General features: G+C 49.6%; 51 protein-coding genes, 1 tRNA gene and 1 riboswitch (2 of these 53 cut by a window edge). Of the genes, 45 read left to right on the forward strand and 7 right to left on the reverse strand.

Translation table 11 applies throughout. From position 1 onward, the window contains the following. On the forward strand, positions 1-89 hold the end of the coding sequence (locus tag Q0G26_RS03250; protein ID WP_293828559.1) for a hypothetical protein. It extends 679 nt beyond the left edge of the window; 89 of the gene's 768 nt are visible here — the last part of the coding sequence; its start codon lies off the left edge, out of view; the stop codon is at positions 87-89. A gap of 74 nt (positions 90-163) precedes the next feature. On the opposite strand, the gene feoB is transcribed toward Q0G26_RS03250, so the two are convergent. The 3 genes from feoB to Q0G26_RS03265 all read right to left on the reverse strand — a co-directional run bounded on the left by feoB (position 164) and on the right by Q0G26_RS03265 (position 3,372). Then, the gene (gene feoB / locus Q0G26_RS03255) at positions 164-2,170 is read right to left on the reverse strand and encodes a ferrous iron transport protein B (RefSeq protein WP_293828561.1); all 2,007 of its coding nucleotides are present in this window, start codon (positions 2,168-2,170) and stop codon (positions 164-166) included. Then, positions 2,167-2,415 carry a FeoA family protein gene (locus Q0G26_RS03260; protein WP_210684700.1) on the reverse strand — a complete coding sequence of 83 codons (249 nt, stop codon included), beginning with the start codon at positions 2,413-2,415 and terminating at the stop codon, positions 2,167-2,169. The genes feoB and Q0G26_RS03260 overlap by 4 nt, the downstream gene beginning before the upstream one ends. Before the next feature lie 132 nt (positions 2,416-2,547). Then, positions 2,548-3,372 (reverse strand): biosynthetic peptidoglycan transglycosylase, encoded by an 825-nt coding sequence (locus Q0G26_RS03265; protein ID WP_293828564.1) that lies wholly within the window; start codon positions 3,370-3,372, stop codon positions 2,548-2,550. A gap of 238 nt (positions 3,373-3,610) precedes the next feature. Between Q0G26_RS03265 and argC the strand changes: the two genes are divergently transcribed. The 8 genes from argC to Q0G26_RS03305 all read left to right on the forward strand — a co-directional run bounded on the left by argC (position 3,611) and on the right by Q0G26_RS03305 (position 13,669). Beyond that, complete coding sequence (gene argC, locus Q0G26_RS03270; RefSeq protein WP_293828566.1) at positions 3,611-4,645, forward strand: N-acetyl-gamma-glutamyl-phosphate reductase; 1,035 nt, start codon at positions 3,611-3,613, stop codon at positions 4,643-4,645. Between the two features lie 92 nt (positions 4,646-4,737). Next, on the forward strand, positions 4,738-5,943 hold the full coding sequence (gene argJ / locus Q0G26_RS03275) for a bifunctional glutamate N-acetyltransferase/amino-acid acetyltransferase ArgJ (protein WP_293828568.1): 1,206 nt from the start codon (positions 4,738-4,740) through the stop codon (positions 5,941-5,943). Positions 5,944-6,171: 228 nt separating this feature from the next. Further along, entirely contained in the window at positions 6,172-7,062 is an 891-nt protein-coding gene (argB, locus tag Q0G26_RS03280) for an acetylglutamate kinase (protein WP_293691775.1), read from the forward strand. Positions 7,063-7,100: 38 nt separating this feature from the next. Further along, positions 7,101-8,291: an aspartate aminotransferase family protein gene (locus Q0G26_RS03285; RefSeq protein ID WP_293828725.1), complete on the forward strand. Its 1,191-nt coding sequence runs from the start codon at positions 7,101-7,103 to the stop codon at positions 8,289-8,291. Positions 8,292-8,309: 18 nt separating this feature from the next. After that, on the forward strand, positions 8,310-9,251 hold the full coding sequence (gene argF, locus Q0G26_RS03290) for an ornithine carbamoyltransferase (RefSeq protein ID WP_021720575.1): 942 nt from the start codon (positions 8,310-8,312) through the stop codon (positions 9,249-9,251). Positions 9,252-9,497: 246 nt separating this feature from the next. Next, positions 9,498-10,718 (forward strand): argininosuccinate synthase, encoded by a 1,221-nt coding sequence (locus Q0G26_RS03295; protein ID WP_021720576.1) that lies wholly within the window; start codon positions 9,498-9,500, stop codon positions 10,716-10,718. Further along, positions 10,718-12,130 carry an argininosuccinate lyase gene (gene argH, locus Q0G26_RS03300; RefSeq protein WP_210684692.1) on the forward strand — a complete coding sequence of 471 codons (1,413 nt, stop codon included), beginning with the start codon at positions 10,718-10,720 and terminating at the stop codon, positions 12,128-12,130. Before Q0G26_RS03295 ends, argH begins: the two co-directional genes overlap by 1 nt. A 165-nt stretch (positions 12,131-12,295) precedes the next feature. Next, entirely contained in the window at positions 12,296-13,669 is a 1,374-nt protein-coding gene (locus tag Q0G26_RS03305; protein ID WP_293828570.1) for an ATP-binding protein, read from the forward strand. 104 nt (positions 13,670-13,773) lie between these two features. Here Q0G26_RS03305 and Q0G26_RS03310 read toward each other — a convergent pair whose 3' ends face one another. Further along, entirely contained in the window at positions 13,774-15,144 is a 1,371-nt protein-coding gene (locus tag Q0G26_RS03310) for a sodium-dependent transporter (RefSeq protein WP_293822407.1), read from the reverse strand. 668 nt (positions 15,145-15,812) lie between these two features. On the opposite strand from Q0G26_RS03310, the gene Q0G26_RS03315 reads away from it, so the two are divergent. The 12 genes from Q0G26_RS03315 to Q0G26_RS03370 all read left to right on the forward strand — a co-directional run bounded on the left by Q0G26_RS03315 (position 15,813) and on the right by Q0G26_RS03370 (position 29,486). Next, entirely contained in the window at positions 15,813-17,462 is a 1,650-nt protein-coding gene (locus Q0G26_RS03315; protein ID WP_293828572.1) for a hydantoinase/oxoprolinase family protein, read from the forward strand. Beyond that, positions 17,462-18,787, forward strand: coding sequence for a histone deacetylase (locus Q0G26_RS03320; RefSeq protein WP_293828574.1), 1,326 nt, complete (start codon positions 17,462-17,464; stop codon positions 18,785-18,787). Before Q0G26_RS03315 ends, Q0G26_RS03320 begins: the two co-directional genes overlap by 1 nt. A gap of 63 nt (positions 18,788-18,850) precedes the next feature. After that, positions 18,851-19,444 carry an XTP/dITP diphosphatase gene (locus tag Q0G26_RS03325; RefSeq protein ID WP_210684688.1) on the forward strand — a complete coding sequence of 198 codons (594 nt, stop codon included), beginning with the start codon at positions 18,851-18,853 and terminating at the stop codon, positions 19,442-19,444. Next, the gene (locus Q0G26_RS03330) at positions 19,441-19,920 is read left to right on the forward strand and encodes a metallophosphoesterase (RefSeq protein WP_293828576.1); all 480 of its coding nucleotides are present in this window, start codon (positions 19,441-19,443) and stop codon (positions 19,918-19,920) included. The genes Q0G26_RS03325 and Q0G26_RS03330 overlap by 4 nt, the downstream gene beginning before the upstream one ends. Positions 19,921-20,115: 195 nt before the next feature. After that, positions 20,116-21,342 (forward strand): NADP-dependent malic enzyme, encoded by a 1,227-nt coding sequence (locus tag Q0G26_RS03335; RefSeq protein WP_277230098.1) that lies wholly within the window; start codon positions 20,116-20,118, stop codon positions 21,340-21,342. Positions 21,343-21,400: 58 nt separating this feature from the next. Then, complete coding sequence (locus tag Q0G26_RS03340) at positions 21,401-22,246, forward strand: fumarate hydratase (protein WP_009145044.1); 846 nt, start codon at positions 21,401-21,403, stop codon at positions 22,244-22,246. Between the two features lie 15 nt (positions 22,247-22,261). Continuing rightward, a complete protein-coding gene (locus Q0G26_RS03345; protein WP_293828578.1) occupies positions 22,262-22,828 on the forward strand; it encodes a Fe-S-containing hydro-lyase in 567 nt (188 codons plus the stop codon). Between the two features lie 107 nt (positions 22,829-22,935). Then, a riboswitch (SAM riboswitch) is annotated at positions 22,936-23,036 on the forward strand. 87 nt (positions 23,037-23,123) lie between these two features. Further along, entirely contained in the window at positions 23,124-23,945 is an 822-nt protein-coding gene (locus tag Q0G26_RS03350; RefSeq protein WP_276865251.1) for a MetQ/NlpA family ABC transporter substrate-binding protein, read from the forward strand. A 143-nt stretch (positions 23,946-24,088) separates the two neighbouring features. Further along, on the forward strand, positions 24,089-25,792 hold the full coding sequence (locus Q0G26_RS03355) for an AAA family ATPase (protein WP_293828580.1): 1,704 nt from the start codon (positions 24,089-24,091) through the stop codon (positions 25,790-25,792). A 121-nt stretch (positions 25,793-25,913) separates the two neighbouring features. Further along, complete coding sequence (locus Q0G26_RS03360; protein WP_293828583.1) at positions 25,914-26,954, forward strand: hypothetical protein; 1,041 nt, start codon at positions 25,914-25,916, stop codon at positions 26,952-26,954. Positions 26,955-27,056: 102 nt separating this feature from the next. Beyond that, positions 27,057-28,280, forward strand: a complete 1,224-nt coding sequence (locus Q0G26_RS03365; protein WP_210684686.1) for a class I SAM-dependent rRNA methyltransferase — start codon at positions 27,057-27,059, stop codon at positions 28,278-28,280. A gap of 42 nt (positions 28,281-28,322) precedes the next feature. Then, positions 28,323-29,486 (forward strand): CoA transferase, encoded by a 1,164-nt coding sequence (locus Q0G26_RS03370; protein WP_293828585.1) that lies wholly within the window; start codon positions 28,323-28,325, stop codon positions 29,484-29,486. A gap of 57 nt (positions 29,487-29,543) precedes the next feature. Here the strand turns inward: Q0G26_RS03370 and Q0G26_RS03375 are convergent, their stop codons facing one another. Further along, complete coding sequence (locus Q0G26_RS03375) at positions 29,544-30,740, reverse strand: pyridoxal phosphate-dependent aminotransferase (RefSeq protein WP_293721710.1); 1,197 nt, start codon at positions 30,738-30,740, stop codon at positions 29,544-29,546. Between the two features lie 251 nt (positions 30,741-30,991). Between Q0G26_RS03375 and Q0G26_RS03380 the strand changes: the two genes are divergently transcribed. The 4 genes from Q0G26_RS03380 (at position 30,992) to Q0G26_RS03395 (ending at position 35,889) form a co-directional block, all read left to right on the forward strand. Next, positions 30,992-32,542: an AbgT family transporter gene (locus Q0G26_RS03380; RefSeq protein WP_293828587.1), complete on the forward strand. Its 1,551-nt coding sequence runs from the start codon at positions 30,992-30,994 to the stop codon at positions 32,540-32,542. 259 nt (positions 32,543-32,801) lie between these two features. After that, on the forward strand, positions 32,802-34,046 hold the full coding sequence (gene pepT / locus Q0G26_RS03385) for a peptidase T (RefSeq protein ID WP_293828589.1): 1,245 nt from the start codon (positions 32,802-32,804) through the stop codon (positions 34,044-34,046). Positions 34,047-34,120: 74 nt separating this feature from the next. After that, positions 34,121-34,196: transfer RNA gene (locus Q0G26_RS03390), tRNA-Ala, on the forward strand. A 106-nt stretch (positions 34,197-34,302) separates the two neighbouring features. Then, on the forward strand, positions 34,303-35,889 hold the full coding sequence (locus tag Q0G26_RS03395) for an AAA family ATPase (RefSeq protein WP_293828591.1): 1,587 nt from the start codon (positions 34,303-34,305) through the stop codon (positions 35,887-35,889). A 119-nt stretch (positions 35,890-36,008) separates the two neighbouring features. Here Q0G26_RS03395 and Q0G26_RS03400 read toward each other — a convergent pair whose 3' ends face one another. Continuing rightward, entirely contained in the window at positions 36,009-36,563 is a 555-nt protein-coding gene (locus Q0G26_RS03400) for a hypothetical protein (RefSeq protein WP_293828593.1), read from the reverse strand. Positions 36,564-36,734: 171 nt separating this feature from the next. Here Q0G26_RS03400 and ppsA point away from each other — a divergent pair, with 171 nt between their 5' ends. The 20 genes from ppsA to Q0G26_RS03500 all read left to right on the forward strand — a co-directional run bounded on the left by ppsA (position 36,735) and on the right by Q0G26_RS03500 (position 56,544). Continuing rightward, positions 36,735-39,110, forward strand: a complete 2,376-nt coding sequence (ppsA, locus tag Q0G26_RS03405) for a phosphoenolpyruvate synthase (RefSeq protein WP_293828595.1) — start codon at positions 36,735-36,737, stop codon at positions 39,108-39,110. 168 nt (positions 39,111-39,278) lie between these two features. Next, on the forward strand, positions 39,279-39,728 hold the full coding sequence (locus tag Q0G26_RS03410) for an A24 family peptidase (RefSeq protein ID WP_293828598.1): 450 nt from the start codon (positions 39,279-39,281) through the stop codon (positions 39,726-39,728). Continuing rightward, positions 39,725-40,840, forward strand: a complete 1,116-nt coding sequence (locus tag Q0G26_RS03415; protein WP_293828600.1) for a hypothetical protein — start codon at positions 39,725-39,727, stop codon at positions 40,838-40,840. Before Q0G26_RS03410 ends, Q0G26_RS03415 begins: the two co-directional genes overlap by 4 nt. Then, positions 40,837-41,364, forward strand: a complete 528-nt coding sequence (locus Q0G26_RS03420) for a hypothetical protein (RefSeq protein ID WP_293828602.1) — start codon at positions 40,837-40,839, stop codon at positions 41,362-41,364. The genes Q0G26_RS03415 and Q0G26_RS03420 overlap by 4 nt, the downstream gene beginning before the upstream one ends. Before the next feature lie 133 nt (positions 41,365-41,497). Next, a complete protein-coding gene (locus Q0G26_RS03425; RefSeq protein WP_293828604.1) occupies positions 41,498-42,451 on the forward strand; it encodes an ABC transporter substrate-binding protein in 954 nt (317 codons plus the stop codon). Continuing rightward, positions 42,448-43,446 carry an iron ABC transporter permease gene (locus Q0G26_RS03430; protein ID WP_293828606.1) on the forward strand — a complete coding sequence of 333 codons (999 nt, stop codon included), beginning with the start codon at positions 42,448-42,450 and terminating at the stop codon, positions 43,444-43,446. Before Q0G26_RS03425 ends, Q0G26_RS03430 begins: the two co-directional genes overlap by 4 nt. A 3-nt stretch (positions 43,447-43,449) precedes the next feature. Then, complete coding sequence (locus Q0G26_RS03435) at positions 43,450-44,253, forward strand: ABC transporter ATP-binding protein (protein WP_293828607.1); 804 nt, start codon at positions 43,450-43,452, stop codon at positions 44,251-44,253. After that, positions 44,253-44,861 (forward strand): ChaN family lipoprotein, encoded by a 609-nt coding sequence (locus Q0G26_RS03440; protein ID WP_293828609.1) that lies wholly within the window; start codon positions 44,253-44,255, stop codon positions 44,859-44,861. Before Q0G26_RS03435 ends, Q0G26_RS03440 begins: the two co-directional genes overlap by 1 nt. Positions 44,862-44,899: 38 nt before the next feature. Continuing rightward, positions 44,900-45,115 (forward strand): hypothetical protein, encoded by a 216-nt coding sequence (locus Q0G26_RS03445; RefSeq protein ID WP_366517728.1) that lies wholly within the window; start codon positions 44,900-44,902, stop codon positions 45,113-45,115. A 94-nt stretch (positions 45,116-45,209) separates the two neighbouring features. Continuing rightward, positions 45,210-47,219: a TonB-dependent receptor gene (locus Q0G26_RS03450; protein WP_293828611.1), complete on the forward strand. Its 2,010-nt coding sequence runs from the start codon at positions 45,210-45,212 to the stop codon at positions 47,217-47,219. A 110-nt stretch (positions 47,220-47,329) separates the two neighbouring features. Further along, positions 47,330-47,950 carry a MotA/TolQ/ExbB proton channel family protein gene (locus Q0G26_RS03455; RefSeq protein WP_293828613.1) on the forward strand — a complete coding sequence of 207 codons (621 nt, stop codon included), beginning with the start codon at positions 47,330-47,332 and terminating at the stop codon, positions 47,948-47,950. Continuing rightward, positions 47,947-48,354, forward strand: coding sequence for a biopolymer transporter ExbD (locus tag Q0G26_RS03460; RefSeq protein ID WP_293828614.1), 408 nt, complete (start codon positions 47,947-47,949; stop codon positions 48,352-48,354). Before Q0G26_RS03455 ends, Q0G26_RS03460 begins: the two co-directional genes overlap by 4 nt. Before the next feature lie 2 nt (positions 48,355-48,356). Then, positions 48,357-49,136: a TonB family protein gene (locus tag Q0G26_RS03465; protein ID WP_293828616.1), complete on the forward strand. Its 780-nt coding sequence runs from the start codon at positions 48,357-48,359 to the stop codon at positions 49,134-49,136. A gap of 489 nt (positions 49,137-49,625) precedes the next feature. Then, on the forward strand, positions 49,626-50,390 hold the full coding sequence (locus Q0G26_RS03470) for a nitrogenase iron protein NifH (protein WP_021720260.1): 765 nt from the start codon (positions 49,626-49,628) through the stop codon (positions 50,388-50,390). Positions 50,391-50,400: 10 nt separating this feature from the next. Then, the gene (locus tag Q0G26_RS03475) at positions 50,401-51,912 is read left to right on the forward strand and encodes a nitrogenase component 1 (RefSeq protein ID WP_293828618.1); all 1,512 of its coding nucleotides are present in this window, start codon (positions 50,401-50,403) and stop codon (positions 51,910-51,912) included. Continuing rightward, positions 51,909-53,132 (forward strand): nitrogenase component 1, encoded by a 1,224-nt coding sequence (locus Q0G26_RS03480; RefSeq protein ID WP_293828621.1) that lies wholly within the window; start codon positions 51,909-51,911, stop codon positions 53,130-53,132. The genes Q0G26_RS03475 and Q0G26_RS03480 overlap by 4 nt, the downstream gene beginning before the upstream one ends. Before the next feature lie 123 nt (positions 53,133-53,255). Next, a complete protein-coding gene (locus Q0G26_RS03485) occupies positions 53,256-53,831 on the forward strand; it encodes a DUF3793 family protein (RefSeq protein ID WP_293828623.1) in 576 nt (191 codons plus the stop codon). Between the two features lie 15 nt (positions 53,832-53,846). After that, complete coding sequence (locus tag Q0G26_RS03490) at positions 53,847-54,269, forward strand: flavodoxin (protein ID WP_293828625.1); 423 nt, start codon at positions 53,847-53,849, stop codon at positions 54,267-54,269. A 267-nt stretch (positions 54,270-54,536) separates the two neighbouring features. After that, positions 54,537-56,243: an ABC transporter ATP-binding protein gene (locus tag Q0G26_RS03495; protein ID WP_293828627.1), complete on the forward strand. Its 1,707-nt coding sequence runs from the start codon at positions 54,537-54,539 to the stop codon at positions 56,241-56,243. After that, positions 56,221-56,544, forward strand: coding sequence for a hypothetical protein (locus Q0G26_RS03500; RefSeq protein WP_293828629.1), 324 nt, complete (start codon positions 56,221-56,223; stop codon positions 56,542-56,544). Before Q0G26_RS03495 ends, Q0G26_RS03500 begins: the two co-directional genes overlap by 23 nt. Before the next feature lie 114 nt (positions 56,545-56,658). On the opposite strand, the gene Q0G26_RS03505 is transcribed toward Q0G26_RS03500, so the two are convergent. Beyond that, a protein-coding gene (locus tag Q0G26_RS03505; RefSeq protein ID WP_293828631.1) for an efflux RND transporter permease subunit crosses the window boundary here: on the reverse strand, positions 56,659-57,671 show its 3' end. The gene runs 2,035 nt beyond the window's last position; only the last 1,013 of its 3,048 coding nucleotides appear in the window; its start codon lies off the right edge, out of view — the gene reads right to left on this strand; it ends in the stop codon at positions 56,659-56,661.

Below are 57,671 nucleotides of genomic sequence, written 5' to 3' on the forward strand. Positions count from 1 at the left end.
CGCAGGTGGCAGTGCGGGCGTACAGCGAGCTGTGGCAGCTGTCGCTGACGAGCTGGCAGCAGGCATATGCGCGGATAAAGCAGCTGTAGCGCAGCAAAATAGCAAAAAAATAACAGCCCAATTCTCAAAGCATGAGTCTTGGGCTGTTTTCTTATGCAAATTTTTAAGCGAAGCCAAGCATTAAGCCGATTTGTCTTACGATAAATGCTACGCACCAGGCTACAACAAGCTCATAACCCATAAGGCAGAGCGTGCTGGTATCCGAGTTCAGCTCGCGGCGGATGGTAGCCAGCGCTGCGACGCAGGGCGGATAGAGCAGGCAGAACACCAGGAAGGTGTAAGCCGTGAGCGGCGAAAAGAGGCTTGCCAGATCAGGCGCACCGCCGCTGCCGACTGCGAGCACAGAAAGCGTACTGATGACAACCTCTTTAGCGGTGATGCCGCAGATGAGCGAGGTTGTTGCCTGCCAGCTGCCAAAGCCGAGCGGCGCGAAAATCGGCGCTGCCAGCTTGCCGATGGAGGCAATAATGCTGTCGGAGGCATCTACCATGTAAAAGCGGATGTCAAAGTTCTGCAGGAACCAGACGATGATGCTGACGAGGAAGATGACCGTGAAGGCTTTATGCAGAAAATCCTTGGCCTTTTCCCACATGTGCATGATGATATTGCGCGCCGTCGGCAGACGGTAGGCAGGCAGCTCCATGACGAAGGGAACAGGCTTGCCGCGGAACACCAGGCTGTTGAGCAAAAAGCCGGAGAGAATAGCTACGCAGATACCGGTGAGATAGAGCGAAAGCATGACCAGACCGCCGTTATGCGGGAAGAAGGCGGCGATGAACATACCGTAGATAGGGAGCTTGGCGCTGCAGCTCATGAACGGTGTGAGCATGATGGTCATTTTGCGGTCGCGCTCGCTGGCGAGGGTGCGCGAGGCCATGATTGCCGGCACGCTGCAGCCGAAGCCGATGATCATCGGAACGAAGGAGGAACCGGAGAGGCCGATTTTACGCAGCATCTTATCCATAACAAAGGCGACACGCGCCATGTAACCGCTGTCTTCCAACATCGAAAGGAAGAAGAACAGGGTGACGATGGTCGGCAGGAAGGAAAGCACGGCACCGACGCCGGAGAAGATGCCGTCGATAATCAGCGAATGCATCGGCGGTGCGATATCCAGCACGGTGAGCGTGTTATCAACCGAAGCTGTTACAGCATCGATAACATCGCTGAGGATGTCGCTGAGAAAAGCGCCGATAACGTCAAAGGTGAGCCAGAAAACAAGGCCCATGATAAGCACGAAAATAGGGATAGCATAAAATTTATGCGTCAGATAATGGTCGATTTTGACGGAGCGCAGCTGTGCTTCCGTATGCTTGGGCTTCTGCACGGTCTGCGCGCAGAGGTCCTCGATATAGGCATAGCGCATATCTGCCAGTGCCGCTTCCTTATCCGTTTTGAGGTTTTGCTCCATTTCGGTAACGAAGTGGCCGATGATATCGCATTCGTTTTCCGAAAGCTGCAGAGCCTTGGCGAAATCGCTGTCGCCTTCGATAAGCTTGGTGGCAGTAAAGCGCAGCGGCAGGTTCTGGCGGCGTGCTTTAGTTTCGATTAAGTGGGCGATACTGTGAATAGCGGTATGCACAGGACCGCTGCAGAAGTCCAGACGCTGTGGCAGCTGCTGGTTTTGCGCTACCTCTACGGCGCGGCGTAAAAGCTCGCCCACACCTTCGCCGGAGTTGGCGGTGATGGGGACAACAGGCACGGTCAGCGAATCCTCCATCGCCTTGATATCAATGCTGCCGCCGCTGCCGGTGAGCTCGTCCATCATGTTGAGGGCAATGACCATCGGGATATTCAGTTCAATGAGCTGCAGCGAAAGATACAGGCTACGTTCGATATTAGTTGCGTCAATGACGTTGATAATAGCGTCAGGCTTGTTGTATAAAAGCAGGTCACGCGTAACAATTTCTTCCGAAGTGTAGGGAGAAAGCGAGTAGATGCCGGGCAGGTCGATAACGCCTGCGTCGGGCACGGCGAGAATAGTACCTTCCTTTTTCTGGACGGTTACGCCGGGAAAGTTGCCAACGTGCTGGTTACTGCCGGTGAGATAGTTGAACAGCGTGCTTTTGCCGCAGTTCTGGTTGCCGACGAGGGCGAAATGCAGCTTCATGCTTCGCTCACCTCCGGCGTAACGGTGATTTTTTCGGCTTCCTCCGCACGCAGCGTCAGCTCATAGCCACGCAGGGAGATTTCCAGCGGGTCACCGAGCGGGGCGCGCTTGCGTACCATAACGCGGGTGCGGGGCGTGAGCCCCATATCAAGCAGACGGCGACGCAGAATGCTGCCTTCGCCACCGACCTTTTTAATGATAGCCTCCTGACCTAAGGGAAGCTTATCTAATGTTGTAGTTTCCATGATTTTGACCTTCTTTGAGTGATTTTGCTTAAGCTTTAATTATATATATGAAGTATGATGCGGTCAAGCGAAACAAAGCTTTTACCGATAAACTTTAATTAAAAAATATACAGTGTCGATTTTGTTACAGCTTTACATGACGGTGCCGTTGGTGAGGCGGATTTTTTCGGCCTTGGCTTCGGCCAGCTGTCCCTGATTAATCATACCGTATTTATGCATAGCGGCCAGCACCAGCAGCTGACGTTTTTTGCAGCCCTCGGGGTTTTCCAGCGGATTGAGGCTGGTGGGAGCGTAGGGAAGGGAGGCAATGACGGCGGCCTCGGCCAGAGTCAGCGCCGAAGGTGCCTTGCCGAAGTATGCTCTGCTGGCCTGTTTAATACCGGTGCTGCCTGCGCCGAAGTAGGTGGTGTTCAGATAAAGCTCCAGAATTTCGTCCTTGCTGTAATTATCCTCTAGCATAAGCGAGAGCACGGCCTCTTCGATTTTGCGCTCCATACTTTGCTCGTGCGACAGAAAAACGTTTTTGACAAACTGCTGCGTCAGCGTACTGCCGCCCTGCACTACCTCGCCGGCGTTGATGTTGGCCAGTGCGGCGCGCAGAATGCCTTCCACGGCAATAGCGCCGTGATTATAAAAAGCGTGGTCCTCGATAGCAATCAGCGCCTGCGGAATATCGCGTGACATGGCGTCAAGACTTGTCCAGTTCGGGTTTTGGCGGATAGGATCGATAACCTCATCCATATTAAAGGCCAGATAGAATTTATGTACGGGCGAGGGCCATTCCTCCTTGGGAGGCAGCAGGCTGACAAACAGGGCCATAGCTGCGGACTTTTCGTGCTTGCTGACCTTCTGCTGCTCCTGCTGTACGGGGGTGGTAGGCTGAGCCTTATCTGTAAGGTTATCATACCCTACCATGCCCATAAAAATGAGCAAAGCCATGATAATAATTTTAAACATAATATACACCTCGCTGATAATTTTGATATATTTTAAACAGTGGCGTGTTTAGCTTTCACATCTATTGTAACAATAAAGTGTGAATTTGGCAAAAAATACTGGTATATTTACCTTTTAGGTAGTAAAATAAGATTGTAAAATGGATTATTGTCCCTTAATTTTTACAAAAAAATTCACAAAGTGCTTGCAAAATTATACAATTTGGTTGTATAATTATCGAGTACAAAGGAGGATGGATATGAAAGCAAGTGTTATCGGTGCAACAGGCTATGCAGGAGTTGAGCTCCTGCGACTTCTGGACGGACATCCGGAAGCGGAAATTGCCGTAATTACCTCTGAAAGCAGTACGGGAGAGGCGATTGCTTCTATGTATCCGCATTTGTCGGGACGTATTGAAAAGAATCTGCAGTCTATGCAGGAGCTGGATGCTATTGCAGCAGCAAGTGATGTGATTTTTATTGCCCTGCCTCATGGCCATGCTATGAAGATAGGCAAGCAGCTGCGAGGCAGCAAGACCAAGATTATTGACCTCGGCGGCGATTATAGATTTAAGGATTACCATGTGTTTGAACAGTGGTACAAGGTGAAGCATGAGGACCCGGAGGCACAGGCTGTCTATGGTCTGACCGAGCTTTTCCGCGATAAGGTGCGCGGGGCGCAGCTGGTGGCAAATCCCGGCTGTTACACTACCTGCAGCATTCTGGCGTTGGTGCCGCTTTTGAAATATAAGTTGATTGAAGCTCAGGGCATTGTGATTGATGCCAAAAGCGGTACGACCGGTGCGGGCCGCAGCCTGAAGGCAGGCAGTCTTTACTGCAGTGTCAACGAAAGCTTCAAGGCCTACGGCGTTGCTTCGCACCGCCATACGCCGGAAATCGAGCAGATTTACAGCGAGTTTGCCGGTGAGGATGTAGTGATTCAGTTCATACCGCATCTGCTGCCTGTGGACCGCGGTATTTATGCAACCTGCTATGCACAGCTGAAGCAGGGCGTAACGGATGCCCAGATTGAGGAGGCCTATCAGGCAATGTACGGCGATGAATTTTTCATCCGTCTGCGCGGTAAGGGAGTTTGCCCGGAATTGAAGAATATCCGCGGCTCCAATTATGTGGACCTTGGCTGGCAGACCGACAAGCGTACAGGCCGCATTATTGTCATGAATTGTATTGATAATCTGGTTAAGGGTGCTGCGGGACAGGCAGTGCAGAACATGAATGTTATGTTTGGCATTGATGAAACTGCCGGCCTGCGTCAGCTGCCGCTTGTTCCTTAAGCTTGTTATAACTATTATACTATAAAATGGTGCTTAGCGGTGATGCTGCCGCAGAAGAAAAGATGTAAGCACCGGGGAAAGAGGGGAATCTCATGAAGAAAATCGAAGGCTGGGTGACTGCACCGCAGGGCTTCATTGCTGCCGGCGTCAAGGCCGGTATCAAAGCCAGCGGCAATCATGATGTAGCAGTTATTTTCAGTACCGTGCCTGCTGCCTGCGGTGCGGTATTTACACAAAATAAAATGTGCGCTGCTCCTGTGCTCGTGAGCCGCGAGGTCAACAAGCACGGTTATGCGCAGGCTATTGCCGTAAACAGCGGCTGCGCTAATGCCTGCACGGGCGAGCAGGGCCTGGCGGATGCCAAGAAAATGCAGGCGCATACGGCAGAGCTTTTAGGCATTGCTCCGGAAGCAGTATTTGTCTGCTCCACCGGTGTTATCGGTCAGTTCCTGCCGATGGACAACCTTTTGACTGGCATTGCCGATGCTGTTGACAGCCTGGACGAATGCGAGGGTGAAAGCTGCGCTATGGCGATTCAGACTACGGATACCTTTATCAAGCATGCTGCCTATGAAACGGAAATCGGCGGCAAGAAGGTAACCTTTGCCGGTATTGCTAAGGGTGCGGGCATGATTCATCCGAATATGGCAACTATGCTGACCTTCATTACTACCGACGCTGCCGTTGCTCCCGATGTGCTGAAGCGCGCGGTAAAAAAGGCTGCCGACAAATCCTTCAACATGGTTGTGGTTGATGGCGATACCAGTACTAATGACAGCATGATTGTGCTGGCCAACGGTCTTGCCGAAAATGAAATCATTCTTTCGGAGGAGCATCCGGATTATCCGGCCTTCTTTGAAGCGCTGGTTGCCTGTGCTACCGACCTTGCCAAAATGATTGCGCATGACGGCGAGGGTGCTACCAAATTCCTGGAGGTAAATGTTACCGGTGCCGCAACCTGGGAGGATGCCAAAACCGCAGCGATGGCTATTGCCAAATCGCCGTTGGTAAAAACAGCCTTCTTCGGCGAGGACCCGAACTGGGGACGCATTGTCTGCGCTGCAGGCTACAGCGGCGCTGCCATGGAGGCAGATAAGGTAAACCTGTCTATTGGCGGTATCCGTCTGGTAGAAAACGGCATGAACTGCAATGTGCCTGCCGAAAAGCTGGCGCCGACCATGGCTGAGCATGATATTTCCATGAGCATCGACCTGGGTGCCGGTGAGGAAAGCGCAACTGTATGGACTTGCGATTTCAGCTATGAGTATGTGAAGATTAATGGTGAATATCATACCTGATTGGCCGAGCGATAAAGCACCATATACTTCGTCAAGCCTCCTGGACGTACTGTTAGTACGTCGTCGTCGGCTTTCCTCGTTTCTGGTACTTTCTAGCTCGTCCTTGGTAGTGAGAGCATAATATTATTATGATGGTTTACATCTGATAGCTTCTTTCGCATCTTTAGAGAGAAGTAATAATAAATATAAACGCAAGACAAATATAAAAAATGAGGGAGGACATCACTTATGTTAATGAACGAACAACAAGTACATACCTTAATGGAAGCACTGCCGTATCTGAGCAATTTTAAAGATAAAACCATTGTCGTAAAATATGGCGGCAACGCTATGCTGAATGATGAGCTGAAAAACAAGGTGCTGCAGGATATTCTGTTCCTGCAATACGCCGGCATGCGTCCGGTAGTTGTTCACGGCGGCGGCCCGGAAATCAGCCGTCAGCTGGAGCAGGCCGGTAAAAAGAGCGAATTTGTCGGCGGTCTGCGTGTAACCGATGCAGAATCCGCAGCTATTGCCGAGATGGCGCTCGTAGGCAAAATGAACACCGACCTTGTCGGCCGTCTGAACGCTTTGGGTGGCAAGGCTGTAGGCCTCAACGGTAAGGATGCTAACCTGCTGAAAGCTAAGAAATATCTGGCTGATGTTTATGAAAACGGTGAGGTTAACCTGGTAGATATCGGTTTTGTAGGCAGCGTTAAGGAGGTCAACACCGATTTGATTAACTGCCTGTTGGACGGCGGTTATATTCCTGTAATCGCTCCGACCGGCGTCGGTGATGAGGGTGAAACCTATAACATTAACGCAGATGTTGCTGCCGGTGAAATTGCCGGTGCGCTGAAGGCAGAAAAGCTGCTGGTGCTGACCGATGTCCGCGGTATTTATTCCGCATATCCTGATGAAAGCAGCTTCATTTCTACCCTGACCTTTGAAAAGGCTCATGAGCTTATTCTTAAGGGCAGCATTGACGGCGGCATGATTCCTAAGGTTCGTTCCTGCATTAAGGCTTTGAGCGGCGGTGCCAAGAAAACTCATATTATTGACGGCCGTGCCGAGCATTCTATTTTGATGGAGCTGTTCAGCGATAAGGGCGTTGGTACCGAGGTAGTTAAAGAAATCTGATAGCAGGGATTTTGCATGAGGGGGAGATATTCTTGGCAATGGATAAAAAAACTATTATAGAAGAAACAGAAAAATATTATCTGCCTGTATTCGGCAGATATCCGATGGTTATGGAGCTTGGCCAGGGCTGCCGTGTGTGGGACAACGAGGGCAATGAGTATGTGGATGCCTTTGCCGGTATCGCTGTCAACAGCCTTGGTTATAATCATCCGGTGCTGGTGAAGGCTATCAGTGAGCAGGCTGCCAAGCTGATGCACTGCTCCAACCTGTATTATACCGAGATTCAGGCGAAGGCCTTGCGTGTTGTGGCCGAGGCTACCGGCATGGACCGCATTTTCTTTGCCAACTGCGGCGCAGAGGGCAATGAGGGCGCTATGAAGCTGGCGCGTAAGTATGGCGTGAGCAAGGCACCTACGAAATATAAAATTATTTCTGCGGACGAATCCTTCCACGGACGCACCTTTGATACACTGGCTGCTACCGGCCATGATTATTATCATGTGGGCTACGGTCCGCTGAGCCCCGGACATGTGCTTGTGCCCTACGGCGATATCAAGGCGCTGGAGGCTCAGATGGATGATGATGTTTGCGCTGTTCTGCTGGAGCCCATCCAGGGTGAGGGCGGCGTGCATGTACCGCCTGCTGAGTATCTGCAGCAGGTGCGTGCGCTGTGCGATAAGCATGATGCGCTGCTGATTTTCGACGAGGTGCAGACCGGTGTTGCGCGTACCGGCAAATGGTTTGCTTATATGCACAGCGGCGTGAAGCCTGATGTCCTGACCTTTGCCAAGGGCATCGGCGGCGGCTTCCCGGTTGCAGGCTTTGCTGTGCCGGAGCGTCTGGCGCATGTATTTAAGCCCGGCGACCACGGCGGCACCTTCGGCGGTAACCCGCTGGCCTGCGCCGCTGTATACGCAACGCTGACGACTATCAAGTCCGAAGGACTGGTAGACAAGGTTGCGGAAAAGGGCGAATACTTTAAGAATGAACTGCGTAAGCTGCAGGAAAAATATCCTGACAAGGTTACCGATGTCCGCGGCTGCGGCCTGATGCTGGGCATGGAGGTTGCAGGTGAGGGCAAGCCGATTGTGGAAAGCTGCCTGGAAAACCATGTTATTGTGAACTGTACTGCGGGCAATGTTATCCGCATTGTACCGCCGCTGATTATCAGCAAGGAAGAAATTGATATTGTGGTTGCTGCGCTGGATAAGGCGCTGGCGGCCTGTTAAAAACGAGAGGGGATAAAAATGAGTTTAAAAGACAAAGACCTGATTTCTATTCATGACCTTAGCGTAGGCGAGGTCGCAACAATTCTTGATGTGGCAAAAAAATTGAAACGTAAGCAAAAGGCCGGTGAGCCCCACCAATATTTGAAGGGCAAAACTCTGGCTATGCTGTTCTCCAAGGCTTCTACCCGTACCAGAACCTCTTTTGAGGTAGGCTTCTGGCAGCTGGGCGGCCATCCGATTTATCTGAGCGATTCCGCTTCCCAAATCGGCCGCGGCGAGCCTATCCGTGATACTGCGCGTGTACTTTCCCGCTTCGTTGACGGTATTATGATCCGTACCTTCTCCCATGATTCCGTTATTGAGCTGGCTAAATATGCAAGCGTTCCAGTTATCAACGGCCTGACCGATTTACTGCATCCCTGCCAGGCTCTGACCGATATCTTCACTATTCAGGAGAAGATGAAGGTGCTCAAAGGCCGTAAGCTGGTTTATGTAGGCGACGGCAATAACATGGCACATTCTTTGATGTTTGCCTGCGCTAAGGTTGGCATGAACATGATCTGCGCCAGCCCGAAGGGCTATCAGCCCGACCCGGAAATCCTGCGTCTGGCGCAGGAGGACGCTGCCCAGACCGGCTGCAGCATTACCGTAGAGGAGGACCTTTTCAAGGCTGCTAAGGGCGCCGACGTGCTCTATACCGATGTATGGACCAGCATGGGCGAGGAAGCGGAGCGTGAGGTTCGTTTCAAAGCACTGCATAATTATCAGATTAACCAGGCGCTGCTGAACGAAGCACGTCCGGAAGCAATCGTTCTGCACTGCCTGCCTGCACACCGCGGTGAAGAAATTACCGAGGAAGTGCTGGAAGGACCGCAATCTGTTGTATTCGACCAGGCAGAGAACAGACTGCACGTACAAAAGGCTATTATGGCGTTGCTGATGAGCGACGAAGTACTCTAAATCAGGTCTTGAATGTATAAATATAACGGCTGAGCGTATAGTTTATATGCTTAGCCGTTCTTGTATACAGACGAAATTTTCTGAAACAAGCTATGTTCTAGGCTTTTTGTTACATCTAGTACACAAAAAGTATTGTATACATGCGCTTAAATACTTGATTTATGCATAAAAAGGGTATATAATACAAGAAGTTTGTAAGTTTATTCACTAATGCATAGCATTATACAGAAATGGGAGGCTATTATAATGAAAAAAGAAGATATTAAGAAAGTAGTTCTGGCTTACTCCGGTGGCCTTGATACATCCGTAATCATCCCCTGGCTGAAAGAGCATTACAACAACTGCGAAGTTATCGCTGCCTGCGCTGACCTTGGCCAAGGCGACGAACTGGAACCCGTTCATGACAAAGCACTGAAAACCGGTGCAAGCAAATGCTACATCATGGACCTGAAAGAAGAATTCATCAGCGACTATGTATGGCCCACCGTTAAAGCCGGCGCTGTATACGAAAAGAAATACCTGCTGGGTACTTCCTTCGCTCGTCCGCTGATTGCTAAAAAATTAGTTGAAATCGCTGAAAAAGAAGGCGCTGATGCTATTGCTCACGGTGCTACCGGCAAAGGCAACGACCAGGTTCGTTTCGAACTGTCCGTAAAGGCTCTGGCTCCGCAACTGGCAATCATTGCTCCGTGGCGTGAGTGGGAGCTGCGCAGCCGTGACCAGGAAATCGACTATGCTGCAGCACATAACATTCCTATCCCTGTATCTCATGACCATGACTACTCCATGGACCGCAACATGTGGCATCTGTCCCATGAAGGCAGCGACCTGGAAGATCCGTGGAATGCACCGAAGGATGAGCTGTTCATCGTTACCAATATTCCTGAAAAAGCTCCTGATAAACCGGAATATGTTGAGCTGGAATACGTTGAAGGCGTGCCAGTAAGTGTTAACGGCGAAAAACTCAGCCCGGCTAAGCTCGTTGAAAAGCTGAATGAAATCGGTATCCGCAATGCTGTTGGTATCACTGATATGGTTGAGGACCGTCTGGTTGGCATGAAATCCCGTGGCGTTTACGAAAACCCTGCCGGCGCTATCATCTACTACGGCCACAACGATCTGGAAAACCTTTGCCTGGACCGTGCAACCCAATCCTTCAAACAACAGGTTTCCATCCGTTATTCCGAGCTGGTTTACGATGGCATGTGGTTCAGCCCGCTGCGTGAGGCTCTGGATGCTTTCGTTAACGAAACTCAAAAAACCGTTACCGGTACTGTTCGCATGAAACTTTATAAAGGCAACATCTACAGTGCAGGCGTTAAATCCCCGTACTCCCTGTACAGCCAGGAATATGTAACCTTCGGCGAAGACGAAGTTTACAACCAGGCAGATGCTACCGGCTTCATCAACCTCTTCGGCCTGCCGCTGAAAGTTAGAGCGCTGATGAAGAAAGGCAACCTGAAATAATGGCCAAGCTTTGGGGCGGTCGTTTCAGTAAGAATACGAACGAATTGGTGGACGCATTTAATGCGTCCATTGATTTTGATAAACGCTTATATCACGAGGATATCCGCGGCAGCATTGCACATGCCGGTATGCTGGCTAAATGCGGTATCATTCCGGCAGAGGACGGGGAGAAAATCATTGCCGGTCTGAAAGACATCCTGGCTGATATTGAAGCAGGCAACTTCCATTTTGACGTTGCGCTGGAGGACATTCATATGAATGTGGAAGCACGTCTGACCGAACGCATCGGCAGCGCCGGCGCTCGTCTGCATACCGCACGCAGCCGTAACGACCAGGTTGCACTCGATATGCATATGTATATGAAGCGTGAGGTTGCCGAAATTGCCGAGCTTTTGCTCAAATTTGAGGAAGCTCTTTTAACAGTTGCCAAAAAGCACGAAAAAACTCTGATGCCGGGTTATACCCATTTGCAGCGTGCGCAGCCGATTACCTTTGCTCATCATATGCTGGCATATTTCAATATGCTGCAGCGTGACTTCCGCCGCCTGCTGGGCGTTTGGGAAGGCGCTGACATGATGCCGCTGGGTGCCGGTGCGATTGCAGGCACTACATTCCCCATCGACCGCTTTATGGTTGCGGAGGAGCTGAACTTCGGCACAGTTTATCCGAACAGCATGGACGCAGTAAGCGACCGTGACTATATCATTGAATTCCTTTCCTTTGCTTCTACCCTCATGATGCACATGAGCCGTCTGAGCGAGGAAATCTGCCTCTGGAGCAGCACCGAATTCGGCTTTGTGGAGCTGGACGATGCTTTTGCCACCGGCTCTTCCATGATGCCGCAGAAGAAGAACCCTGATATTTCCGAGCTGGTACGCGGTAAAACCGGCCGTGTGTATGGTCATCTGATGGCTATGCTGACTACGGCGAAGGGCCTGCCGCTGACCTATAACAAGGACCTGCAGGAGGATAAGGAAGGATTCTTCGACGCTATCGACACCGTTAAATTCACGCTGGCTGTTTATCGTGATATGATTCTGACGATGACGGTTAATGTGGACAAGATGGCGCAGGCAGTGAGCAAGGATTTCTCCAATGCCACCGACCTGGCAGACTATCTGGTACGTAAGGGACTGCCCTTCCGTCAGGCACATGAGGTTGTCGGCAAATGCGTTGCCTATGCTATTCATCAGGGCAAATTCCTGCCGGAGATTTCTCTGGAGGAATACAAGCAGTTCTCCGATCTCTTCGAGAGCGATTTGCTGGTAGCTCTGAAACCAGAGCATTGCGTAGAAGCACGTAAATCCTACGGTGGCCCTGCTTTCTCCGAAAACGAGAAGCAGTTCGCTATCGGCGACAAGGTGCTGGCAGTGCAGCAGGCTAAGCTGGAGGAGCTGCAAAGCAAGCTGTAAAAATTTAATAGAGCAAAATTATAGAGGCTGTCACGAAAGTGGCAGCCTCTTTGCTTGTAGTGCAGGGGTTAGTAAAAAAATATTGACAAATTCTGATGGAAAATATAAAATTATACTGAAATTAAATTCAGTGAAACTGAATTCAGTATAAACGGAGGTTACAGGATGTTTGTCGGTAGAGAAGCAGAGTTACAGCAATTAACAGAAGTTTTTGCTCAGCCAGGTAAGCAGGCAGTGATGCTTTATGGCAGGCGCAGAGTTGGTAAAAGTACGCTAATTTTAGAAGCTATAAAGAATATAGCTTGCAAAGTTATTTATTATGAGTGTCTCATGACTTCTCTAGAAGATAATTTAAGAAGTCTTGAGGCGAAGGTTAAGGCTTGCTATAATAATAAATTTTTACATTTTGTCGATTTCGAGGAGCTGTTTGAATTTTTGGGGTCGCAGCAGGAAAAAGTCGTCATTATTATTGATGAATATACATATTTGAAGAAAACAAGTGACGCTCATTACATAGATTCGCTGTTTCAGAGAATTGTTGACAGCTTAAAAAATAATATAGATCTTGTACTGCTTGGTTCATATGTTGGCATGATGAAAGAATTGCTTCAACAAGAAAATCCGCTGTTTGGCAGATTTTCTTTAATTCTGCATATCAGGCCTTTTGATTATTATGATGCATCTTTATTTTATGCAGAGCTTTCAGCTTCTGCAAAACCAGCATTATATGCAGTGTTTGGTGGCAGTCCATTTGTTAATGTACTTATTGATGAGGAAGAGAATTTAGAGGGTAATATTGAACGATTGCTGCTCAATGCAAATAGTCCTGTCAGCATCTATATGGAATATATTTTATTGGCGGAGCTATCTAAGGTGGCGAATGCTAATATGATTTTGTCTGCTTTGGCTAATGGCAAGAAAAGGTATGGAGAAATTGAACAGCTGATTTCCGGCAATTCCAATGGCAGCTTAGACAAGCAATTGAAAAATTTATTGGAGATGGAGATTATTCAAAAGATTTATCCGATTAACAAGAAAAATGATAAGAAAAAGACTTTCTATGAGATTAGTGATAATCTGGTGCGTTTTTATTATGCCTATATCTATAATAAGCGTGATGTTATTGCAAGAATCGGTACTAAAAATTTTTATGAGCTGTATATAAAGAGCAGCATCAAGACATTTATTTCGCACCGGTATGAAGCCATTGTCAGAGAGTATTTTTCCAGACAGTTGCGAGAAGGCAAAAGGTCAGATGTGTATGATATCGGAACTTTTTGGTATGATATGCCTAAGGAAAGACGTAGCGGCGAATTTGATTGTGTTTTAGAGCTGAAGAATGGTTATGCATTTTATGAAGTGAAGTATTACGATAAGACTTTTTCGAGGGCGGAGGCAGAGGCTGAAGTGCAGCAGCTGAAAAATGTGTTGAGCTTTATGGAGGTTAGCAGGCTTGGTTTTGTGGCTCTATCTGGTTTTGACTTTACCAGTTCTGAGTATGAGCTCATCAGTGGAGCAGAGCTGTACAAGTATAATTGACATAATCAAACGAGCACTACTTGCAGGGTATGCAGGTAGTGCTCGTTTCGCGTTATAGAAATGTGTAAAATTGGGTTTGACGCTACAGGACACCCCAATTTATCTTATTTGAAGAACATAGCGTAATAGCCGTTGAAGAAGATGTACAGGACAATCAGCGGCAGAATGTAGGTTGCATAGAAGCGCATCCATTTCGGGAAGCCTATGCCCTTGCCGGTATCAACCTCTTCAATGAATTTGTTCCAGCCCCAGCCGTAGCGGGTAGTGCAGAAGGCCAGGAAGATGAGGCTGCCCAGAGGCAGGATATTGTTGCTGACGAGGAAGTCTTCCAGATCCAGCACGCAGGTGCCTTTGCCCAGAGGCTCAAAGCCGCTCCAGATATTGAAGCCGAAAACGCAGGGCAGGGACAGCAGAATCATGCCGATAACAGCAAAGGGGATGAGGCGACGGCGGTCACCGCCGGTCAGCTCGCAGATGCTGGAGATAATCATTTCGAATACGGCAATAACAGTGGACATTGCCGCAAAGAGCATGAAGAGGAAGAAGAGGGTGCCCCAGATACGTCCGCCGTTCATAGCGTTGAAGACGTTGGGCAGGGTGATGAAGAGCAGGTTCGGGCCTGCATCCGGCTGGATACCAAAGCTGAAGCATGCCGGGAAGATAATCAGACCGGCAACGATTGCTACGAAGGTATCGAGGAACATAATCCACAGAGCTTCGTTGGTGAGCTTCTGCTCCTTGCCGATGTAGCTGCCGAAGATGGACAGAGAGCCCATGCCGATGCTCAGTGTGAAGAAGGCCTGGCCCATAGCGGCGAATATTACCTCGCGTACACCGTGCTCGGCAATTTTGCTGAAATCAGGGTAGAGGTAATACTTGAGGCCGGCTTCACTGCCCGGAAGCAGCATGGAGTTGGCGGCCAGCACAACCATCAGCACGATGAGGAAGGCCATCATAACCTTGGTGATGCGTTCAACGCCGTTGCGTACACCCATGTAGCAGACGCCGAAGCAGAGCATTATGATGATTGCCATGTTGCCGGCCATAGTTGCGGGGTCCTGCAGCAGAGCGCCGAAAACGCCTTTGATGCCTTGTGCGTCAAGACCGGAAAGGTCACCGACAGCCATTTTATAGAGGAAATAGAGCATCCAGCCGCTGACGGTGGTGTAGAACATCATCAGGATGATGTTGCCGGCAATAGTTACATATTTGAACAGATGCCACTTAGTTCCCTTCGGCTCCAATGTGTCGAAGGATTTTGCCGGACTGCGTCTGCTGGCGCGGCCGACAGCGAATTCCGCTACCATGATGGGCAGGCCTAACAGCAGCAGGAAGCACAGGTAGATGAGCACAAAGGATGCGCCGCCATATTGACCTGTGACGAAAGGAAAGCGCCAGACGTTGCCTAAACCAATGGCACAGCCGGCAGAAATCAGGATAAATCCCAAGCGTGAAGAGAAGCTCTCACGTTCCATAATACATATCGTCTCCCTTACTAATACAATAATAGTATATAGTATAAGCTATTATCCGGTTTTTAGCAAGCTAAAGAGAAATAAATGCTCTCGCAGGCTGCGGTAACGGCGAATTTGATATAGGCCGGGCAGGAATATTAAATATAACAAATCGTTATAACATTTAACTTGACTATCGGCAGAGCCTATTTTATAATAGCCTCACACACAGAGATAGGTTTTGTGTGTAGAGGAGAATTAAAATGGAGAAAAAATATCTAATTATTTTGAGTACTGTCATTTTATCTTTATGCGGTGCTGCCAGCCTGGTTTACTATGATGCTCTTTTGAGAGCCTAGTTAAATTTAAGCGGCGGCAACTTACATCCGGCAATCGCAGCTGCAGGACATTATCAGAAATATAAAATGTCTGCAGGATTACCCCACCCGGATGCCAATAATAATTACAAGGCGTAAGCAACGGAGCTTACGTCTTTTTTTCTGCCCGCAAACGCTTGCGGATGTGTTGGTATATAATTATAGCAAGGAATTTTCTTCGCACGGAGTTTGGCAACATGATATAATATAATTAATATAGACTGTCTGTTATTAGCTTGGTGAACGTAAATATAGTATAGGTTAAAAGAATACGCATTGACACTCTGGTTTAAACGAAGGAGGGATGAAGCAATGCTGTTAGGTATTGATGTAGGCGGAACCTTTACGGATGCCGTAGTGCTGCGGCAGGGCGAGGTGGTGGCGCAGGCCAAACGCGCGACGACGCATGACGATGTGCTGCAGTGCGTGCTGGCGGCGCTGGATGCGGTGCTGCAGCCGGGAATGGCGCAGCAGCTGGAGCGTGTCGTAATATCCAGCACTATCGTGACCAACGCTTTGACCGAGGGCAGCCTGCCGCCGGCGTTTTTGGCGATTATCGCCGGACCGGGCATGAACGTCAAGGGACATCTGCCGGTGACACCGTATTATCTGTCGGGTTATGTGGACCATCGCGGCAAGATTACGGCTAATATCGATTGGAGCAGACATCAGGAGCTGCTGCGGCGCAAGGGCAGCGGTGTGTGTGCGGTGAGCGGCAAGTTTTCCGTGCGTAACCCGCAGCTGGAATATCAGGCGGAGCATGAGCTGAAAAAATGCGGCTACAGCAAGGTGTTTTTGGGCAGCGAGCTGAGCGGTGAGCTGAACTTTGTGCGCCGCAGCAATTCTGCGTATTTTTCCGCGCAGGTATATGAGCTTTTCACCCGCTTCTGCAAACGTATCGAGCGTGCCTTGGCAGAGCGCGACATCAGCGCTCCGGTGCATATCCTGAAGGCGGACGGCGGGACGCTGCCGCTAGAGGCAGCCTTGCAACAGCCGGTGGAGGCTGTGTTTACCGGTCCTGCTGCTTCCGTACTGGGCATAGAGGCGCTGTGTGCTCCCAAAGTGAACAGCATCTCGCTGGATGTGGGCGGCACTACTACCGACATTGCCTTCTGGGAGAACGGCCTGCCGCTGATGGCCCGCAAGGGTGCGACGGTTGCCGGTTATCCTACGGCAGTACGCGCCTTTCATATGCGCAGCATCGGCATCGGCGGCGACAGCAGACTGCATAAGACGGAAAACGGTTATGTTGTCGGCCCCGAGCGCGAAGGTCCCGCTGCCGCTGTCGGCGGCAGCATAGCGACGCTGAGCGATGCGCTGATTACGGCGGGTTATGTGCATTTCGGTGATGAGGAGCGGGCGCAGGCGGCGATTGCCGCTCTGGGCGGCGAACCGCAGACGGAAGCACGCAGGATTGTGGCTGCCGCTGTTGGGCAGATTAAAACAACGATTCGGGAAATGCTGGACGAATGGGCCAAGCAGCCTGTATATACGGTTAACGATGTTATCAAGGGCACGGAATTTATTCCGCAGCAGCTGATTGGCGTCGGCGGCGGCGCACCGGGCTTAATCAGGGCGCTGGGCGAGGCTATGGCACTGCCGGTGGATATTCCTGCCGGAGCGATGGTGGCGAACGCTATCGGCGCAGCAGTAGCAAGGCCGACGCTGAGCGCAGGACTCAGAGCGGACACTACCGACGGCTATTATATTATTCCTGAGGGCGGAAAACGCGAAAGCCTGCCGCGACGCTTCAGCAAGCAGGCGGCAGAGGAGCTGCTCGCAAGCTGGCTGCGGGAGCAGACGGCGCAGTGGCAGCTTCCGGACCAGGAAACGGAGCTTATCAGCTACGAGCATTTTCATACAGTACATGGTTATTACGAAACCGGCGATATCTACAGCCTGCGTATGCAGCTGAAGCCGGGAATTCTCTATAAGGTTAGCGGCAGGGAGGTGAGCTTCTGATGGCAAAGAATACCTTGGGATTAGTATTTTTCCCTGCGTTTGACTGGATGATCAGCCCCGGTCACCCCGAACGGCAGGAGCGCTTATTATATACGCGCGACCAGCTGGAGGAGGAGGGCCTCTTTGACTGCGAGGAGATTAAGGAGTATCGTCCACGTCTTGCTGAAATTGAGGATCTGCAGCGCGCGCATGTAGGTGTGCCGGCGATTGCACGTCTGATTACGCCGGCGCACCTGACCTCTGCGGGAGGCTGCCTGGCGGCGGCTGACGCCGTAATGCAGCGGGAGGTGCAGCGTGCCTTTGCTCTCGTGCGTCCGCCGGGACACCACGCTATGCGTGTGGTACACGGAATCCGTGGTTTTTGTACTATTAATATTGAAGCAATAATGGTAGAATATTTACGTAGCAGGTATAATATCCGTAGGATTGCTGTTGTAGATACCGACGTGCATCACGGCGATGGTTCGCAGGATGTGTTCTACCACGATCCAGATACACTGTATATCTCCTTCCATCAGGACGGGCGTACCTTGTATCCGGGCACAGGCTTTCCTAATGAAGCAGGCAGTCCGGCGGCTTGGGGCACGAACATCAATCTGCCGTTGCTGCCGGGAACAGGTGACGAAGGACTGCACCGCCTGTATGACGGCTTAATTACGCATATTCTGGAGGACTTTCAGCCGGAGCTGATTATCAACAGCGCCGGACAGGATAACCATTTCAGCGACCCGCTGGCTTCCATGCAGGTGACGGCACAGGGCTATGCGCGTCTGGCGGATAAGCTGCAGGCGGATATTGCGGTGCTGGAGGGCGGTTATTCGATTGAAAGCGCCCTGCCTTATGTCAACACCGGTATTATTCTGGCGATGGCAGGCATGGATTACAGCAAGGTGGTGGAGCCTGATCTGCGCGGACTGCGACCGCAGGATGAGCGCTGCAATAAGCGCGTAGACCAGCTTATTGCCGAGGTAGGCGATTTGTACTTCAAGCGTGAGCGCACGAGCAAGGAATTGCTGGCGAAATGCGGCAATATTTGGCAGCGCAGCAAGCATATCTACTACGATGAGGAGGGTATCCGCGAGGAGCAGGTGGAAAGCGTGCATTATTGCGAACGCAAGGCCTGCCGCGGTTATTTTACCCTGCAGACGGCGGCCGAAGGGACGCGCTTTGGCGACCAGAGCGCTTTCATTACCTGCCTGACGCGCGAAATCTGTCCGCATTGCCGGCAAAAGGCCTACGATGCAGCGCTGGCAGAAAAGAAGCGCGGCCGCTGGCAGTATGTGCTGGTGCAGGATATTGCCACAGGCACAGTAGAAAATCTATAAATAATAAGCATTAGGACGCTGCCAAATAAATATGCGTTTTAAGCTAAGAATCGAGGTTAAATAATGATTAATGAATTGGTTGTAGCTACCCATAATCAGGGCAAGGTGGAAGAGTTTAAGTCTTTAATGAAGGATTTGCCGATTGAAATCAAATATCTGGCAGATTTTGATGCAGTAGAAGCACCGGCGGAAACAGGCCGCACCTTTGCTGCCAATGCCCGCCAAAAGGCTACCTATTATGCAAAGAAGCTGGGCAAGCCCTGCATCGCCGATGATTCCGGCCTGGAGGTTCAGGCGTTGGACGGTGCTCCCGGTGTGCGCAGTGCGCGCTATGCCGGCGAAAAGGCCAGCGACGAGGACAACAACAACCTGCTGCTGCACAACATGAAGTTTCAGGTTAAGCGTACCTGCCGCTTCCGCTGTGCGCTGTGCGTAGCACAACCCGATGGCAAGGTGCTCAATGAGGTAGATGGTATTTGCGACGGTATGCTGCTGCATGAGCCTTTGGGTGAAAACGGCTTCGGCTACGACCCGCTGTTCTGGTCCACCGAGCTGCACAAGGGTATGGCAGAGGCTACCATGCAGGAGAAAAACAAAATCAGTCATCGCGGTAAGGCAATCCGTAAGCTGGTTGCTATCTGGAGCAAAAAGAAATGAGAATAGGCATTACAGGTGATACGCATGGCAGCGCGCAGGCGATTCGCCGCATTCTGCAGCAGACACCGCCTATCGAGCTGTGGCTGCATACAGGCGATTATGCGGCCGACGCCAACCGCCTGCATGATGCGACAGGCATAAAAACCGTGCGTGTGCGCGGCAACTGTGATTTGTTGGATGACGGCAGTAAATTCGATGAATACCTGGAAATAGAAGGCTATAAAATCTGGCTGACGCACGGACACAGATATGTAGAAATAAATGTGCAGGCTGATTTGGGCTATTGGGCCAAGCAGCTGGGGCAGGATATCGTGGTGTTCGGGCATACGCATGTGCCGATGGCCGAGTATTATGCGGAAACGCTGCTGGTGAATCCCGGCAGTCCGTCCCGCCCACGCGGCGGCTCGGAGCCTTGCTTTGCAGTGCTTACGCTGCAGGCGGGGCAGACACCGCAGGTGGAATTCTTCAAGGTCTGATTCTTTGGTTAAGAAAATTTTGCGCAGTAAGCAAAAATCTTTTGACAATTCCTTAAAATGATGTAGGTTACACAGAAAACATCTTGCAAAACAGGGTAGTTTAATATACAATAAGTGTATACTATTTATTGGACGGAGCTAATGATTTTTTAGACAGCTTACGTCGGGAACTTTTGGGAGGAAAAAAAGATGACAATGACTCTGCGTGAAGAAGCTCTTAAATTACATATGGATAATAATGGCAAAATTGCTGTAGTAAGCAAGGTGCCTATTGCAACCCGTCATGATTTGGCTATTGCCTATACCCCGGGTGTAGCTGAACCCTGCAAGGATATCAAGGAGGACAAAAACCTCTCCTTCGAATATACCTGCCGCGGCAACATGGTTGCTATTATTACCGACGGTACCCGTGTACTCGGTCTGGGCGACATTGGTCCCGAAGCTGCTATGCCGGTAATGGAAGGCAAGGCTGCACTGTTCAAAACCTTCGGCGATGTTGACGCTGTGCCTGTTTGCCTCGATACCAAGGATCCGGACGAATTCATCCGCACCGTTAAGCTGCTGCAGCCTAACTATGCAGGTGTTAACCTGGAGGATATTTCCTCTCCCAAATGCTATGAAATCGAAGATAAGCTGAAAGAAATCTGCGATATTCCTGTATTCCACGATGACCAGCATGGCACCGCTATTGCCTGCCTGTCTGCTGTACTGGGCGCACTGCGCTTTGTTAAAAAAGACATTGCTACCGCTAAATTCGTTGTCAACGGCTGCGGTGCTGCCGGCAGTGCTATCGGCCGTCTGCTGGTAAACATGGGCGCACAAAATGTAATCATGGTTGACCGCTTCGGCGCTCTGTACGAAGGCATCGACGCTAAGCTGGACCGCATCCAAAGCTATCTGGCTACCGTAACCAATAAAGAGCATAAGCAGGGTACTCTTGCTGATGTTGCCAAGGGTGCGGACGTTATGATCGGTGCTTCCGCTCCGAACGTATTCACCAAAGAAATTATGCAGAGCATGGCTGACAAGGCTATTGTTTTTGCTTTGGCTAACCCTGTTCCGGAAACCAGCTATGATGCTGCTAAGGAAGCAGGCGTTGCAGTTGCCGGCACCGGCCGCAGCGACAGACCGAACCAGGTAAACAACGTAACCGTATTCCCTGGCGTATTCCGCGGTGCTATTGATGTACGCGCACGCGCTATCACCGAGGATATGAAGGTTGCCGCTGTTTATGCTATTGCCGACCTGATTGACGAAAAAGACCTGCGTGAGGACTATGTAGTACCTGACGCTTTTGATCCGCGTGTTGCTCCGGCGGTTGCTGCCGCTGTTGCTAAGGTTGCTATTGAAAAGGGCCTGGCACGCAAAATTGTAGATCCTGAGGTTGTAAGAGCCAATACTGCTAAACGCATCGGCCGTTAAGCCGCAGTATACAAATATTATTCTCACAATGACAATGTGAGCTTAGGAGGATGAAAACATGAGAGAAATAAAGGTTAGTGAAGTCACTGATGTTATTGCCAAGCTGTGCATGGATTCCTGCTACTATCTCCCGCAGGAGATGATGGACAAGATTAGAAATGCCGCTGTTGAAGAAGAATCTCCTTTGGGCAGGGAAATCCTTGCTACCTTGATTGAGAACTTCGAGCTGGCTAAGAAAAAAGCTGTTCCTCTGTGTCAGGATACTGGTCTGACCGTAGTATTCCTGGAAATCGGCCAGGAAGTACATTTCGTTGACGGCGATTTGTATACTGCCATTCATGCAGGCGTAGCAAAGGGCTACACTGAAGGCTATCTGCGTAAATCCTCTGTAGGCGACCCGGTATTTGATCGTAAAAATTCCGGTGATAATACTCCGGCAATCATCCACACCAAGATTGTTCCCGGTGAAAAGGTTAAAATTATCGTTTGCCCCAAAGGCTGCGGCAGCGAAAACATGGGCGCTTTGAAAATGCTGAAGCCGGCAGACGGTGTTGAAGGCATCAAAAAATTTGTTGTTGATACCGTGCGTGCAGCAGGCCCGAACCCCTGCCCGCCGATTACCGTCGGCGTAGGCATCGGCGGCAATATGGAGCGTGCCGCTATTTTGGCAAAATACGCTCTTACACGTACCGTAGGCGAGCACAACAAGGATGAGCGCTATGCGGCACTGGAGGACGAGCTGCTGGAGCTGGTAAACAAGACCGGCGTAGGTCCTTCCGGCTTAGGCGGCAGCACTACCGCTTTGGCTGTAAATGTTGAATTTACCCATACCCATATCGGTGGTATGCCCTGTGCTGTAAACCTCAACTGCCACCAGGCACGTAAGGCTGAAGCAGAAATTTAAAGGAGGCGCCTGAAGATGAGTGAAGAAGCTGTAATCAAATATATCAATGCTCCGCTGACCGAAGAAACTGTCAAAGACCTGCATGCAGGCGACGTTGTACGCATCAGCGGTTATATCTACACTGCACGCGACGCTGCTCACAAGCGTTTGTATGAAGCGCTGGAGCGCGGCGAAAAGCTGCCTTTGGACCTGACCGATAATGTTATTTATTACGTTGGTCCTACTCCTGCCAAACCGGGCGAGGTTGTCGGCAGTGCCGGCCCTACCACCAGCGGCCGTATGGACAAATACACTCCGACCATGATCGAGCAGGGCATGCGCGGCATGATCGGCAAAGGTCTGCGCAGCCAGGAGGTTATTGATGCCTGCGCGAAGCATGGCGCTGTTTATTTCGTTGCTGTAGGCGGTGCTGCTGCTGTTATCACCCAATCCATCAAGAGCGAAACCATGATTGCTTACGAGGACCTGGGACCGGAAGCTATCCGCAGATACGAGGTTAAGGATTTCCCGGCAATCGTCTGCATCGACAGCGAGGGCAATGACTTCTATAAAGTTGGTATTGCCAAATACAGAAAAGAGTAACATTGTTAACAGATTAAGGGCAGAATTTTCTGCCCTTAATTTTTTTTGCGATTAATGTTGACAAAGACACTAGGATAATATATTATTACTCACATCTTAATAACACGCTCTTATCAAGAGTGGCGGAGGGAACAGGCCCTATGATGCCCGGCAACCAGACAAATGTTATGGTGCTACATCCTGCAAGTGTAATCTTGAAAGATGAGAGGAAGACCAGCTCCTTCCTCAGAAGGAGTTTTTTTCTTAGGCGGATGTTTTGCAAGACGTGTTAAATAAAGAAAGGGAGTAAGAGAAGATGAAAAAATTATTAGTTGCATTACTGGCATTAGTAAGCCTGGCAGTTGTTGCTGCAGGCTGCGGCGGCGGAGACAAAAAGGCAGACAATGGTGCTGACAAAAAGGTTACTTTGAAGGTTGGTGCTACCGCTGTACCGCACGCTGAAATCCTGAACCAGATTAAAGGCACCCTGGCTAAAGAGGGCGTAGACCTGCAGATTATCGAATTCAGCGATTATGTTAAACCGAACCTGGCTTTGAACGACAAGGAGCTGGATGCCAACTTCTTCCAGCATGAGCCTTATCTGGATACCTTCGTTTCCGAGCGCAAGATGAATCTTGTATCCGCAGGCAAGGTACATATCGAGCCGATGGGTATTTATTCCAAGAAAATCAAATCCCTGAATGATATTCCGGAAGGCGCTAAAATCGCTATTCCGAACGACCCGTCCAACGGCGGCCGTGCGTTGGCTTTGCTGCAAAGCGCTAAGCTGCTGAAGCTGAAGGATGGCGTTGGCGTTAAGGCTACCGTAGGCGATATTGTTGGCAACGACAAGAAGCTGAAGATTGTGGAAATCGAAGCTGCTCTGCTGCCGCGTTCCATGGATGATACCGATTTGTCCGTTATCAACTCCAACTTCGCTATGGAAGCTAAGCTGAATCCGGTGAAGGATTCTCTGTTCACCGAGCCGAAGGAATCTCCGTATGCTAACATCGTTGCTGTTCGCAAGGGCGACGAAAACCGTCCGGAAATCCAGAAGCTGATGAATGCTCTGCGTTCTCCCGAAGTTAAGAAGTTCATCGAGGATAAATACAAAGGCGCTGTTGTTGCAGCGTTCTAACCAAAGCAAAACTGCTGTCGCATGTCAAAGTGCGACAGCTTTTTTATGTAGCAAATTTTTGTTGCCGATGCAGGTGTAATAATGATACAATTATAAAAAAGACGGAAAACGGTTTACTGCTGCGGAAAGGGGGAGCTTAGCATATGACGGAAGCTTTAAAACTGCCTGTGGGAATAGAAGATTTTGCGGAAATTCGTCAGGCGGGTTTTTATTATGTTGATAAAACAAAATTCATTGAACAGCTGCTGGACGGCTGGGGCAAGGTTAATTTGTTTACAAGACCGCGGCGCTTCGGCAAGACGCTGAATATGAGTATGCTGCGCTATTTCTTCGAGATAGGAGCAGCTGCTTCGTTGTTTGACGGCCTGCAGATTGCCAAAAACAAGAAGCTGTGCGAGGAGTATCAGGGGAAATATCCGGTAATTTTTCTTTCCTTTAAGAATGTAGAAGGACTTACCTTTGCCGATGCGCAGTATCGTTTGGCTGAGCTGATTGCCGGAGAAGCGGAGCGCTTTGCTTTTTTAGCGCAGAGCGATAAGCTGACGGAAAATGAGCGAAGCTTATATTGCGGATTGACGGCGGTGCGCGAGGGACGTTATGCGTTGGCAGATGAAGTCTTGGTTTCTGCCTTGCAGCTTTTATCGAAGCTTTTATCTAAGCATTACGGACAAAAAACGGTTATCCTGCTTGATGAATATGATGTGCCTTTGGACAAGGCTTTTCAGAACGGCTATTATAAGGAAATGGTGTCACTTATCCGCGGTATGCTCGGCCAGTCCTTGAAGACTAACGAGTTTCTGCAGTTTGCTGTGTTGACGGGCTGCCTGCGTGTTTCTAAAGAAAGCATTTTTACCGGCCTGAATAATTTTAAGGTGCTTTCGATTACCGATAACCGCTTTGATGAACAGTTTGGCTTTACGGATGCTGAGGTAGAGCAGCTTTTGGCGGCTTATAATCTGGCAGACCATCTTGAGGAAACCAAGGCGTGGTATGACGGTTATCGCTTCGGTGATGCGGATGTTTATTGTCCGTGGGATGTTATCAACCATGTTGATGTGCTGCGCAGCAATCCGTCGGCAAAACCGCAGGCTTATTGGATAAATACCAGTGGCAATGCTTTGGTGAAGCTCTTCATAGAGATGGCCGATAAATCGACGCGTGATGAGCTGGAGCGTCTGGTTGCAGGCGAGGCTATAGAAAAGCATATGCGTCTGGAGCTGACCTATGATGAAATAGACAGCAGCATAGATAATCTTTGGAGCGTGCTTTTTACCACCGGTTATCTTACGCAGAAGGGTGTGACAGGGGATGGCGCGTATAAGCTGGTGATCCCCAATCAGGAGATTCGCGAGGTGTACAAGCTGCAGATTCAGGAATGGTTTAAAAAGAAGGTTTTTGCCGACACTGAGCAGCTGCAGAGCTTTTGGCAGGCTTTCGCCATGGGTGACAGCGAGGCGGTGGAGCTGTTTTTGAACAGGACGCTCAGTAATTCCATCAGCGTTTTTGATGTTAAGGGCAGGGATGAGGAAAGAGAAAACTCCTATCACATGCTTTTGGTAGGCTTGCTAGCAGGAAAGGCAGACTGGCTGGTGCGCTCTAATGTGGAAGCGGGCGAGGGCTTTGCGGATATTATTGTTGAAACAGATGATTTGGATGCCGGCGTAATCGTAGAGCTGAAGTATGCGCAGACGATGACGGCGATGGAGAAAAGCTGTGCGAAGGCGCTGGCGCAGATTCGCGCAAAACGCTACGCAGAGTATCTGCATAATAATGGCAGAGAAAAAGTTTTGCTTTACGGCATAGCCTTCTGCAAGAAAAGGTGCAGAGTTGTGGCAGAAAAGCTGTAGATAGCTTGCAGGCTCGTGGCTTTACCAGAAGGTAAGGCTGTGGGCCTGCTTTTTATTTTTTTGACGCATCCGCCTACAAAATATGCTATACTTAAAGTATCTTATATGAGGAGATGGTACAATGTTTAAAAGAATTTTAGTTGCCGCTATGTTAGCCTTTATTCCAATTAATGTCTGCAGTCCTACCGAAGCAGCGGTGCAGGCGGAAATGTCAGTTGCAAATAATCAGGTATCCGTACAGCAATCCAAGCAGCTTTTTAACGATGAGAAAAATGCCATTTCTATGCTGATGCCTGCAGGCTTTTTGACTAAAGGTGAGTATACGCCCGATAATGAGAAAATTTTTCAAGTAAACTATTCTAATGTGCAAATGTTTATCTATGTAACTCCTATAGATAAATCTGGTCCTAATTCTGCTAAATTTATAGATGAAGTACTTGCTGAACTGAAGAAGGAAATAGCTACAGAAAAGGATGCTGAGCTTATAGAAAACAAAATCATTAAGCTGGATGGCAGAAAAACACTGCATGTTGTCAGAAAAATTAATGCCCAGCCTAAAACACCTGATTTTATAATGGATAACTATACTCTTTTTACTCCTAATGATATGATTGATTTTCGTTTCAATATTGAGGCTGACTATTATGAAAAATTCAAGGCATCAACCATGAATGAGATGATTGCTTCTATCAAGATTGGTACTAAATGGAAACGTTTTGCTACTCCTGACAATAGGTATAGCTATGAGCTGCCGGAAGATGTGTATAATGCAGGATCTGCCTTTGACCATCAAATGTTAGGTAGTAATGATGATATGATGACGGGCATTATGGTGCAGAAAATAGCTGATAATCCTAAATATTCCTATTATCCGCAATCTCTTGCTAATCTTTCGGCTGCAGAGCAGGCTGATTTAGATAAAAAGATTATTAAGCAGTTAAAATCAGAGGTCAGAACAGCAAGAAATATCAAAAATGAATTTACTGTTGTAAATAATTTACCATGTATTAAAAGCAGCTTTGATGATGTTACCAGTCACAGTATTGCCTATATTTTTATACAGGACGGAAATTACATTTCTTATGACTATATTTTCAATGCCAAGTTGGCTTCTAAACTGGCTCCTGTATTGGAACGCTCGGTAAATTCTATTAAATTTTAATCCCTTGGCTAAAAGTTTAAGTCTTGGAGAAAGTGTATTTTTCTAATGACAGAAATATGCTATACTTAAAGAAAAACTAATCTTAAAATCGTGAGGTAGAATATGCGTAAATATGCAAAATTTTTCGTAACCCCGAAGGGAGAGCGCGCTGCACGCGGCGGTCATCCCTGGGTGTTCGGTGAAGAGGTAACTAAAATCGAAGGCGAGTATGCCAACGGTGATCTGGTGGATGTTGTAACGTCCAAGGGCAAATATTTGGGCACCGGTTTTGTGAACGACCATTCCAAAATCCGTGTGCGCATCATTTCCACCAATACTAATGATAAGTTTGACGAAGCATTTTGGGAGCGCCGCCTGCGCTATGCGCTGGATTACCGTCTGACGGTTATGGGCGAGCGTGATTTTAACTGCTGCCGTCTGATTTTCGGCGAAGCGGATATGTTCCCCGGCCTGACTGTAGACCGCTATAATGATTTGCTGGTAACGCAAACCCTGTCCCTGGGCATTGAAATGCGCAAGCAGATGCTGTTTGAGCTGCTGATTAAAATTCTGCGCGAGATGGGACAGGAAATCCGCGGTCTTTACGAGCGTAACGACGTAAGAATCCGCCTGCTGGAGGGCATGGAGGAGGGTAAGCACTGGTTTGCTACCGATTTGTGCCCCGAACCCGGCGCTGTGACTACCGAGATTGTCGAAAACGGCATCGAGTATACGGTTGATGTAGAAAACGGCCAAAAGACAGGCTTCTTCCTCGACCAGAAGTATAACCGTCAGGCGATTGCCAAGATTGCCAAGGGCAAGCATGTATTGGACTGCTTCACCCACACCGGTTCCTTTGCGCTGAACGCTGCCAAGGGCGGCGCTGCGAGTGTTACCGCTGTTGATATCAGTGCGGAGGCAGTGCAGATGGCGGAGCATAACGCTGCGATTAACAATTGCTCCGATGTTATGCACGGCCTGCAGGCGAATGTTTTTGATTTGCTGAGCGATTTGTTCAACAAGCATTCCCGTGAATATGACTTTATTATTCTGGACCCGCCGGCATTTACCAAATCCGGCAGCACGGTGAAGAATGCGATTCGCGGATATAAGGAAATTAACTTGAAGGCCATGAAGCTGCTGCCGCGCGGCGGTTATCTGGCAACCTGCTCCTGCTCACACTTTATGAAGGAGGAGCTGTTTGTGAAGATGCTGCAGGACGCTGCGCATGACGCCAACGTTTCTCTGCGTCAGATTGAAGCGCGCCAGCAATCTCCGGACCATCCGATTCTGTGGCAGGTGCCGGAAACAAATTATCTCAAATTCTATATCTTCCAGGTAGTATAAAAACTCAGTCTAAAAATATGCTGCTGTTAAGGGGGCGTTATTGTGCAGGCGTTAGAGGGTATTCGTGTGCTTGATTTGTCGCGGCTGTTGCCGGGACCGTATTGTACGATGCTGCTGGCCGATTTCGGCGCGGAGGTTATCAAAATCGAAGAGCCGGGGCGGGGAGATTATGCCCGCAGCTTTCCGCCGTTCCTCAAGGATTTCGGTTACTGGCATCTGCAGCTGAACCGCAATAAAAAGAGCGTAGTGCTCAACCTGAAATCGGAGGCGGGACGCAAGGCGTTTCTGGAGCTGGTGAAAACCGCCGACGTGGTGGTGGAAAGCTATCGTCCGGGTGTACTGACGAAGCTGGGCATTGACTATGCGGCGGCGAAGGCGGTGAATCCGCGAATTATCTACTGTTCGCTGACGGGCTACGGCAAAAAGGGACCGCTAGCCAAGCAGGCCGACCATGATATCGGTTACGTGAGCCTGGCAGGAATTACCGCTATGAGCGGTGAGGCGCAGGGCAAGCCGGCGATTCCGGGCGTGCTGATGGCGGATATGAATGCGTCGATGGCGGCGGGCATGAGCATTATGATTGCACTGCGCCATGCACAGATGACGGGCGAGGGGCAGGAAATAGATATTTCGCTGTATAATGTGGCGATGACGCTGATGCCCGGTGCTGCCAGCCTGTACTTCGGCAGCGGCTTTGTGGCGGAGCGCGGCAACAACTGGCTGACTGGCGCCAACGCCAACTACAATATTTATGCGACGCAGGAAGGGCGCTACCTTGCGGTGGGTTGCCTGGAAAAGAAGTTCTGGAGCAACCTGTGCGCTGTACTGCAGCGCCCCGATATGACGGACCTGATAGATGATGATGCTAACCATGACTACTTAAAGCAGCAGCTGACGCTGGAATTTGCCAAGCACACGCTGCCCGAATGGGAGCAGCTGCTGGAAGGCAGGGATACCTGCGTAACGCCGGTGCTGGATTTTGCCGAGGCGGTGGACGCAGAGCAGACCAAGGCCAACGAGATGGTGCTGAACGTAGAGGATGCAGAGCTTGGCAGCTACCGGCAGCTGGGCTTTGCCATGAAGCTGAGCGAAACGCCGGCCGCACTGCAAAAGCGTGCGCCGCGCTTGGGCGAGGACACCCAGCAGGTGCTGTCGCAGGCTATTGCTGATGAAAAGCTGCTGGCGGAAGCATTGCAGACAAAATAAAAAATGACCTCCTGAATTTTCAGGAGGTCTGATTTTTTTGTTAAAGTTTTGGTGAGCTTATTTTTCTACACGGCCGGGATATGCTTTGAGAGCTTCACCCAGAATGTAGATTGCACGCTCCAGATCCTCGCTCTTTAATACATAAGCAAGGCGTGCTTCGTTGATGCCGCTGCCGGGGGTGTTGTAGAAGCCGTTGCCGGGAGCAAACATAACAGTTTCGCCGTCGATAGCGAAGTTTTCCAGAGTCCAGATAGCAAATTTTTCTGCATCGTCAACAGGCATGTTAACCATGATGTAGAAAGCGCCCTTCGGGTCGGAAGCCTTTACGCCGGGGAGCTTCTTCAAAGCTGCAACGATGGTGTCGCGGCGTTTTTTGTATTCCTTGTTAACCTCTTCCAGATAGCTTGCCGGAGTGGTGTACAGAGCTGCTGCACCAACCTGCTCCAGAATCGGGCTGCACAGACGAGCCTGGCAGCATTTGATAACCTGCTTACTGAGCTCTTTGTTTTTGCTGATGATGCAGCCGATGCGCGCACCGCAAGCGCTGTAGCGTTTGGAAACGGAATCGATTATGATCAGGTTGTCATCCAGCTCGGGCATAGTGCCGAAGCTGCGATATGCGCCGTCATAAACGAATTCACGGTATACTTCATCAGCGATTAAAGCCAGGTTGTGCTTGCGCACGATGCGGGAAATCATGTCCTGCTCTGCTTCGGTATAAACTACGCCGGTAGGATTGCCGGGGTTGGTGAGCAGAATAGCTTTGGTTTTCGGAGTGATGTGCTTTTCGATTTCTTCTTCGCTGGGCAGGTGGTAACCGTTTTCTACGCTGGTAGGAACAGCGTTGATTTTAGCGCCGAACTCCTTGCAGAAGGTGGTGTAGTTAGCGTAGAAGGGTTCGAAAACCATGATTTCGTCGCCGGGGTCACACAGAGCCATAACTGCGAAAATCAGGGCCTCGCTGCCGCCGTTGGTAACGAAAATATCTTCAATAGCATAATCCATGCCTTTTTCTGCATAATATTTCTGTACAGCTTTCAAGAGGAACATTTCGCCCTTGGAATTGCTGTAGGCGATTACCGGTGCTTGGAATTCACGCACGCTGTCCATAAATTGTGCTGGAGTGGCAATATCAGGCTGGCCGATGTTCAGATGATAAACCTTTTTGCCTGCAGCCTTGGCTGCGTCAGCATACGGGGACAGCTTTCTGATAGGAGATGCTGTCAGGCTTTGAATACGTTGAGAAAGTATCATGAAAAAAACTCCTTGCTATTATTTATTGTTTGGGGCAGTTGTAACTGCTTTGTTTATTATAGCACAGATTTTGCCGAGATTGTATATAGTAAAATATTAATACTGTATACATTTGACTTTTTGACGCAAGCACTTTTTGAAGAAACAGTTTAGCAAATGGTTGTCGTTCGCAGAATGCTTTTGCATAAATATTAAAAAAATGCTATAATAAGGACGTTATTTTTAATTTTTTGAAGGAGTGATTGTCCCTTATGCAAACAACGCAAGCAAAAAATCAGACCGGCGGAATTCTCGGTTTGATTGAACGCGTCGGCAACAAAATCCCCGATATCACGATTTTGTTCATAGGTGCGTTTATCATCTGCTGCATTATGTCAGCAATTCTTTCGACGATGCACTTTGGTTATGTGCATCCAACTACCGGCAAGGAAATCGTAGTCAACAATATGTTGAGCGGCAAAAACCTTGTCGACCTGTTAAGCAAGATGGTTACCAACTATTCCGGCTTCCCTCCGCTGGGCATGGTAATTGTTGCTACATTGGGTATCGGTATTGCTGACGGCTCCGGCTACATTAATACTGCGCTGAAAAAAATCCTGGCGATTACGCCTAAGTTTTTGATTACCCCGATTATTATTCTCGTCGGTATGCTGAGCCATCTTGGCCCCGATACCGGCTATGTAATCATCATCCCGGTTGCGGCATACATGTATTATGCGAGCGGCAAGCATCCGCTGGCAGGTATTGGCGCATCCTTCGCAGGTATTGCGGGTGCCTTCGCTGCCAACTATACTCCGTCCGCGATTGACCCGGTTATCCAGGGCTTCACCCAGAGCGCTGCGCAGATTATCGACCCGTCCTATCAGGTTAACGTACTGTGCAACTATTTCTACGCCTTCGGTGCTACCTTCCTCGTAATCCCCAGCTGCTGGTGGGTAACTGAAAAGGTTGTAGAGCCGTGGCTGTGGAAAAACTGCCCGCTCGATGATGATATCGAGGTAGGCGAGGACGGAAACACCGCCGTAACTCCCAAGGAAAACCGTGCCTTCTATGCTGCTACCGGCCTTTTGATCGTGATGGTTGCGCTGCTCGTGTACCTGCTGCTGCCTGCCGATTCTATCTTCCGCGATGATAAGGGTATGCTGGCAAGCTTCAAGGCGCCGATTATGCAGTCCATCGTTTCCCTGCTGTTTGTTTTCACCGGCGCTGTCGGTCTGACCTATGGCGTGATGGTAGAAAAATTCAAATCTCCGAAGGATGTAACCACTGCGATGGAGGATATTACCAAAACTCTGGTGCAGCTGATTGTATTCTACTTCTTCGCTGCGCAGTTCCTCTATGCCTTCGGTGCTTCCAACATGGGCGCGCTGATTGCGATTGCGGGCGCAGAGTTCCTGAAATCTCTGGCACTGCCGCCGCAGGTAACTATTTTCGGCATCATCATCTTCGTTGCGATGCTGAACCTGATTATCACCTCTGCTTCCGCTAAGTGGGCGATTCTGGCACCTATCTTCGTGCCGATGCTGATGGCTGTAGGCATTGCGCCGGAGCTGACTCAGGTTGCCTTCCGCGTTAGTGACTCCGCGGTTAACGTTGTAACTCCGATGTTCGCGTTCTACCCGCTGATTATCCTCTACTGCCAGAAGTATGTGAAGAGCGCCGGTATCGGTACACTGAGCTCCCTGATGCTGCCGTATACTATTACGTTGCTCGTTACTTTGACTATTATGCTGTATGCTTTCTGGTTTATGGATATACCTTTAGGTTTGCAGGCAGACTACGTATACCCGCGTAGAATGTAGTGTTTGAAGACGAGTGATAAGGGCGCATCTGCTTTGGAAAGTTTCACTGTAATATTATTTCAGAGATGATATAATGAAGATAGCCTCTCCTCGGGGAGAGGTGCCGAGCTTGTCGAGGCGGAGAGGGGTGACATCGATGCAAGCTCCTCTCTTGTCCTATAGCTAATTCACCTTGCCTCCCCTTTAAGGGGATGTGGCTGCGAGCATAGCGAGCAGACGGAAGGGTGTTATATGTATTTATGAAAGAAGGTCTTTGAAAATGTCTTTGCAAGAACGTTTGACTGAACGCTTTTTACGTTACGCTGCCGTACCATCCCAAAGTAAGGAGGGCTGTGCTGTTGTCCCCAGTACTCCCGGCCAATGGGATATGGCAAAGCTGCTGAAGGAGGATTTGGCTGAGCTTGGTCTGGTAGACCTGGAAATCAGCGAATTCTGCGTGCTGACCGGTCGTCTGCCGGCTAACCTGCCTGCAGGCCACGCTCCCGTGCCGAATGTAGGCTGGGTTGCGCATATGGATACCGTTGACGTAAACCTTTCTCCAGAGGTACATCCGCAGATTGTGAAAAACTATCAAGGCGGCGATGTACTGCTGAACGCTGAAAAGCAAATCTATATTAAGGTAAGCGAGCATCCCGAGCTGAACAAATATATCGGCAGCGACCTGATTACCACCGACGGTACCTCCGTACTGGGCGCAGACAACAAGGTTGCCGTTGCCAACCTGATGGTAGCACTGGAAACTATTATTAAGGAAAACCGTCCGCACGGCGAAATTTATGTAGCCTTCGTTCCGGATGAAGAGGTTGGCCTTTGCGGTTCCAAGAAGATGGATTTCAGCAAGTTCCCGGTTGAATTTGCTTATACCATTGATTGCTGCGAGCTGGGCGAGGTCGTTTACCAGACCTTTAACGCAGGCAGCGCACACATTAAAATCAAGGGCGTAACCGCACATCCGATGTCCGCTAAGAACACTCTGGTTAACCCTGCCCTGGTTGCCGTAGATATCATCAACTGTTTCGACAGAATGCAGACTCCGGAGCACACCGAAGGCACCGAAGGCTTTATCTGGGTACAGGCTATCAAATCCAACGCTGCGGAAGCAACTCTGGATATCAAAATCCGCGACCATAATAAAAAGATGTATGAAGCACGCAAGGAGTTCATCCGTCATGCTGTGGAATATGTACAGGCCAAGAATCCGAAGGCCGGCATTGAGCTGAACATCACCGACGTGTACGGCAACATCGCCGATGCGCTGAACGATGACAACAGAAAATGCGTTGAGTACATTTTCGAAGCAATGAAGGAGCTGGATATCGAGCCGAAGGATATCGCTATGCGTGGCGGCACCGACGGTTCCTTTATTTCCACCAAGGGCATCCCGACGCCGAACTATTTCACCGGCGCGCTCAACTTCCACTCCAACTGCGAGTTTATGCCGATGGCTGCAGTGGAAAAATCCTGCCTGATGACTTTGAAGCTGGTTGAGTTGATTACCAAATAAAAAATGCTTGACAAATGCGTCGCTTTCCTGTAAAATCTTACTTGTTTCCGACGCAAATGCGCGCGAAGCCTTTTGGGGGCGTAGCTCAGCTGGGAGAGCACCTGCCTTGCAAGCAGGGGGTCAGGAGTTCGATTCTCCTCGTCTCCACCAATTGTTAATTAGCGGTCTTACTTTGGTAGGACCGCTTTTTTGTATTCCCTTGAAACACCAAAAATGTTATAATGTAATAGAGTATGTAAGAAGGAAGGAGAAACACATGGGAATCTTTTTGAACCCTGGAAATACTGCCTTTAAAGAAGCAGTGAATGCCAGAATATATGTCGATAAGACCAAGCTTATCGATTTCACTAACCAGTTCATCAATACGCCCCAGAAATTCATTTGCAGCAGTCGTCCGCGCCGTTTCGGCAAATCAATGGCTGCTGATATGCTCCTAGCCTATTACAGTAAGGAGAGCAAATCTGAAGAGCTTTTTGCAGGACTTGCTATTACAGACTGCCAAAGCTTTAAAACGCACCTGAACAAATACGATGTAATCTACTTCGATGTTCAGGAATGCATTGACAACGCAGAAAGCATTGAAAATACTATAGAATACATAACCCAGAGTGTTCTGGAGGAGTTGAACCTGGCTTATCCTGAGACAATACCGTCAGATACCAAGACGGTTTCCGAAGCACTGAACTATATTAATCAGGCTACTGAAAACAGATTTGTCATCATAATCGATGAATGGGATGCTATGTTCCGTGCCGCACCCAAGCAAAAAGAAACCCATGAAAAATATATCGCGTTTCTTCGCAGTCTGTTCAAAGGAGCAGGGGCAAGACGTTTTATTGCGCTTGCTTATATTACAGGCATTCTGCCTATAAAGAAGTATAAAACGCAGTCGACATTGAATAACTTCATGGAATACACTATGATAAACCCCGGACCGATTGCTCCCTATTTTGGCTTTACGGAAGAAGAAGTAGCAGTACTTTGCAAAACTTACAACAAAGATTTCGGCAATATACGGCGCTGGTACGACGGCTACAGGCTGAGTGGCCTGCACATCTATAATCCTTTTGCTGTAACTAATTTGATCCTGCAGGGGAACTTTCAGAGCTACTGGCTTCAGAGCGGGACTTACGAATCTGTTAAAGACCTTATCAGTATTGACTTTGACGGATTACGCAAGGATGTTATTGAGCTGCTCGCAGGTGGAAGCGTAAAGGTTAATCCCTATTTCTTCCAGAATGATATGGATTCTTTTGATGACAAGAATGATGTGCTTGCGCTGCTCATCCATCTAGGTTATCTTGCTTATAGTCCTGAAAAAGAAACCGCCGAAATTCCTAATGAAGAAATCAGGACAGAATTTCAGAAGGCTGTACAGTCCGTAAAATGGACAGAGATTTTAGACTTTCTCAAAGAATCCGAAAGACTACTTGCTGCGGTTAATAGAAAAGACAACAATGAAGTTGCTAAGATTATTGAAGCTGTTCATGATACATCCGTTTCGATACTTCAGTACAATGACGAAAATTCTTTGAGCTACGTCTTAGACAAAGCTTTTCTGGCAACGATGAATTTCTATTTCAAGCCCAAAAGAGAACTTCCTGCAGGCAAAGGATTCGCTGATATTGTCTATATTCCTAAGCCGGAATATAGAAAAAACCATCCGGCATTAGTAGTTGAACTGAAATGGAACCAAGATGCCAAGACTGCAATTGACCAGATTAAAAAGAAGCAGTATCAGGAATCCATCAAAGAATATACCGATAACATCCTGTTTATCGGTATAAACTACGATAGGAAAAGCAAAAAGCACGAATGCCTTATAGAAGAGTTCAAAAATTAAGTTCGATTCTCCTCGTCTCCACCAATTGTTAATTAGCGGTCTTACTTTGGTAAGACCGCTTTTTTGTGCGCAAAAAAGACGCCCATGCATATGAGCGTCTGCGTAAATTATTTAATTGCTCAGCAGCCTTCGTTTTCTTCCCATTCCTCGCTGTTTTCGTTGATGTACCATTTGCCGTTGATATAAATCTTTTCTTCGATAGTACGCGGGCCCCAGATAACACTGCCTTCAGGGCCATAGTCCTCGCCATCATCGGGGCAGGTGTCGTCATAGGTGATAAAAGAGCCGGTGACGTTGATAGTGTCTGATTCTATATCATTTTTTTCCTGCTGCTGCGTTATGGCAGGCGGCTTCAGGATCAGATGGTATGCCATCAATAGATGGATAATATAAGCGAAGCAACCAAGCAGCACTATGTCCTTTCGCAAATCAAAGAGGATAAAAATGAAAAGCAGAATTACTAAAACTGAGTTATAGATGAAAGCGTTCTCCGGATCAAGTTTTTTTATCCTATGTAAAAGGTAAATAATCAGCAGTGTTATGGGCAGTAGCACAAGAAAATAGCCTAATGATGTATGCGTAAATATTAAAATAACGAGCGTTAAAAGGAGCATTAAAGCTATAAGGGCAATTACCTTTTTTATGTTACTGCAGAAGCTGTCGATAAAATTCATAGCACGCACCTCACTTTTATCTGTATTATAGCATGCTGATGAATTTTCTACAAAAAATCTAAAAAAAACTGCAGAAATCGCTTGAATATGCTCTTTAAATGTGATATAGTATACACTATATTAAGGATTTCCCCAGAAAAAAGTATAGTATTTTAAAAGGAGCAATTTATTATGGAGAAAGAAAAAGCATTCCTGCTGTGGTTTGACCAGCTGGAGAGAAAAGACGTAGCAATCGCCGGTGGTAAGTCTTCTTCCTTGGGCGAGCTGACTTCTCATGTTGACGTACCTGTACCGTATGGCTTCGCAACTACTGCCTGCGCTTACAGATACTTCTTTGAAGAGACCGGTCTGTACGAGAAGATTAAAACTTTAATTGCCGGTCTGGACGTAGACAACAGCGCTCAGCTGCGCGAGGTTTGCGCTAGGGTCCGCCAGGCAATTATGGACGAAGAAATGCCGCAGGATCTGCAGGACCTGATTGCTGAAGCTTACAAAGAGCTGGGCGAAAAGGTTGGCCAGGCTGATCCGTTCGTTGCTGTTCGCAGCAGCGCTACCGCAGAGGATCTGCCGGACGCAAGCTTTGCAGGCCAACAGGACACCTACCTGAACGTAAAGGGTGCTGAAACCATCGTTGCTAAGGTTAAGGAATGCTATGCTTCCTGCTTTACCGACCGTGCGGTTTACTACCGTGAAAAACAAGGCTTTGACCATCTGGATGTAGCACTGAGCGCTGCAGTACAGATGATGGTATTCTCCAAGGCTGCTGGTGTTATGTTCACTGTTAACGTTGCTACCGGCGACGACAAGAACATCCTCATCGAAGGCGCATGGGGCCTGGGCGAATATGTTGTTCAAGGCACCGTAACTCCGGATAACTATACTGTAAATAAAGCTACCTGCGAGATTGTTGAAAAGAACGTTAACGCGCAGGACATTAAGCTGATCCGTAAAGCTGACGGCGACTGCGAAGAGGTTGTTGTACCGCTGGATGAGCAAAACGAGCAGAAGCTGACTGATGAGCAAATCAAACAATTGGCTGAATGCGCTAAGAAAATTGAAGCACACTATGGCTGCTACATGGACATGGAATGGGGCGTTGACGAGCGCGATAACAAGGTTTACATCCTGCAAGCCCGTCCTGAGACCGTATGGAGCCGTCGTAACAAAGAAAATGGTGCACCGAAAGAGGAGAAGAAAGTGACTACTGATCGCAAAGTTATCGTTAAAGGCTTGCCTGCCAGCCCTGGTAATGTAGCAGGCCGCGTACATGTAATTTTGGATCCGTCCCATATCGACGAATTCAAGGAAGGCGAAATCCTCGTAACCGAAATGACCGCTCCTGACTGGGTACCGGCTATGAAGAAAGCAAAAGCAATCGTAACCGATAGCGGCGGAATGACCTGCCATGCTTCTATCGTATCCCGCGAGCTGGGCATTCCCTGTATCGTAGGTACCAAGAGCCGTGGCGAAGCTGCTACCACCACCATTCCCGACGGTATTGATGTAACCATCGATGCTACTCATGGTGTTGTATACGAAGGCATCATCGAAGAGCCGAAGGCTGAACAGCCGGCACAACAAGTAGTTGCTGCTGCTGAATACTTCCCGCCGACCGGCACCAAGATTTATATGAACCTGGGCGATCCTGAGCTGGCTGAAAAATATGCAACTCTGCCTTGCGACGGCATCGGCCTGATGCGCGAAGAGTTCATCTGGACCACCTATATCCATGAACATCCGCTGTATCTGATCAAAATCGGTCAACCGGAAAAGGTTGTAGACCAACTGGCTGAAGGCATCCGCCAAGTTTGCCAGGCTATGGCTCCGAGACCGGTAACCATGCGCTTCTCCGACTTCAAGTCCAGCGAATACCGCGACCTGAAGGGCGGCGACGAATTCGAGCCGAACGAGCCTTCCGCTCTGCTGGGCTGGCGCGGTGCTTCCCGTTACTATGATCCTAAATATATCGAAGCATTTAAGCTCGAATGCATGGCTGTTCGCAAAGTTCGTGAAGAGTTCGGTCTGAAGAACCTGAACGTTATGATTCCGTTCTGCCGCAACGTAGAGGAATGCGAAAAGGTTACCAAGATTATGGCTGACTGCGGTCTGTCCCGTGGTAAGGACTTCAAGGTTTGGCTGATGGCTGAGATTCCGTCCAACATCATCCTGGCTGACCAGTTCAACAAGTTTGTTGACGGCTATTCCATCGGTTCCAACGACCTGACTATGCTGGTTCTGGGTTGTGACCGTGATAACGACACTGTTTCCCATATCTATGACGAACGTAACCTGGCTGTACGCCGTGCAATCCGTCACCTGATCGAGGTTGCTCATAAGGATGGCAAGACCGTTTCTATCTGCGGTCAGGCTCCGAGCGTATATCCTGAGTTCTGCGAGTTCCTCATTAAGAGCGGTATCGACAGCATGTCCGTTAACCCGGATACTGTTAAGTTCACCAAGAAGCTGGCTGCTCAAATCGAGCAACGCATCATGATGGACGCTCTGACCGGCAAAGGCCGTCAAGAGGTTGAGGACCTGAACTGGTAATCACTAAGCAAGACTTTCAGCTCTGTAGTCAAGTGCATTGGCTTTATCTGGGAGCAGAAAAAGTAAATATGTAGTAAAGAGTTTTAGGACTCCTGTATTGTAGTACAAATTGCAATATGGGAGTCCTATTTGTGTTTTGAGGGGAAAAATGATTTTAAGGAGGTAAGTATGCTGTCTGTTATTTTTATTCTTTGTTTGCTTTATCACACCTATACGGATATGAAGTCTATGCTGCTTTATGATAAGGTAACATTGCTTTTGGCGGCAGTAGGTGTAGTGCGTGCCTTTTTTGAGCACCAGCTGTTAGAAGCTCTTTATGGTGCAGGAGCAATGCTAGTAATTATGTTGCTTTTGTATTTTGTCAGTCGCGGCGGTATGGGAGAGGGAGATGTTAAGTTGGCACTGGCGCTGGGAATCTGGCTTGGTCTGGAGCAGGGGCTGTTATGTCTGCTGCTGGCTTTTGTCAGCGGTGGCATCGTGGGTGCGTTATTATTGTTGCGTAGACGAGGCGGACTAAAACAGGCAATTCCTTTTGGACCGTTTTTGTGCGCAGGGGCTGTTGTTGCATATTTTTGGGGAATAGAAATTGTTACATGGTATTGGAGGGTTATTTTATGATGAAGCTTGGAAAAAGTATGAATCTTGAGGAGCTGTTTGAGCCGCTATTATGTGCTTGTCGTCGCCGTTGGCGTCGTAGGCAGCCGCTTTTGCTGCTGTCGCTGCAGACAGGGGAAATGGCATATTTTGAAAGCGAAGTGCTTAGCTGGCAGGAGCAGCTGAATGAGACTAACCTTGCAGACATGCATAGTCTTACAGATGCGTTACGCGAATTACTGTTACAGCATGAGGTAGAGGAGGAGGCTGCGGTGCTTCTGTTGCCAGCGGCAGAAGCTCTATATTCTGAGCAGCTGCTGTTGCCCTCAATGCAGCGGCGTGACCTGCAGGCTGCCTTAATGTGGGAGCTGCAGCAGAGCGTTTCCTGGGCGGAAACAAGCTATAGTTATAGCTTTGAAACGAATGCTGTCGGTGAAGCAGATGAAAAGCAATATCAGGTGACGTATACGGCTTTGCCAGATACGTATCGAGCTGAGCTTGAGCAGATGTGCAGTAATTTGCTACTGAAGCTGCAGGGCATTTGGTTGGGAAAGGTAACGCTTGACGCAGCAGCGACAGCTTGGTTTGCCGGTAAGCCGTTGCCGCCGGTATACAGGCAGCAGCAAAAAAGCCTGAAAAGTGCAGCGGCCACTTTTGGCCGCTGGTTACCTAAGGTTAGTTGTGCTGTATTTGCTTTAGCGCTATTAGCATATGGCAGTGCCTTGGGAGGCTGTTATTTGGCGCAGCATAATTTGCAGAAGGTAGAACAGAAGCTTAAGCAGTATGAAGTGTGGGAGCAACATATTCAGGAAAGCGAAGCTATGGAACGCAGTTGTCAGCGCTTGGAAAAGCTGTTGGCTGCAGCGCCTAAGGCATCTAAAGAGGCTAATGGTGAAGTGGAGCGTATCTGCCGCCAGATGCTGCCTGGTTGCTGGCTTACTGCTTTGGAATATGGCGGTACGAAGAAGCATTTATTGTTGCAGGGAAGGGCAGTTGATGCATTAGCTTTGGAAAGCCTGGTTGAGCAGCTGCAAAAATGTGGCTTTTATAGCAGAGTGGAGCTGCTGCAATCACAGCAACAGGGAAATCCTATTGCTTATAAGCTCAAGCTGGAGCTGAAGGAGGGGAAGAAATGAAGCTGGGAGAAAAGACGGTTAATGTATTAGCCTGCGTAGCAATTTTAATCGCCATTGGCTTGCTAGCTAATGCATGGTCTCTGTGGACTGAACGCCAACTGGCGGTAGCAAAGGCAGATAAGCTGCAAACAAAGCTGACGCGGCAGCTGCGCTTTGCTAATGAGCATAGTGATTATAAAACGTATAAAACAAGACTGCTGGGTAAGCAGAATGATTTAGAGCAGAAGGTAGAGCAGCAGCTTAGCTTGAACATCGGGCTCCAGCGACTGCAAAAGCAGGCGCAGGCTCAGGGGCTTCAGCTGAGCAAGCTTCAGATAGAAGGGAAGCCTGTTGTCTTGCAGAATGGCTTACAAATGCAGACATTAAATGTTAGTGCTGTTGGTGAGTTTTATTCATTGCTGCGTTGGCTGCGACAAGTGGAACGCGATGGCTGCAAGGTAAAGGAGCTACGCTTACATAGTGACATGCAGGAAAAAGAAGTGCTGAAAATGGAACTTTCTCTAGAATTTCATGTCGCAAACTAATCCAATCAATTAGCCTACGCTAATTTTAACTTGACAAATTCATCTCGTTGTAAGATAATGTCATAGTAAAGTTAGACTAGGCTAATTTAATCTAATAGATAGCGCTAGCTAATAACGTAAAAGGGAGTTGCGTATGAAAAAATATATCTTACTCGTATTTGTTGTAATCATAGCCCTGGCAGGCTATTTCCTTCTGGCAAGAGGCCAACACAAGCTGGCAGCCAACGCTGCCGTAACTGTAACCGACAGCACCGGCGCGACGGTACACATCCCTGCTAAGCCGAAGCGTATCGTTTTCCTCAACGCCTCCAACCTGGAAATCTTCACCTCCATCGGTGGCAAGGCCGTCGGCAGACCTACCAGCAATTCATATCCCGATGACGTCAAGGAAAGCATTAAGGACATCCCCGAAGTAGGCATGATCCACGCGCCGAATCTGGAAAAAATCATGAGCCTGAAGCCTGATATGGTCGTAGGTACCAACGTACCCTTCCACGTAATGCTACGCAAGCCCTTGGAAATGGCCGGCGTACCGCTTTACCTGAACATGATAAACTCTTATGAGGACGTGCTGAAAAGCATAGACGACTTCGGCCGCTTTGCCGGCAGAGAAAAGGAAGCTGCCGCCAAGCGCGCGCAGATAGAAAAGGAATATGCCGCGCTGACACAGGACGTGCAGAAGGGCAAGGGAACGAAGGTGCTGATCATCTTCGGCTCGCCGGACAGCTTCAACATGTCCACCAAAAAGAGCTTCGGTGGTGACCTGGCAGAGCGTCTTGGTGCTGTGAACATTGCGGACAAGGCCGAAAACGTGAAGGACAGCAGCTACATTCCGCTGAGCATGGAATTCGTAGCCAAGGAAAATCCTGATGTGGTAATGCTCATTACCATGGGTGGCAGCAAGGAGATTTTAGAAAAGCTGCGCGCCAATATGCGTGACAACGCCATTTGGCATGACGTAAACGCCGTGAAGAATAACCGCGTGTACCAGCTGCCGCCGAGCCTTTTTACCGTTAACCCCGGCACGCACACGATTGATGCGATGAAGATTATGAAGGAATATATGTATGGAGAAGGTAAAAAATGAGTAATGATGCAAAGACAAAAGAAAAATTGCGCATAGCAGTGTTCTTCGGCTTATGTATCCTGCTCGTTGCAGGCATTTTCGTGAGCATCGGCAGCGGTACGGTGAGCCTTTCCGTGGGCGAAACATGGGCGGCGCTGCTGGGCGAGGCCGATGCTGATACAGACCGCATTGTGAACCTCATCCGCCTGCCCCGCACGATTGTTACAGTGCTGGTGGGTGCCAATCTGGCGCTGGCAGGCTGCAACCTGCAGGGCGTGCTGCATAATCCGCTGGCAGACCCGGGCATTATCGGCGTGAGCGCGGGCGCAGGTCTTTTTGCTATGGTTATAATGCTGCTTTTTCCGGAACAATCTGCTATGGTGCCTGTAGCAGCCTTTGTAGGTGCAGTGCTTTCCACAGGCATCGTCTTTTTCCTGGCGTGGGAAAAGGGCATCAACCCCTTGCGGATGATTCTGGCAGGCGTGGCGGTTGCCACCTTCTTCGGCGGCGGTATGGCGGCGCTGAACGTGTTTTACAGCGACAGAATCCAGGGCACGGTTATGTGGATGGCCGGCGGCTTTCAGGGACGCAGCTGGGGGCATGTGGAAATGCTTTTGCCTTATAGCGCAATCGGTATTATCGGCACCATCCTCTGCGCCCGCTCGCTGAACGCACTGCAGCTGGGCGATGAACTGGCAAAGAGTTTGGGCGTTCGCGTGATGCGCATGCGCACAATTTTAATCTTTCTTTCCGCGCTGCTGGCGGCAGTTTCCGTCAGCGTGGCAGGCATGCTGGGCTTTGTGGGCCTCATCGTGCCGCACATCATGCGCCTGTTAATCGGCAGCGACCACGAATACCTGCTGCCCTGTGCGGCGATTGCCGGCGGTGCGGTGGTAACACTGGCTGATACGGCGGCAAGAACGCTTTTCAGTCCGCTGGAAATCCCCGTGGGCATCTTCATGTCCTTCATCGGCGGTCCGTTCTTCTTGTATCTGCTGAAACGGAGGATGCGTTAAGCTATGAATATCCCGACATTACATACACAAAAAATCACCCTGCGCTACGGCGAGCACACGATAATCAGGGACCTGACGCTGGATATTTCCCGGCCGGAGATTGTGACGATTATCGGGCCGAACGGCAGCGGCAAATCAACGCTGCTGAAGGCGCTCTGCCGCCTGCTGGAGCCTGCGAGCGGTGCGGTTTATCTGGACAGCAAGGACATCAATAAAATGTCTACCGAAGAGGTGGCGCGCACGCTGGCAGTGATGGCGCAGAGTGCGAACGCTCCCGGCGGCACGACGGTGGAGGAGCTGGTGTGCTACGGACGCCTGCCGTACCGCAAGTTCTTTGACGGACTTAATCAGGAGGACCGCCTGGCGATTGAAGAGGCGCTGGATTTTACTGAGCTGGGACCGTTGCGTACGCGCCTGGTGCATACCCTGAGCGGTGGTGAACGTCAACGCGCGTGGTTAGCCATGGCGCTGGCGCAGAAGCCGAAGATTCTGTTGCTCGATGAGCCTACTACCTATCTTGATGTGCATCATCAGCTGGAGCTGATGGAGCTGGTTGTGCGATTGCATAACGAAATGGGCCTGACGGTTATCATGGTGCTGCACGATCTGAATCATGCGGCGCGCTACAGTGAGCGCCTGATTGCGCTGAAAAAGGGCACAATCATGGCAGACGGGCCTACGGACGAGGTGTTCACGCAGTCTGTGATTGAAGAGCTTTACGATGTGAAGGCTGTGATTATGCGTGTCGAGGCCAACGGGACGCAGTACCCCGTGTGCTTTCCGTATAGTGTAGAGGAGCATGATTAATGATGAATAAATTCATGAAAACAATCGCTCTTAGCATGGCAATGCTGTGCCTGGGCGCAGGTGCCGCAGGTGCGGCACAGTTCAGCGATGCGCAGAGCGGTAAAAATTTAACAGCAGCGCAGCTGGCAAGCAAGCTGCAAAAGTATGATGTTGTTTTCTTCGGCGAATTTCATGACCAAAGTGAAATACACCAATATGAATTAGAGCTTTTGAAGGCAATGTATAAGGCAAAAGGCGCGAAACTGGCCTTATCCATGGAAATGTTTGAGGTAGATAACCAAAGTAAGTTAAATAACTTTTTGGCAGATACTTTGAGCGAAGAAGATTTTCTCGCTACAAGCCGCCCCTGGCCTAACTACCGCACGGATTATGCTCCGCTGGTAAATTTTGCCAAAGAAAAGAAAATGCCCGTTATTGCCGCTAATGTACCCCGCTTTCTGGCGGCGCACGTAGCGAAAAATAATGGTACAACAGCTGGTATTGACGCGCAGTACGAAAAATGGCTGCCCAAGCATACCTATGCTCCCGAGGGCGCGTATAAGGATAAATTCTATGCGCAGATGAGCTCCCCGGCAGCTCCGATGAAGATGCCGCCGCAGCGCGTTTAGCAGCAGTTTATGCGGCGCAATGCCTGAAGGATGACAAAATGGCCGAGAGCATTGCTGCGTTTGCCGACGCACATCAGAATATGCAGATTTTGCATATCAACGGCTGCTTCCATTCCGACGCTCATCTGGGAACAGCGCAAAAGCTGGAAGCTTTGCGTCCAAATTTAAAGGTGGCTGTTATTACACCCTTGGAGCGCAAGCAAAAGGGCGCACAGCCTGCCGGTGATTTTGTCGTATGGTTCGACAGAAAATAATTTCTTCCGATATTTTTTACCCGTGGGTTAGCGTTTGCTGACTTCGTGGGTGTGAAATATACCATAAAAAACAAGTAGAAAAAAGAGGTGCATTATGAGAAATTTAAACAAAAAGAAGATAGCCTTGCTCACTGCCTGCGTTGTCAGCGCAGTCGGCCATATGGCATTTGCTGCTGAGGCAGATAATTATGATGAATACAGCGGTGCAGATTACGTTGTGACTGCGACGAAGACACAGCTGGAGAAAAAAGAGGTTCCGCAAAGCGTTGAGGTTATTACCCAAGAGGATATCAAAAATACTGCTGCTTATAACGTGCGCGATGCCTTGCGTTTTGCAACCAACATTGATGTACAAGAGGTTGGCATGACCGGCAATGTGGTTATGGTTCGCGGTATGGAAAGCAAGCACACGTTGATTTTGGTTGACGGTCGTCGTATGGCTGCCGAAAACACCGGTTCTACAATGAATGCCTATGAGCTGAGCCGTATCAATCTTGCAGATGTAGAACGCATTGAAGTTATTCGTGGCAATGGTTCTGCTTTGTATGGCAGCGATGCTATGGGTGGCGTAATAAACATCATTACTAAGAAAGCAAACAAAGAACACGCAAGCATCGGTGCTCATACCGGTACTAAAGAAATGGGTACAAACTTCTATTATTCTTCCGGTCGTCAAGGCAAAGTAAGTGTAAAAGCCAGCGGCGGTATTGAAGATGTCCGTAAAGAGGTTAGCGGCTATTACAATAAAACCAAAGGCTACGATACCAACAGCTCCAATATGTATGGACCTCGCCGTTTCTTAAATCTTGGCTTTGATTATGCCTTTGATGCTAACCGTGGTCTTGCTTTAGATTTGAATTTTATGCGTGAACAATTCACCAGTAATAGCAGTGAAGGCACTGACAAAGGTGTTTATAATTATGACAACAACCGTTCCGATTATGCTTTGACCTATTATGGCAAGGATAATAAAAACGATTATAATCTGCGTATGTATTACAATACATTGAAGAAAAGCAATGTAACAAATGAAAATAATGCTATTACCGATTTTGACCATACCTCGTATGATACTTTGGTGTTTGAAGGCAAAAACAGCATGAAGCTGAATGATAAAAACACTATGACTTATGGCGCTGAATGGACTACGACCAATATGCGTGGTACACGTTTCGGCGGTGGCGGTGATAACAAATACAGCGAAACCTTTGCCGGTATCACTAAAGCAGGTTCTGAAAAGGATGTAGATACTTACGCTGCTTATCTGCAGGATGAATGGAAAATTACTGATAAATGGCTGCTTATTCCTGCTGTGCGTTTTGATCACCACAATGCCTTCGGTAGTCATACATCTCCTAAAATCGGCACTACATATAGCTTTAGCGATAATAGCCGCGTTAAGGTTAACTATGGCAAGAGCTTCCGCGCACCGACAGTATATGAACTGTATTCTACCATGGATAAACGCATGGGAATGATGAATGTTCAGGTATTAGGCAATCCTGATTTAAAACCTGAGAAAGCAACTAATTTCGACATCGGTTTGGAAGCAGAGCAAGGTAAATGGTCCGGCAAATTGGGTTATTATCATAATGAAATTGATAATCTTATTGATTCCGATATGTTCTATCAAGGCTATGTTCCCGGTGTCGGCATGGTTATCAAGAGCAAATACTACAATGTAGGCGAAGCGGAAATCAGTGGTGCAGAAGCAGAGGTTGGTTACAATTTCAATGATAACTGGAATGTGAAGGCTACTTATAACTATTTGGATGCCAAGGATAAAACCACTAATGCTCGTCTGAATAACAGAGCAAGACAAAACGGCGTTGTCCAATTAAGTTATACTGATAATGCAGAATTGCCGTTTACCGCAACTTTGTGGTCTAAGTGGTATGTAGATTATCTGTACAAGGTTTCCCGCAATGTTAATACTTATACCTTTAACACTTTTAACTTTGTTGCAGACAAGCAAATTACAAAAAATCTGCATGTTTATGCCGGTGTAGACAATATCTTTGACAAGACCTTACCCTATGATGAAAATCATAGCTATACTATTGACGGCCGCACCTGGCGTGTCGGCGCAGAGATGACCTTTTAATTAAAGTTTTGATTCCATAATATACAGCATACTGCTCCTTTCTGTACTTTGGGGAGCAGTATGCACCTCCTGTAAAAGTACGACAGCATTTGTAGATTTGTGAGGAAAATATGCAGGCAATAACAGATTTGATAATGTACTTTCATAAGGGCGGACTGGTTATGTGGCCGTTGCTCGCCTGTTCTATAATTGTGATAGCAATCGCCATTGAGCGGTTTATATATTATAAGAGCGTGGACAGCGGCGCTGTCTTTGCCTCCCGCTATTGTGCTGCCGTGCGCAGTGGTGATTTTGCTGTGGCGACGGAGCTGGCGCGCAAGGGCAGCGGTCAGTGCGCGCAGATGCTTGCCGATGTGGCGGCAATTGCAGGCGGTAAGGCCGAAAAGAGCGCCTTCCTCGAAAGCCGTGCCGGTATTTTTATGGCGACGCTGCGCGATAAGCTGGATTACCTGGGCATTATCGTAACGATGTCCCCGCTTTTGGGACTGTTGGGAACCATCGTAGGCATGATCGGTGCCTTCAGCATTTTCAACGTGGAAACGGGTGCGCCGATGGCGATTACCGGCGGTATCGGTGAAGCACTGATTGCGACGGCGACAGGCTTGTGCGTGGCCATTCTTTCGCTGTGCGCGCATTCCTATTTCGCTCACCGTATGGACAATATGATTACGGATATGGAGCAGTGCTTCAGCGCGCTGTTGGAGGCTGAAACAAGGAGAGCAAGATCATGAAGCTGCGAGATGTGCGTAACAGGAAAACGCCGCCGCTGATGATTATCCCGATGATCGATATTATGTTCTTCCTGCTGGTCTTTTTTATGCTGAGCACGATGTATATGATTGACCTGAAAACGATTCCGGTGAAGCTGCCGCAGGCTAAAAATGCGGCGACGGATACCACGACAACCTTTGCCGTGACGATGAAGGCCGACGGCAGCATTTATCTGGGAGATACCCAAACGGATGCGGAGGCCTTGGCGCTGCAGGCAGGGCTGGAGCAGAAGAAGAACAAAAACTTTGCCGTGGTTATTCGTGCGGAAAAGGCGCTGGAGTACGGCGAGGTGATTAAGCTGGTAGATAAGCTGAAGGGCGCAGGCGTAGCACGCTTCGGCCTGGCGACGGATGGCGGTAAGTAACGATGAAGCAGATAGAAAAGCTGCAGGCGAAGGCACGTCAGCGCTTTGGCTTTTGCGGTTCACTGATAATACATTTTATATTGTTCGTCGCACTGGCGTTTTCCGGCGTCGTTGCCATGCAGCCGCCGGCTGCGGATGCTGATACCGTAGTGTTCTTTGATGCCGGAGGCGGAGGCGGCGGAGGCGGCGATGAAGCTGTCGCTGATGCTGCCGGCGAAGGCGAGGAAGAGCAGGTAGAAGACGTCGTGGAGGAAGAAATGATTACTTTGCCTGACGGCAAGATAGAGCATAAGCAGGTTGTGAAGCATGTAGTAAAGCATGTGCCTGCAGGTGCTAAAAAAGGCAGCGGTAGTGGCAGCGGCGGCGGTCACGGAACAGGACATGGCACCGGCACCGGTAGCGGTACGGGAGCAGGCAGCGGCAGTGGAAGCGGCGGCGGTCACGGTGCAGGACACGGCAGCGGCGTCGGCGATGGCGTTGGCCCCGGCATTGCACGCAATCCCAAGGTGCCTCCGCGCGTAGCCTCAACTGCGGCACCGTATTATCCGCCGGCGCTGCGTGATGCGGGAATCGGAGGGCGCGTTGTCGTGCGTGGCGTTGTAGGCATTGATGGGCGCGTAGAAAGCGCCGAAGTAGTGCGCTCCAGCGGCAACAGCACCTTGGACAACAACGCCCTCAGCGCCTTCTATAAATGGCGCTTCAGCCCCGCTAAAAACGACGTCGGCCAAAAAGTGCGCTGCTACTTCGTCCAAGGCTTCCCGTTTGTAATTGAATATAAATAAACGGCTTTATGATAAGCTGATTTCACTTACACTTCGCTTAAAGTTTCGTTATGCATGTTAGTCTAAACTTCGCTTAAACAAACAGCACACCAACCTAGGCGCTGCGCAGAATACACTTCGCTCAAATTTTCGTTGCGCTTGATAGTCAATCCTTCGCTCCGACAATTAGAACGTAACCCTTGGCGCTGCGCAGACTGGAACGGACGACGGGCTCGCCAGAACCACGATGTCAAGCGAACAGCGCTCGCAATGGACAGGCACAGAAATTTTTCGCTGGAGCGTTGACACAACCTGCGGACGTACGCCACGCAAAAATCAGCAACGTGAAAAATTTAGCGAATCCAGTCGCCGGAATCCAGCGAAGCAGCCGTTAAGGGCGTTTTTTGGATACTTTTTGCCGCCCCGGGCAAAAAGTATCATGGCAACGCAAGAGTAACGGAAGCACGTCAATTCATAAATAATAATAATAAAACCCACAAGGAGAAAAACATGAGAAAAATAGCAATCTACGGTAAAGGCGGCATCGGCAAATCCACCACCACCTCCAATTTATCCGCAGCGCTCGCATTAAAAGGCTACAAAGTAATGCAAGTAGGCTGCGACCCCAAAAGCGACAGCACCAAAAACCTCATGGAAGGCAAACGCATCCCCACAGTATTAGAACAACTGAAAGCAAAAGGCGAAGCCTTGAAACTGGAAGACATCGTCTTTGAAGGCTTCGGCGGCGTTCTGTGCGTAGAAGCCGGCGGCCCCACCCCCGGCATCGGCTGTGCAGGCCGCGGCATCATCTCCGCCTTCGAAAAGCTGGCCGAGCTGGAAGCCTTTGAAACCTATAAGCCTGACATCGTCATCTACGACGTCTTAGGCGACGTAGTCTGCGGCGGCTTTGCCATGCCCATTCGCGGAGGCTACGCACGCGAGGTATTCATCGTGTCCTCAGGCGAAATGATGGCCCTCTACGCAGCAAGCAACATCGCCCAGGCCATCAAAAACTTCGGCCGTCGCGGCTACGCACGCTTAAAGGGCATCATCCTCAACGCGAAAAACATTGAGAACGAGCAGGAGCTGGTAGCCAAGGCTGCCGCAGAAATCGGCACCGAGGTTGTGCAGTACGTACCGCGCAGCGGCGATATCCAAATCGCCGAAAATCAGGGTGGTACCGTCAGCGAATTTGTCAAGGACTCTCCGATGGTACAGGTATACAACGAATTAGCCGAGCGTGTGCTGGCTATGAGCGAAGACGAAGAAGAATAGGAGGCAATACATGGGCTTAAAGGAAGAAGCAATGTGGAAGATGGCTGAAAAAATGGGCATGCCCAAAAGCGCCATCGAAGCCATCAAGGCTAAGCAGAAAAACGGCGACAAGAGCGCTATGCCCGACATGGGCAAGATGATGAGCATGATGCAAGACATGAAGGGTGACAAGAAGGACGAAATGCGCAAAATGGCTGAGAAAATGGGGATGCCACCGCAGGCTGCAGGCATGGACGGCAACGAAATCTTAGGCCGTCTTAACCGCTTAAGCAAGGTGCAGACAATCAAGGACGTGCCCCAGCTCACAACAGCGCTGTTCCCCGGCACACACTGCCCGCTGATGGGCGCGGCGATGGTGGCAGGCGGTATCGACGATTGCCTGCTGGTAATTGTAGGCACGGACGAATGCAGCTATTACACCAAAAGCCTCACTATCAACGAGCGCTACGGCGGTATTGCGGGACGCTGTGTTTCCGTAGTACTCGACAGCCATGACGTAACCTTCGGCAGCACCGAAAGCATGCACAAGGCGTTCAAAGAAATTGTAGCGGAATATCAGCCGAAATGCGTGATGCTCGTAACCACCTGCGTAATTGAGGTAATCGGTGATGATTACGACGCCATTGCCGCAGAGCTGACAAAGCAGTACAGCATTCCGGTAATGGCGGTGCACACCGAGCACTTTAAGTGCGAGGATCACTTCCCCGGCTTGGAGCGTGCCATCACAGCTTGTGCCACAATGATGCAAAAGCAGGACTGCGACGGCAGCGTCAACGTTCTGGGCCAGCGCATGGGCAACTTTGCCGATACGGAGCTGCACGCATTTTTAGCGGCGGCAGGCGTCAAGCTGGGCGTGCAACTGCCCAGCGGCTGTACTGCCGAGGAAATCCGCCGTGCTCCCGCAGCAAAGGTAAACATTGTTGTGCATGATATCGCACTGCCCTTGGCGCAGGCTATGCAGGAGCAGTACGGCATTCCTTACGTTTACTTCAACCGCTTTGCCGCACCGGAAAAAATTCTGCAGGCCTATCAGCATCTGTTTAATTATCTGGAGCTGCCGCTGCCTGCGGAGATCGGCGCTAAGTTTGAGGAATGCAAGGAAATGGAGCAGAAGGTGCTGCCTGAAGTAAAGGGTGTGCCCTATATCTACGGCAATACGCAGTATGACTGCTTTGAGCTCAACAGCTATCTGTGCAGCCTGGGCCTGGTGCCGCAGCTGATTCAGAGCAATAAGCTGAGCGAGGCTAATTTTGCGGATATCAAAAGCATTCTGGCGCAAACCGACCCGTACATCTGCAAGGCGGCGAATATCGCACCGCTGCAATATGTTTACGACGTACTGCATCCGTGGTTCTACATGGGCCATGAATTCGGTGAGCGCCTGCGCCGTAAGGGCATCGCCCAACTGCACAGCGACCAGGCAGGCAAAATGCTGGGCTTTGAATGCAACACCTTCATGCTGCAGGCAGTAGCAAAGGCAGTCGCTGATGCGAAAAAATTCAGAGAGGAGGCCGGCCTGTGAGCTTAGTAAGATTTTTACCGACACCGTCGGACAGAATGGGAATTATCTGGAGCCTTTTGGCCGTACAGGGTGCTATCGTGCTGGAATACGGCCCCGCCGGAACCACACACTATAGCATGGGCTTATACGGAGGCCTGGGCCTGCGCTTTCAAAACCGTATGTTCACCACGCATATGAGCGAGGATGATGTTGTTATTGGTGACGTAACACGTCTGGAGGATGCAATTATCGAACTGGATAAAAACTATGCGCCGAAGGTTATCTTCGTCGTAGCCTCCTCCATAACTGCCGTCATCGGCACCGACATCAAGGGCGTGTGCCGTTATATGCAAAACGAGGTCAAGGCTAAGCTTGTGGCCTTCGAGCAGGGCGGCTTCCGCGGTGATTACAGCGTCGGTCTGGCCGAAACCTACAAGCTGCTGGTACGCAATCTGCCAAAGAAGGATGCAGCGCAGGAGGCAGGAGTGTATAACATCATCGGCGCCTCTGCGTGGCGCTACCGCATGGCCAGCGACATTTGGGAAGTGAAAAACCTGTTGGATGAAGCACTGGGACTGCGCTGCAACGCCTGCCTTTGCTGCGACACCAGCGTAGACGAGCTGCAGGCCATGGGCAAGGCACAGGTAAATATTGTGCTGGGCAACGAAGGCCTTGCTGCTGCCAAATACCTTGAAGAAAAATTCGGTACGCCTTATGTTTACGCCGTTCCCTACGGCTACAGCGGCACCGTAAGCTTTTTGGAGCAGGTAGGCGCAGCGGTTGGCAAAGCTCCTGAGCCAATGGTGCTGATGCGCATCAAAATGAAGGAAATGGGCATGTCCATGCTCAGCATGTTTGCCATGATGGGCGGCAGCAAGCCCAGACAGGCCGCAGTCAAGGGTGATTATGACCTGGTGCAGGGTGTTGGCGCTTTTCTGGAACAGGCAGGCATCACCGTGACGCACAAAATGTGCGCACACAGCCTGAAGGCCATCAGCGAACCGGCGGCAGACGTAGAAGCCTACACCGAGGAGGGCGAATGGCTGCAGGAAATCCGTGAGCTGCGCAACACGCTGCTTTTCGCAGACGATGTCGCACTTTCGCAGGCGGATGACAGCAATATGAAGGTGCTCGTCAGCGCACCGTTTATGAACGGCGTAGTGGCAACCCACCTGCCGTTTATGGGCGAAAAGGGTGCTGATTTCCTGCTGGAGCAGATTCAGGGTTATTATCAGAAATAAACGGTGGCAAAAAATTTTCAACGCCTTTTCATAAAAACTTCTCGTGTTACCTATTGCTAACCATTGGAAAACGTGCTACAATAAGCATGGAGTTAGCGACATCTAACCGAAAGGAGAAGGGCTATGAAGCTGTTTGGATTTACGTCGTTCGACGAGCTCTTGGCGTATAACTGCGCACCTGTATTGGCAGGCATAAAACCAGCGAATCTACTTTCACTGATGCCTGATGATGGTGAAGAAATAGACGCTCTGCTTGTGCAGTACAATGCTCAGTTCGCAGAGCGAGGAATAGTCTTCCGTCGTCTGTGCGCATGTACTAAGCGTGTGCTCGTTTTGGTCTATAATGAGGAGCAGCTGACGCAGGCACTGCGTAATCCCGGCTATCAGGCGTATCTTATTGCCGCAGGCTATGAAGCCGGAGCTTCTGCAGAAGCTTACCTGCATAGGCTTGAGCAGCGGCTGAATACGCAGAAGACCTTTCCGCATGAAATCGGTGTCTTCCTCGGCTATCCGCTCGAGGATATTCTGGGCTTTGTGCTCAACAAGGGAACGGACTGCAAGTACAGCGGCTATTGGAAGGTTTATGGCGATGTGCCTAAGGCACGCAGCATCTTTGCTGCCTATGAGCATTTTCGTGATATTATATTGCAAAAGCTGGCGACAGGCATGTCGCTCAAGGTAGCTGTGGCTACATTATAAGGAGGCAACTTGATTATGAAACAAATACCTGTAATTTTTTGGACTGGTACCGGTAATACACAAATGATGGCAGACGTTATTGCAGCAGCTATTAACGCTGCCGGTGCAGAGGCGGTAGTGAAAAATGTCAGCGAAATCACTGCTGACGAGGCAGCAGGCTATGCTGCTTTGGCGCTTGGCTGTCCGGCGATGGGCGCAGAGGTGCTGGAGGAATGCGAATTCGAGCCCTTCTTCACCGAGCTTGAAGGCAAGCTGGCAGGCAAAAAGGTAGCGCTCTTCGGCTCCTATGGCTGGGGCGGAAGCTATATGCAGGACTGGGAAGCACGCGTTAAGGACGCGGGTGCAGAGCTTGTGGCTGACGGCGTACTGGCGCTGGGTGCTCCCGATGACGAAGCAATGGCTAAGCTGGCGGAAGCAGGCAAGCTGCTTGCCGAATAAGGCTTAAGCAACACAAAAAAACTGCCTTTCAATTTTCGGAAAGGCAGTTTTTTAGTGAAGCGCTTGCGTTATAGCAATTGGCAAATAACTTGCTTGGCGATATTATTTAAGAACACATCCTATTGACCTTATACCTGCTATATGGTGTAGACTGTATCATCATAAAAGAAAGTATATAACGTCGCGGCAGCGTTTTACGCCAGGCACATCGGCAAAAGCTGCTGCCCGCGCTTTAAAATATATATGAATAGAGGATAGGAAAGCTTTATGTTCAAAACATTTATCAGCTATTATAAACCGTATAAGGGCATCCTGCTCTTTCTCGTGATAGGCTCGCTGCTGCGCGCACTGCTCGAGCTGTTCTTTCCCTATGTAGTGAAGCTGATGCTGGAACAGCAGCTGCCGCTTAAGAATCTGCCGCTGCTCCTTGAATGGTCGGCGGCACTGCTGGCCATGTATCTGGTAAACTTCGGCATGCATTTCGGCATCATCTATTGGGCGCAGGTCATGAGCTCCGCTATGGAACGCGATATGCGGCGCGACTTGTTCCGCCATCTGCAGAAGCTGTCCTTCGGCTTTTACGATAAAAACAAAAGTGGCCAGCTGCTTGCACGCCTTACCAGCGACCTGGGCGAAACTGCCGGACTCGCAGGCAATGCACCCAATGATATTATCGTCTGCGGGCTGACGATGGCCGGCACAATGGTTATTTTAATCTATATGAATCCTATGCTGGGCAGTCTGATCGCCTTCCTGCTTTTGCTGAAGGCAGTGCATACCGTTTTCGTCAACATGCGCATGAAAAAGGCCTTCTTTGCCAATCGTGTGGCAATGGGCGAGGTAACGGGCAAGGCTGCGGAAAGCATTAACGGCGTGCGTCTGATTAAAGCCTTCGCGGGCGAGCGCAGCGATATGGCGCAGTTTATGGAAAAGGCGGATGCTTATCTGACGGTATGTAAAAAATCCTTTAAAATAACCTCCTATTTCGTCGGCAGTATGATTTTCTTCAGCAACTTTATCAATGTGGCGATATTAGTCGTGGGCGGTCTGCTGATAAATCAGGGACTGATGAGCTTTGGTGAGCTGGTGGCCTTCTTCCTCTACGTGGGCCTGTTTATGAAGCCGCTGATGCAGCTTTTAGGCTTCATTCAGGTATATCAGCGCGGCATGGCAGGCTTCAAGCGTTTTTATGAGCTGCTGCAGGAAAAGCCCGAGATTACCGATGCACCGGATGCTAAAATTTGCCCGCTCTGCAAGGGGAACATCACCTTTGATAACGTCAGCTTTGCCTATGCTGACGGCAGACCTGTCATCCGCAACCTTTCGCTGAGCGTGGCAGCAGGTGAAACCGTGGCCTTTGTGGGCGCTACGGGAGCAGGCAAAACAACTATTGCCAGCCTTTTGCTGCGTTTTTACGAGCCGCAGAGCGGCAGAATTTTGCTGGACGGCTGCGATATCCGTGAATTTACGCAGGAATCGCTGCGCAGGCAAATCGATCTGGTGCAGCAGGATGTCTTTCTCTTCGGCGACAGCGTGCGCTATAACATAGCCTACGCTAAACCGGATGCGACAGCGGACGAGGTGCAGGCGGCAGCGAAGGCAGCGGCGGCCGATGAGTTCATTCAAAAGCTGCCTGCGGGCTATGACACCGAGGTGGGTGAGCGCGGCGTGAAGCTGAGCGGCGGCCAGAAGCAGCGTCTGGCGATTGCACGCGTATTCCTCAAAAATCCTCCGGTAGTAGTGCTGGATGAGGCTACAAGCGCGCTCGACAATATTACTGAGCAGCAGATACAAAAGGAGCTCGACGAGCTGGCGGTAGGACGCACCACGCTGATTATTGCGCACCGTCTTTCCACTATCCGTCATGCGGACAAGATAGTGGTGCTTGACGAGGGCGCTGTTGCGGAGTGCGGCAGCCATGAGGAGCTGCTGGCGCGCAAGGGGCGTTATTATGATTTGTATCAGAAGGAGTAAGGAAGAAGCTTGCAGCTGCAGGCGTACTGCAGAAGATAATAGAATAGTGCACACTTTTAAAGGATACACTGAGAATGCAGAAAACCCATGTCTTGCCGATTTCGGCGGGACATGGGTTTTCTTAGGTGTGCTTACTTCTTTCGTCCCCGAAAGAAGTAACAAGAAAGGGGCGCGCTTTGCGAAAGCGCGGGAAACAGTCGCTTTTTTGCTCGCACAAAAAAGCTTAGCAAAAAATGCTTTTAATAATAAGCTTAGTTCTGCGTACTTCCGCAAGCGACTATATATCGCAGTGAAAACATAAAAATTTTTCGTTGCAACGCGATATATAATTGCGATGCTCATGTTTTACACACCAAAAAACTGCCTGCTGAAATTTTCAGCAAGGCAGTTTTTAGTAAATCCTATAAATGTAACTCTATTCTGCTTTAACCTTAAACACAATCGCATACAGCACCGGCAGTACTACCAGCGTCAGCAGCGTTGCACCGGTCAGACCGCAGGCAATAGCCACAGCCATCGCATTCCAGAACTGGCTGGCGAACATAGGAATCAATCCCAGTACCGTAGTGAAGGCCGCCAGCATAATCGGACGGAAACGCACAATCGCCGATTCCGTAATCGCCTTGGCAGGCTCCATCCCGGCATCAAGATGCTGCTGAATCTGGTCAACCAGCACCATACTGTTACGGATAATAGTACCGGTGAGCGCCAAAATACCCAGCTCCGCCATGAAGCCCAAAGCGGAATTGAACAGCAGCAGGCCGAAGATAACGCCGATTATTCCCATCGGCGCCGTCAGCATAATAACCAGCAGCTTACGGATATCCTGCATCTGCATCATAATCAGAACGACAATCAGCAGCAGCATAAGCGGTATAGGCTTCATCAAATAATTCAAGGTATCGTTGCTATCCTCCAGCGAACCGCCGACCTCGATGCTCATGCCGGCAGGCAGCTCCTTGCGCAAAGGCTCCAGCTCCTTATACACCTGCTTGGTAACATCGTTGCCGGTAACGCCGTCAACAATACCGCCGTTGACGGTAATCGTAGGACGCAGGTTGCGGCGCCAGATGATATTATCCTCGCTGGTGTAATCCAGATGCGCAATTTGTGACAGCGGCACAGCGCCCTGGCTCGTAGGAATGGAAATAGTTTCCAGCTGCGAAATATCTGCGCGCTGGTCAGGCTGCAGGCGGAAAACGATACCAATCTGCTGGTCACCCTCCAGATAGGTTGCCACGGTATAACCGGATACCTGCGCCTGCAGAGCGTTGGCCACAGTCTGGCGTGTGAGCCCCATTTGCAGCAGCTTGTCATTGTCGACCTTCAGCTTAACGGCGTTGGTCTGCTCCAGCCAGTCAAGACGTGTCATGTTGATGTAGGGATTAGTAGCCATCACCTTGCGCACCTTCTGCGCATATTCCTTAA

Origin of the sequence: uncultured Phascolarctobacterium sp. (assembly GCF_934190775.1) — a bacterium.
Taxonomy (GTDB): Bacteria; Bacillota; Negativicutes; order Acidaminococcales; family Acidaminococcaceae; genus Phascolarctobacterium_A.

Bases quoted from the DNA above. Each gene is read 5' to 3' on its own strand.
- Q0G26_RS03420 (WP_293828602.1), top strand. From the start codon at position 40,837: ATGAAGCTGGGAGAAAAGACGGTTAATGTATTAGCCTGCGTAGCAATT.
- argB (WP_293691775.1), top strand. From the start codon at position 6,172: ATGTTAATGAACGAACAACAAGTACATACCTTAATGGAAGCACTGCCG.
- Q0G26_RS03260 (WP_210684700.1), bottom strand. From the start codon at position 2,415: ATGGAAACTACAACATTAGATAAGCTTCCCTTAGGTCAGGAGGCTATC.
- Q0G26_RS03320 (WP_293828574.1), top strand. From the start codon at position 17,462: ATGGCAAAGAATACCTTGGGATTAGTATTTTTCCCTGCGTTTGACTGG.
- Q0G26_RS03400 (WP_293828593.1), bottom strand. From the start codon at position 36,563: ATGAATTTTATCGACAGCTTCTGCAGTAACATAAAAAAGGTAATTGCC.
- Q0G26_RS03485 (WP_293828623.1), top strand. From the start codon at position 53,256: ATGAAGCTGTTTGGATTTACGTCGTTCGACGAGCTCTTGGCGTATAAC.
- Q0G26_RS03355 (WP_293828580.1), top strand. From the start codon at position 24,089: ATGACGGAAGCTTTAAAACTGCCTGTGGGAATAGAAGATTTTGCGGAA.
- Q0G26_RS03415 (WP_293828600.1), top strand. From the start codon at position 39,725: ATGATGAAGCTTGGAAAAAGTATGAATCTTGAGGAGCTGTTTGAGCCG.
- Q0G26_RS03455 (WP_293828613.1), top strand. From the start codon at position 47,330: ATGCAGGCAATAACAGATTTGATAATGTACTTTCATAAGGGCGGACTG.
- Q0G26_RS03500 (WP_293828629.1), top strand. From the start codon at position 56,221: ATGATTTGTATCAGAAGGAGTAAGGAAGAAGCTTGCAGCTGCAGGCGT.
- Q0G26_RS03465 (WP_293828616.1), top strand. From the start codon at position 48,357: ATGAAGCAGATAGAAAAGCTGCAGGCGAAGGCACGTCAGCGCTTTGGC.
- Q0G26_RS03350 (WP_276865251.1), top strand. From the start codon at position 23,124: ATGAAAAAATTATTAGTTGCATTACTGGCATTAGTAAGCCTGGCAGTT.
- Q0G26_RS03360 (WP_293828583.1), top strand. From the start codon at position 25,914: ATGTTTAAAAGAATTTTAGTTGCCGCTATGTTAGCCTTTATTCCAATT.
- Q0G26_RS03375 (WP_293721710.1), bottom strand. From the start codon at position 30,740: ATGATACTTTCTCAACGTATTCAAAGCCTGACAGCATCTCCTATCAGA.
- ppsA (WP_293828595.1), top strand. From the start codon at position 36,735: ATGGAGAAAGAAAAAGCATTCCTGCTGTGGTTTGACCAGCTGGAGAGA.
- Q0G26_RS03365 (WP_210684686.1), top strand. From the start codon at position 27,057: ATGCGTAAATATGCAAAATTTTTCGTAACCCCGAAGGGAGAGCGCGCT.
- Q0G26_RS03305 (WP_293828570.1), top strand. From the start codon at position 12,296: ATGTTTGTCGGTAGAGAAGCAGAGTTACAGCAATTAACAGAAGTTTTT.
- Q0G26_RS03395 (WP_293828591.1), top strand. From the start codon at position 34,303: ATGGGAATCTTTTTGAACCCTGGAAATACTGCCTTTAAAGAAGCAGTG.
- argJ (WP_293828568.1), top strand. From the start codon at position 4,738: ATGAAGAAAATCGAAGGCTGGGTGACTGCACCGCAGGGCTTCATTGCT.
- Q0G26_RS03315 (WP_293828572.1), top strand. From the start codon at position 15,813: ATGCTGTTAGGTATTGATGTAGGCGGAACCTTTACGGATGCCGTAGTG.
- Q0G26_RS03410 (WP_293828598.1), top strand. From the start codon at position 39,279: ATGCTGTCTGTTATTTTTATTCTTTGTTTGCTTTATCACACCTATACG.
- Q0G26_RS03265 (WP_293828564.1), bottom strand. From the start codon at position 3,372: ATGTTTAAAATTATTATCATGGCTTTGCTCATTTTTATGGGCATGGTA.
- Q0G26_RS03445 (WP_366517728.1), top strand. From the start codon at position 44,900: ATGGCCGAGAGCATTGCTGCGTTTGCCGACGCACATCAGAATATGCAG.
- argC (WP_293828566.1), top strand. From the start codon at position 3,611: ATGAAAGCAAGTGTTATCGGTGCAACAGGCTATGCAGGAGTTGAGCTC.
- Q0G26_RS03475 (WP_293828618.1), top strand. From the start codon at position 50,401: ATGGGCTTAAAGGAAGAAGCAATGTGGAAGATGGCTGAAAAAATGGGC.
- argH (WP_210684692.1), top strand. From the start codon at position 10,718: ATGGCCAAGCTTTGGGGCGGTCGTTTCAGTAAGAATACGAACGAATTG.
- Q0G26_RS03295 (WP_021720576.1), top strand. From the start codon at position 9,498: ATGAAAAAAGAAGATATTAAGAAAGTAGTTCTGGCTTACTCCGGTGGC.
- Q0G26_RS03310 (WP_293822407.1), bottom strand. From the start codon at position 15,144: ATGGAACGTGAGAGCTTCTCTTCACGCTTGGGATTTATCCTGATTTCT.
- Q0G26_RS03470 (WP_021720260.1), top strand. From the start codon at position 49,626: ATGAGAAAAATAGCAATCTACGGTAAAGGCGGCATCGGCAAATCCACC.
- Q0G26_RS03330 (WP_293828576.1), top strand. From the start codon at position 19,441: ATGAGAATAGGCATTACAGGTGATACGCATGGCAGCGCGCAGGCGATT.
- Q0G26_RS03430 (WP_293828606.1), top strand. From the start codon at position 42,448: ATGAGTAATGATGCAAAGACAAAAGAAAAATTGCGCATAGCAGTGTTC.
- Q0G26_RS03285 (WP_293828725.1), top strand. From the start codon at position 7,101: ATGGATAAAAAAACTATTATAGAAGAAACAGAAAAATATTATCTGCCT.
- Q0G26_RS03450 (WP_293828611.1), top strand. From the start codon at position 45,210: ATGAGAAATTTAAACAAAAAGAAGATAGCCTTGCTCACTGCCTGCGTT.
- Q0G26_RS03345 (WP_293828578.1), top strand. From the start codon at position 22,262: ATGAGTGAAGAAGCTGTAATCAAATATATCAATGCTCCGCTGACCGAA.
- Q0G26_RS03380 (WP_293828587.1), top strand. From the start codon at position 30,992: ATGCAAACAACGCAAGCAAAAAATCAGACCGGCGGAATTCTCGGTTTG.
- Q0G26_RS03495 (WP_293828627.1), top strand. From the start codon at position 54,537: ATGTTCAAAACATTTATCAGCTATTATAAACCGTATAAGGGCATCCTG.
- argF (WP_021720575.1), top strand. From the start codon at position 8,310: ATGAGTTTAAAAGACAAAGACCTGATTTCTATTCATGACCTTAGCGTA.
- Q0G26_RS03335 (WP_277230098.1), top strand. From the start codon at position 20,116: ATGACTCTGCGTGAAGAAGCTCTTAAATTACATATGGATAATAATGGC.
- Q0G26_RS03490 (WP_293828625.1), top strand. From the start codon at position 53,847: ATGAAACAAATACCTGTAATTTTTTGGACTGGTACCGGTAATACACAA.
- feoB (WP_293828561.1), bottom strand. From the start codon at position 2,170: ATGAAGCTGCATTTCGCCCTCGTCGGCAACCAGAACTGCGGCAAAAGC.
- pepT (WP_293828589.1), top strand. From the start codon at position 32,802: ATGTCTTTGCAAGAACGTTTGACTGAACGCTTTTTACGTTACGCTGCC.
- Q0G26_RS03325 (WP_210684688.1), top strand. From the start codon at position 18,851: ATGATTAATGAATTGGTTGTAGCTACCCATAATCAGGGCAAGGTGGAA.
- Q0G26_RS03440 (WP_293828609.1), top strand. From the start codon at position 44,253: ATGATGAATAAATTCATGAAAACAATCGCTCTTAGCATGGCAATGCTG.
- Q0G26_RS03340 (WP_009145044.1), top strand. From the start codon at position 21,401: ATGAGAGAAATAAAGGTTAGTGAAGTCACTGATGTTATTGCCAAGCTG.
- Q0G26_RS03435 (WP_293828607.1), top strand. From the start codon at position 43,450: ATGAATATCCCGACATTACATACACAAAAAATCACCCTGCGCTACGGC.
- Q0G26_RS03425 (WP_293828604.1), top strand. From the start codon at position 41,498: ATGAAAAAATATATCTTACTCGTATTTGTTGTAATCATAGCCCTGGCA.
- Q0G26_RS03460 (WP_293828614.1), top strand. From the start codon at position 47,947: ATGAAGCTGCGAGATGTGCGTAACAGGAAAACGCCGCCGCTGATGATT.